The 42,905-nt window shown below is 69.6% G+C and carries 38 protein-coding genes and 1 pseudogene; 19 read left to right on the top strand and 20 right to left on the bottom strand.

What is annotated here, in order from left to right; genetic code table 11:
* The coding region (locus AWZ10_RS31480) for a VWA domain-containing protein (protein ID WP_159058408.1) at positions 1-1,338 on the top strand (1,338 nt) is incomplete at its 5' end.
* 215 nt (positions 1,339-1,553) lie between these two features.
* On the top strand, positions 1,554-3,287 hold the full coding sequence (gene metG / locus AWZ10_RS31475) for a methionine--tRNA ligase (protein WP_060892651.1): 1,734 nt from the start codon (positions 1,554-1,556) through the stop codon (positions 3,285-3,287).
* Between the two features lie 48 nt (positions 3,288-3,335).
* Here the strand turns inward: metG and AWZ10_RS31470 are convergent, their stop codons facing one another.
* The 3 genes from AWZ10_RS31470 to AWZ10_RS31460 are packed head-to-tail and all read right to left on the bottom strand — an operon-like array spanning position 3,336 to position 6,572.
* Positions 3,336-3,755 carry a universal stress protein gene (locus AWZ10_RS31470; RefSeq protein ID WP_060892650.1) on the bottom strand — a complete coding sequence of 140 codons (420 nt, stop codon included), beginning with the start codon at positions 3,753-3,755 and terminating at the stop codon, positions 3,336-3,338.
* A gap of 1 nt (position 3,756) precedes the next feature.
* A complete protein-coding gene (locus AWZ10_RS31465; protein WP_060892649.1) occupies positions 3,757-5,268 on the bottom strand; it encodes an APC family permease in 1,512 nt (503 codons plus the stop codon).
* 59 nt (positions 5,269-5,327) lie between these two features.
* Positions 5,328-6,572, bottom strand: a complete 1,245-nt coding sequence (locus AWZ10_RS31460) for a saccharopine dehydrogenase family protein (RefSeq protein ID WP_046706591.1) — start codon at positions 6,570-6,572, stop codon at positions 5,328-5,330.
* A 277-nt stretch (positions 6,573-6,849) separates the two neighbouring features.
* Between AWZ10_RS31460 and AWZ10_RS31455 the strand changes: the two genes are divergently transcribed.
* A complete protein-coding gene (locus AWZ10_RS31455; RefSeq protein WP_208618585.1) occupies positions 6,850-7,266 on the top strand; it encodes a hypothetical protein in 417 nt (138 codons plus the stop codon).
* A gap of 58 nt (positions 7,267-7,324) precedes the next feature.
* Here AWZ10_RS31455 and AWZ10_RS31450 read toward each other — a convergent pair whose 3' ends face one another.
* Together AWZ10_RS31450 and AWZ10_RS31445 are read right to left on the bottom strand one after the other, a co-directional pair.
* Complete coding sequence (locus AWZ10_RS31450) at positions 7,325-7,534, bottom strand: DUF397 domain-containing protein (protein WP_060892647.1); 210 nt, start codon at positions 7,532-7,534, stop codon at positions 7,325-7,327.
* Positions 7,531-8,437 (bottom strand): annotated as a pseudogene (locus AWZ10_RS31445) (helix-turn-helix domain-containing protein). The gene AWZ10_RS31450 and the pseudogene AWZ10_RS31445 overlap by 4 nt, the downstream one beginning before the upstream one ends.
* 220 nt (positions 8,438-8,657) lie before the next feature.
* On the opposite strand from AWZ10_RS31445, the gene AWZ10_RS31440 reads away from it, so the two are divergent.
* The gene (locus AWZ10_RS31440) at positions 8,658-9,173 is read left to right on the top strand and encodes a hypothetical protein (protein ID WP_159058407.1); all 516 of its coding nucleotides are present in this window, start codon (positions 8,658-8,660) and stop codon (positions 9,171-9,173) included.
* A gap of 961 nt (positions 9,174-10,134) precedes the next feature.
* Positions 10,135-10,482: a hypothetical protein gene (locus AWZ10_RS31435; RefSeq protein ID WP_060892656.1), complete on the top strand. Its 348-nt coding sequence runs from the start codon at positions 10,135-10,137 to the stop codon at positions 10,480-10,482.
* A gap of 230 nt (positions 10,483-10,712) precedes the next feature.
* Here the strand turns inward: AWZ10_RS31435 and AWZ10_RS31430 are convergent, their stop codons facing one another.
* The gene (locus tag AWZ10_RS31430; protein ID WP_425264517.1) at positions 10,713-12,071 is read right to left on the bottom strand and encodes a pectate lyase family protein; all 1,359 of its coding nucleotides are present in this window, start codon (positions 12,069-12,071) and stop codon (positions 10,713-10,715) included.
* A 190-nt stretch (positions 12,072-12,261) separates the two neighbouring features.
* Positions 12,262-12,615 (bottom strand): cupin domain-containing protein, encoded by a 354-nt coding sequence (locus AWZ10_RS31425; RefSeq protein WP_046704547.1) that lies wholly within the window; start codon positions 12,613-12,615, stop codon positions 12,262-12,264.
* Positions 12,616-13,137: 522 nt separating this feature from the next.
* Here AWZ10_RS31425 and AWZ10_RS31420 point away from each other — a divergent pair.
* The gene (locus AWZ10_RS31420; protein WP_408992659.1) at positions 13,138-13,992 is read left to right on the top strand and encodes a CAP domain-containing protein; all 855 of its coding nucleotides are present in this window, start codon (positions 13,138-13,140) and stop codon (positions 13,990-13,992) included.
* Here AWZ10_RS31420 and AWZ10_RS31415 read toward each other — a convergent pair.
* A complete protein-coding gene (locus tag AWZ10_RS31415) occupies positions 13,959-14,159 on the bottom strand; it encodes a DUF397 domain-containing protein (RefSeq protein ID WP_046704545.1) in 201 nt (66 codons plus the stop codon). The two genes, AWZ10_RS31420 and AWZ10_RS31415, sit on opposite strands and share 34 nt — an antisense overlap.
* Positions 14,160-14,162: 3 nt before the next feature.
* Entirely contained in the window at positions 14,163-15,011 is an 849-nt protein-coding gene (locus tag AWZ10_RS31410) for a helix-turn-helix domain-containing protein (RefSeq protein ID WP_060892645.1), read from the bottom strand.
* A 220-nt stretch (positions 15,012-15,231) separates the two neighbouring features.
* On the opposite strand from AWZ10_RS31410, the gene AWZ10_RS31405 reads away from it, so the two are divergent.
* The 5 genes from AWZ10_RS31405 to AWZ10_RS31385 all read left to right on the top strand — a co-directional run bounded on the left by AWZ10_RS31405 (position 15,232) and on the right by AWZ10_RS31385 (position 18,316).
* Positions 15,232-15,699 carry an ATP-binding protein gene (locus AWZ10_RS31405; protein WP_060892644.1) on the top strand — a complete coding sequence of 156 codons (468 nt, stop codon included), beginning with the start codon at positions 15,232-15,234 and terminating at the stop codon, positions 15,697-15,699.
* Positions 15,696-16,004: a hypothetical protein gene (locus AWZ10_RS31400; RefSeq protein ID WP_159058406.1), complete on the top strand. Its 309-nt coding sequence runs from the start codon at positions 15,696-15,698 to the stop codon at positions 16,002-16,004. Before AWZ10_RS31405 ends, AWZ10_RS31400 begins: the two co-directional genes overlap by 4 nt.
* Positions 16,001-16,342, top strand: coding sequence for a PadR family transcriptional regulator (locus AWZ10_RS31395; protein WP_037689838.1), 342 nt, complete (start codon positions 16,001-16,003; stop codon positions 16,340-16,342). The genes AWZ10_RS31400 and AWZ10_RS31395 overlap by 4 nt, the downstream gene beginning before the upstream one ends.
* Positions 16,339-17,298: a hypothetical protein gene (locus AWZ10_RS31390; RefSeq protein WP_060892642.1), complete on the top strand. Its 960-nt coding sequence runs from the start codon at positions 16,339-16,341 to the stop codon at positions 17,296-17,298. The genes AWZ10_RS31395 and AWZ10_RS31390 overlap by 4 nt, the downstream gene beginning before the upstream one ends.
* Positions 17,299-17,392: 94 nt before the next feature.
* Positions 17,393-18,316 (top strand): phosphatase PAP2 family protein, encoded by a 924-nt coding sequence (locus tag AWZ10_RS31385; RefSeq protein ID WP_060892641.1) that lies wholly within the window; start codon positions 17,393-17,395, stop codon positions 18,314-18,316.
* A 219-nt stretch (positions 18,317-18,535) separates the two neighbouring features.
* On the opposite strand, the gene AWZ10_RS55245 is transcribed toward AWZ10_RS31385, so the two are convergent.
* From AWZ10_RS55245 to AWZ10_RS31370, 3 genes are read right to left on the bottom strand one after another with little or no spacing between them, the layout of a single operon-like run.
* Complete coding sequence (locus AWZ10_RS55245; protein ID WP_079104508.1) at positions 18,536-20,401, bottom strand: carbohydrate-binding domain-containing protein; 1,866 nt, start codon at positions 20,399-20,401, stop codon at positions 18,536-18,538.
* Positions 20,398-21,192 carry a VTC domain-containing protein gene (locus AWZ10_RS31375; protein ID WP_046709855.1) on the bottom strand — a complete coding sequence of 265 codons (795 nt, stop codon included), beginning with the start codon at positions 21,190-21,192 and terminating at the stop codon, positions 20,398-20,400. Before AWZ10_RS31375 ends, AWZ10_RS55245 begins: the two co-directional genes overlap by 4 nt.
* A complete protein-coding gene (locus AWZ10_RS31370; protein ID WP_060892640.1) occupies positions 21,189-21,815 on the bottom strand; it encodes a DUF4956 domain-containing protein in 627 nt (208 codons plus the stop codon). Before AWZ10_RS31370 ends, AWZ10_RS31375 begins: the two co-directional genes overlap by 4 nt.
* Before the next feature lie 325 nt (positions 21,816-22,140).
* Here AWZ10_RS31370 and AWZ10_RS31365 point away from each other — a divergent pair, with 325 nt between their 5' ends.
* On the top strand, positions 22,141-22,713 hold the full coding sequence (locus AWZ10_RS31365; protein WP_079104507.1) for a pathogenesis-related family 1 protein: 573 nt from the start codon (positions 22,141-22,143) through the stop codon (positions 22,711-22,713).
* A gap of 148 nt (positions 22,714-22,861) precedes the next feature.
* Positions 22,862-23,566, top strand: a complete 705-nt coding sequence (locus tag AWZ10_RS31360; protein ID WP_046709713.1) for a hypothetical protein — start codon at positions 22,862-22,864, stop codon at positions 23,564-23,566.
* Positions 23,567-23,683: 117 nt separating this feature from the next.
* On the opposite strand, the gene AWZ10_RS31355 is transcribed toward AWZ10_RS31360, so the two are convergent.
* Positions 23,684-24,331 carry a GOLPH3/VPS74 family protein gene (locus AWZ10_RS31355; protein WP_060892639.1) on the bottom strand — a complete coding sequence of 216 codons (648 nt, stop codon included), beginning with the start codon at positions 24,329-24,331 and terminating at the stop codon, positions 23,684-23,686.
* A gap of 151 nt (positions 24,332-24,482) precedes the next feature.
* Here AWZ10_RS31355 and AWZ10_RS31350 point away from each other — a divergent pair, with 151 nt between their 5' ends.
* On the top strand, positions 24,483-25,088 hold the full coding sequence (locus AWZ10_RS31350) for an O-methyltransferase (protein WP_046710033.1): 606 nt from the start codon (positions 24,483-24,485) through the stop codon (positions 25,086-25,088).
* Positions 25,089-25,766: 678 nt separating this feature from the next.
* Here the strand turns inward: AWZ10_RS31350 and AWZ10_RS31345 are convergent.
* The 3 genes from AWZ10_RS31345 to aspS form a co-directional block, all read right to left on the bottom strand.
* Positions 25,767-26,774 carry an intradiol ring-cleavage dioxygenase gene (locus AWZ10_RS31345; RefSeq protein ID WP_046710034.1) on the bottom strand — a complete coding sequence of 336 codons (1,008 nt, stop codon included), beginning with the start codon at positions 26,772-26,774 and terminating at the stop codon, positions 25,767-25,769.
* Between the two features lie 165 nt (positions 26,775-26,939).
* Entirely contained in the window at positions 26,940-27,824 is an 885-nt protein-coding gene (locus AWZ10_RS31340; RefSeq protein ID WP_060892653.1) for an intradiol ring-cleavage dioxygenase, read from the bottom strand.
* A gap of 262 nt (positions 27,825-28,086) precedes the next feature.
* Entirely contained in the window at positions 28,087-29,850 is a 1,764-nt protein-coding gene (gene aspS / locus AWZ10_RS31335; RefSeq protein WP_046706629.1) for an aspartate--tRNA ligase, read from the bottom strand.
* A gap of 381 nt (positions 29,851-30,231) precedes the next feature.
* Here aspS and AWZ10_RS31330 point away from each other — a divergent pair, with 381 nt between their 5' ends.
* Positions 30,232-32,727, top strand: a complete 2,496-nt coding sequence (locus tag AWZ10_RS31330; protein ID WP_244172603.1) for a SpoIIE family protein phosphatase — start codon at positions 30,232-30,234, stop codon at positions 32,725-32,727.
* A 135-nt stretch (positions 32,728-32,862) separates the two neighbouring features.
* On the opposite strand, the gene AWZ10_RS31325 is transcribed toward AWZ10_RS31330, so the two are convergent.
* Positions 32,863-33,918, bottom strand: a complete 1,056-nt coding sequence (locus AWZ10_RS31325) for an AI-2E family transporter (protein WP_046706631.1) — start codon at positions 33,916-33,918, stop codon at positions 32,863-32,865.
* A 266-nt stretch (positions 33,919-34,184) separates the two neighbouring features.
* On the opposite strand from AWZ10_RS31325, the gene AWZ10_RS31320 reads away from it, so the two are divergent.
* A complete protein-coding gene (locus tag AWZ10_RS31320; protein WP_060892637.1) occupies positions 34,185-35,120 on the top strand; it encodes a BRO-N domain-containing protein in 936 nt (311 codons plus the stop codon).
* A gap of 153 nt (positions 35,121-35,273) precedes the next feature.
* Here AWZ10_RS31320 and AWZ10_RS31315 read toward each other — a convergent pair whose 3' ends face one another.
* The 3 genes from AWZ10_RS31315 to AWZ10_RS31305 form a co-directional block, all read right to left on the bottom strand.
* Positions 35,274-36,776: a hypothetical protein gene (locus AWZ10_RS31315; protein WP_244172602.1), complete on the bottom strand. Its 1,503-nt coding sequence runs from the start codon at positions 36,774-36,776 to the stop codon at positions 35,274-35,276.
* A gap of 475 nt (positions 36,777-37,251) precedes the next feature.
* On the bottom strand, positions 37,252-38,223 hold the full coding sequence (locus AWZ10_RS31310) for a pirin family protein (RefSeq protein WP_037689811.1): 972 nt from the start codon (positions 38,221-38,223) through the stop codon (positions 37,252-37,254).
* Between the two features lie 322 nt (positions 38,224-38,545).
* Complete coding sequence (locus AWZ10_RS31305; protein ID WP_037689809.1) at positions 38,546-39,040, bottom strand: SseB family protein; 495 nt, start codon at positions 39,038-39,040, stop codon at positions 38,546-38,548.
* A 149-nt stretch (positions 39,041-39,189) separates the two neighbouring features.
* Here AWZ10_RS31305 and AWZ10_RS31300 point away from each other — a divergent pair, with 149 nt between their 5' ends.
* The 3 genes from AWZ10_RS31300 (at position 39,190) to AWZ10_RS31290 (ending at position 42,829) form a co-directional block, all read left to right on the top strand.
* Positions 39,190-41,016 (top strand): acyl-CoA dehydrogenase, encoded by a 1,827-nt coding sequence (locus tag AWZ10_RS31300; RefSeq protein ID WP_060892636.1) that lies wholly within the window; start codon positions 39,190-39,192, stop codon positions 41,014-41,016.
* A 166-nt stretch (positions 41,017-41,182) separates the two neighbouring features.
* Entirely contained in the window at positions 41,183-42,481 is a 1,299-nt protein-coding gene (locus tag AWZ10_RS31295) for a M18 family aminopeptidase (RefSeq protein WP_046706370.1), read from the top strand.
* Between the two features lie 120 nt (positions 42,482-42,601).
* On the top strand, positions 42,602-42,829 hold the full coding sequence (locus AWZ10_RS31290) for a DUF6458 family protein (protein ID WP_046706369.1): 228 nt from the start codon (positions 42,602-42,604) through the stop codon (positions 42,827-42,829).
* The last annotated feature ends 76 nt before the right edge of the window (positions 42,830-42,905 follow it).

The following is a 42,905-nucleotide window of genomic DNA, read 5'->3' as shown; positions in this document are numbered from 1 at the left end:
GAGGACGCCCCGGAGCCGGTCGCCGAGGCCGAGCCCGCCGACGCTCAGGCGCCGGAGCCCGCCGCCGTGGCCGCCGATGAGCCCGTGGCCGAGGCGGAGCCGGAAGCCGCCCCGGAGACCGAGCCCGCCGTCGAGGCGACACCCGAACCGGAAGCCGTAACGGAAGAGGAAGCCGCACCGGCGTCCGAGGCCGCCCCGGAGTCCGCGCCCGAGCCGACGGCCACCATCGCGCCCGAAGCCAGCTCTGAGCCGACGACCTCCCCCGAGGCCGAAGCCGAGACCCAGCCCGAAGCCACTCCCGAGCCGGTCGCCTCCTCCGATGTCGAGGCCGAGGCCGAGGTCGAGGCCACGCCTGAGCCGGAAGCCGTGGAGGAGCCGGAGGCCGCGCCGGAGAGCGAGACTGCCTCCGAGAAGACGGAACCGGAAGCCGCGAGCGAGCCCGAACCCACCCCCGAACAGGTGGCTGCCGCCGAACCGGAAGCCGCCACCGAGCCGGAAGCCGCGCCCGAGCCGGCCGTCGTTCCGGAGCCGGAGGCCGCGCCCGAACCCGTGGCCGCAGCCGCAGCCGACGACGCCACCCCCGAACCCGCGGTCGTCGACGGTGAGGGCGCCCCGCAGGTGGCACCCGCAGCCGACGACGAAAGCCGCACGGCTGGTGCGGGTGGGAAGACCGAGGGGGCCGAAGGCGGAGCCGAGGTCGCCGTGCCCGCGAGCCTGCGCACCGCGTACGACGCCGCACGGGCCGTACTCGGGAAGCGGGACCTCACCGACGCCCGCGCCAAGGTGTACCTCGTCCTGGACAGGTCCGCGTCGATGCGCGGCTACTACAAGGACGGCTCGGCACAGGCAGTCGGTGAGCAGACCCTCGCCCTCGCCGCCCACCTCGACCCCGGGTCCCCCACCGTCCCCGTCGTCTTCTTCTCCACGGAGCTGGACGGTACGGGCGAGCTGACCCTCGACTCGTACGACAACAAGGTCGACGAGCTGCACGGCGGACTCGGACGCATGGGGCGTACCAGCTACCACGTGGCCGTCGAGGAGGTGCTCGCCCAGCACCAGAAGGCGGCCGACCCCGGCACCCCCGCCCTCGTCGTCTTCCAGACCGACGGCGCCCCGGACGCCAAGACCCCCGCGAACCAGGCGCTCGCGGAGGCCGCGAAGAGCCACCCGGCCGTCCACTTCGCGTTCGTCGCGTTCGGTGACCCGGAGAACAAGGCCTTCGACTACCTCCGCAAGCTGAAGACGGACAACACGTCCCACTTCCTGGCGGGCGAGACCCCGCGCGAACTCACGGACGCCGAGGTCTACGAGGGCATCCTGGCCACCTGGCGCCCGTAACCGCGGGCGGGCAACCGCACGCCCCCGGGTACCCCGCACCACCAGGCATCACCCCGCACCAACCGTGCCGCCCGCTTCCCACCCGTTAAAACGGGAGGCGGGCGGCACACCCATGTCGGCTACGATTTCAAGGTTCCGTAGACGACCAGGCCGACAGACCGACAGGCCGGCCCGCACGATCGTCACCCCACGCATCGACATGGGAGCAGCCCGCGATGGCTCGACACCTCATCACCAGCGCCCTTCCGTACATCAACGGGATCAAGCACCTGGGCAACATGGTGGGGTCCATGCTCCCGGCGGACGTGTACTCCCGCTATCTCCGCCAGCGCGGCCACGACGTCCTGTACATCTGTGCGACGGACGAGCACGGCACCCCGGCCGAGCTGGCCGCGAAGGAGCGGGGCCTGCCGGTCGCCGAGTTCTGCGCACAGGCGCACGACGCGCAGAAGGCCGTCTACGACGGCTTCGCGCTCGCCTTCGACTACTTCGGCCGCAGCTCCAGCCCGCAGAACGTCGAGATCACCCAGCACTTCGCCCGCCGGCTGAAGGAGAACGGGTTCATCGAGGAGCGGGCCATCCGCCAGGTGTACTCGCCCACCGACGGCCGCTTCCTCCCGGACCGCTACGTGGAGGGCACCTGCCCGCACTGCGGCTACGACAAGGCCCGCGGCGACCAGTGCGAGAACTGCACGCGTGTCCTGGACCCCACGGACCTGATCGACCCGCGCTCGGCGATCTCCGGCTCCACCGACCTGGAGGTCCGCGAGACCAAGCACCTCTTCCTCCTGCAGTCCAAGCTGCAGCACGAGGTCGAGGCGTGGGTGGCGGCCCACGAGGAGGAGTGGCCGCACCTGTCGTCCTCCATCGCCCGTAAGTGGCTGAACGAGGGCCTGCACGACCGCGCCATCACCCGTGACCTGGACTGGGGCGTCCCGGTCCCGGCCGACACCTGGCCGGAGCTGGCGGCGCAGGGCAAGGTCTTCTACGTCTGGTTCGACGCCCCGATCGAGTACATCGGCGCGACGAAGGAGTGGTCGGACGCCGCCCCGGACGGCGAGAACCGCGACTGGAAGTCCTGGTGGTACGAGGCCGACTCCGGTGACCACCCGGTCCGCTACACGCAGTTCATGGCGAAGGACAACGTCCCCTTCCACACGGTGATGTTCCCGGCCACCGAGCTGGGCATCCGCGAGCCGTGGAAGAAGGTCGACTACGTCAAGGCCTTCAACTGGCTGACGTACTACGGCGGGAAGTTCTCGACCTCGCAGAAGCGGGGCGTCTTCACCGACCAGGCGCTGGAGATCCTCCCGGCGGACTACTGGCGCTACTTCCTCATCGCCAACGCCCCCGAGTCGGACGACTCGTCCTTCACGTGGGAGCACTTCACCGCCACGGTCAACAAGGACCTCGCCGACACCCTCGGCAACTTCGTCAACCGCGTGCTGTCCTTCTCCCGCAAGCGCTTCGGCGACGAGGTGCCCGCGGGCGCGGCGGCCGGTGAGCCGGAGGCGAAGCTGGGCGAGGAGATCGCCCGTCTCCTCGCCGAGTACGAGTCGCAGATGGAGGCCCTCCAGTTCCGCAAGGCGGCGGCCGCGCTGCGTGCCCTGTGGTCGGCGGGCAACTCCTACCTGGAGGAGAAGGCCCCCTGGCTGGAGATCAAGACCGACCAGGAGGCCGCGGCCCTCACCCTGCGCACCGCCATGAACCTGATCCACCTCTACTCGGTGGTCTCCGAGCCCTTCATCCCAGCGTCCTCGGCCGCCATGCGCGCCGCCTTCGCCCTGCCGAACGACACGGCGGCCTGGGTGACGGCGGAGGAGGCCAAGTCCCTGACCTTCGTCCCGGCAGGCACCCCCTTCACGGTCCCCCCGGTCCTCTTCGCGAAGCTGACGGAGGACGACCTGGAGGCGTACAAGGAGCGCTTCGGCGGCACGCCCGAGCAGTGACCACGCCGGTCACCACGTAGGACCGCTCCACCCCGTTCTCCGCGTGCCTCATTCCTCCTCGGTCGGCACGCAGAGGACGGGGAAGTGGGACAGGTGCAGGAGTTTGTGCGGGGTCGAGCCCAGCAGGGCTCCGCGCATGGGGCTCTCGCCCCACGTGCCCACCACGATGAGCCGGGCCTCGTGGCGGGTCGCGGCGTCGATCAGCGCCTGCGCCGGCTTCTGGTCGATGATCTCGACGAGGGTCGGTACGCCGGCCGCCTCCGCCGCCGTGACAGCGTGTTCGAGTGCGACGCGTCCGGCCTGGTGGAGGGCGTCACGGTGGGTCCGGTACTCCTCGCCCCTGCCGCCCGGGACCGCCGCACCGAAGACCAGCACGAGGGGCTCGCCGTAGTTGGCGGACACCTCGATCGCGACCCGCAGCGCGCGCAGGGCGCCCGGTGACTCGTCGTATCCGAGAACGATCGGCATCTCAGGACTCCTTGCCCTGTCCATGGACGAGCCGGGGGTCGGCCACGCCCGGACGTTCCGACCAGAAAGCGGGGGTCACCAGGCGCAGCACGACCATGAGCACCACGCCCGTGAGCGCGATGCCGATGCCGATGACGAGCGGCGGGCCGAGCCCGAACCAGGAGACGCCGCTGTAGGAGTTCGCGGGGTCGGCCATGTCGGAGACCGATTCCACCAGCAGCCACGCCAGCAGTCCGGCGCCGGCCAGGGGGCCGAGGCCGATGAGCAGGAAGTGGTGGACGCTCTCGGTCAGATGGCGGCGGTAGTAGACCGCGCAGGCGACGCCCGTGAGCGCGTAGTAGAACGCGATCAGCAGCGACAGCGCGGTGAGCGAGTCGAAGAGCGCGTTCTCGCTGATCTGGTTGACGACGACGTACCAGGCGATGGCGATGGCGGCGACCCACCACGTGCTCACGTCGGGCGTGCGGAAGCGCGGGGCGATGTGCGCGAAGTGCGCGGGCAGCGCGTGCCGGCGGGCCATCGACAGCGCCGTGCGGGACGCCGGGATGATCGTCGTCTGCGTCGACGCCAGCGCGGACGTCGAGACCGCGAGCAGGACGACCCAGTCCCAGCCGCCCATCACCTCACCGGCGAGCAGCGCGAAGATGTACTCCTCGTCGTCCGCGTTGTCGGTCAGGTAGGCGGTTCCGGCATAGGCGACGACCGCGTAGCCGACCGATACATAGGTCACCAGCAGAATGACCGTCGACCAGACACCCGCCCTGCCGGGAGCGGTGGCGGAGTCCTCGACCTCCTCGGTGAGGTTGACCGCCGACTCCCAGCCCCAGTAGATGAACACGCCCAGCAGCAGGGCCGCGGTGAGCGTCGCCCCGCCGGCCCCGAAGGGGTTGAGCCAGCTGAGCGACGGATCGACGGAGTCGAGGCTGCCCGTGTCGGCGTAGACCCGGTAGAGCGCCACCACCGCGAAGGCGAGCAGGCAGACGACCTGGGCGAGGATGAGGACGTTCTGCACCTTGGCCGAGACCTCGGTGCCGATGACGCACACGGCCGTCATCACGAGGATGAGCAGCACCGCGAGCGACTGGCGTACGACGTCGTTGTCGGCCCAGCTGTCGAGGCCGAAGGCGAGCAGCGCGAAGCTCACGGCGACGTCCGCCAGCGATCCGACCACCAGGACCCCGGTCATCGTGATGGCCCAGCCGCCGAGCCAGCCGGCCCACGGCCCCATGGCCCGGGTGACCCACGAGAAGGTCGTACCGCAGTCCTGGTCGACCTTGTTGAGGTAGTAGAACGCCGACGCGATCAGCAGCATCGGCACGAACGAGGCGACCATCACGCCGGGGGCGTAGATGCCCACGAGTGCCACGACCGGGCCGATGACCGCCGCCAGCGAGTACGCGGGGGAGGTCGCGTTGAGCCCGATGACGAGCGCGTCGACGAAGCCGATCGCGTCGGGCTTCAGTCCGTCGGGCGGGCGTGCGTCAGCGGTGTCGTCGGCGGTGTCGTCGGCCATGGTCCCTCGCTCCGGTTGTAGGTGAATCCAGACAACAGGGGGCTAAGGGACTTTCTACGCTATCCAGGCTCGCTCGGGACGTCCTCGCGCATGCCCCACGGCGAGCCGTACTCCGTCAGCAGGTCGAGGAACGGCCGGGGAGGCAGCGCTTCGGGGCCGAGCACACCGCTGCCGTGCCAGGCTCCGGACGCGATGAGTTCGAGGGCGACCACGGGGTTGATCGCGGTCTGCCAGACCACGGCCTGGGAGCCGTACTCCCGCATCGACCACTGGTTGTCGACCACGTGGTAGAGGTACACCTCGCGGGGCCGCCCGTCCTTGGTGCCCTTGACCCAGGTGCCCGCGCACGTCTTTCCGCGCATACGGTCCCCGAGGCCGGCCGGGTCGGGCAGGCACGCGGCGACGACGTCCCGCGGGGAGACCGCGGCCTTGCCACCTCCCGTACCCACGGTGACGGGGTCCGTGCGGTCGAGCCCCAGCTTGTGGAGGGTCTTGAGCACGCCGATGAACTCGTCGCCCAGGCCGTACTTGAAGGTGACCCGCTTCGCCTTCAACCACCGGGGGACCAGCAGCACTTCCTCGTGCTCGACGTTGACGCACTCCACCGGCCCGATGCCCTCCGGGAAGTCGAAGACCTCCGGCTCGCTGAAGGGCGGCGTGGTGAACCAGCCGCGGCCCTCCTCGTAGACGACCGGCGGGTTCAGGCACTCCTCGATGGTCGTCCAGATGCTGAAGGAGGGCGCGAAGTCGTATCCGTCGACGACCAGGTCGGCCCCGTCCCGGATGCCGATCTCCTCGATCCCGTCCTCGTCGAACAGCTCGTCGGCGGCGTACCGGGCGAACACGTCCGACAGGCCGGGCTCCACACCCATGCCGACCAGCGCGAGCCGGCCCGCCGCCTCCCACTCGGCGGCCCGTTCGAACTGGGCGTCGCCCAGCTTGACGCCGCACTCCTCGTAGGGGCGGCTCGGGTGCGGCCGGGACAGGGACATCGCCATGTCGAGGTAGTGGGCGCCGTGGGCGAGCGCCGCGTCGAACAGCGGCGGGACGAACCGTGGATCGGTGGCGTTGAGCAGCACATCGCAGCGATGCTCGGCGAGGGCGGCCCGTACGGCGCCGGTGTCCGACGCGTCGAGCCGCACCGCCGTGAACCTGCCCCCGTCCTCCCTGAGCGCCGCGACGGCCGACTCCGCCCGCGCGGGGTCGTAGTCGGCCACCACCATGTGCTCGAAGAACGCCCGCCGCGCCGCGATCCTGACGACCGCCCCGCCCACGCCTCCCGCCCCGACCATGAGAACTCGCACCGCGCAGCACTCCTTCGTCCGGTCCGTCGTGCTCGTCCCGCCGTCGGCGGAAGCATTTCCCCGCCCGTTCGGTGATCCGGGACGATGTCAGCCGAATTCTCCCGCGAGGTGCCTGATCCGGCGATTCCTCACGCACCGTACGATCGATTCCGCGGGTGCCGACCACACGATCGGCGTCCCGGTGCCCGGGAGTCATCACCTGCCCCACACGCCGACGGCGGGGAGCAGTTCCGAGGCTTCCTCTCGGGCACATCGTTCCCCCGGTCAACGCGTCACCGTGCACCGCCGTCCCTGGGTGGTCACCGACGTCGTCCGCTCGACCGCCGCGAGCGACGACCCGGCGCGTGCCGCAGAAGCCGCCACCACTCACCTGGTCAAGCTGTCCTCCCTGGAGAGCGACGGCCGGGACGAGGAACTACGGGTCGTGTGGGAGCTGGAGCAGGCGACGGGTGTCCACGACCAGTACGAGCTGCCGTCCCCTCACAACGGCTTCGACGAGCCCGGTCGGCTGGACGCCTTCCTGGACGCGGTGCGCTGGGGTGCCATCGCCTCCACCGACAAGACGGCGCTCCAGGCCCCGTTCCGCTCCGGCGTGGGTCTCGGCAGGAGGGTCGAGGCCGGGCTGGTGATGCAGGAGCTGATGCTGCGCCACCGTGCCCCCCAAGGGGTCGAAGAGCCCGACGCCCTGTTCTGAGTACGACAACGCGCCCCGTACTCGCGACCCAGGCACGGGGCGTGTGCAGGTGAAGAGGTCAGCTTCCCGACGCGTACGCCACGAAGTCCGCCCACGGGTCCGGGGTCAGCGCAAGCTGAGGGCCTCCGAGACTCTTGGAGTCACGGACGTGGATCGTGGTGGGGGTGGCAGCGATCTCGACGCACGAGTCGCCTTCGCTGCCGCTGCTGTAGCTGCTCTTGAACCACGCCAGGCTCGAGGCGTCCCCGGCCGAGGTGTCGCGGATCATGTCTCCCCCAGCAGTTGCTCGATGAAGGCCGTCGACTCACGTGGAGTGAGAGCCTGAGCCCGGATGATGCCATATCGCAGTTCAAGGATACGGAGTTGCCTCGGTTCGGAGACCGGTCTGCCGTTAGCCATGACCGGCGAGCGTCCCACTGCCGAGCCGTCAGCAAACTTCAGCACCTCGATTCCGCCATCCACTCCGGCGTGCTCCTCGCGATCCATCGGCATCACCTGAAGCTCGATGTTCCGCAACTGCCCGGCCTCCAGCAGGTACTCAAGCTGGCCGTGCAACAGCACCCTCCTTCCAAGTGGACGCCGCAACGTCCACTCCTCCAGGACGAAGCTGACTTCAGGCGCCGGGTTCCGCTCAAACACTGCCTTGCGGGCCACACGCGCGGCGATGAACCGCTCCACCTCGTCCTCGGTGTACGCAGGGCGCCGCATCAGGAGCAGCCCCCGCGCGTACTCCGGCGTCTGCAACAACCCGTGGATGTTCAGCGGATCGTAGAGCTGAAGCTCAACCGCTCGCGCCTCCACGCCGCCCCGTGCCCCTCCCCTCCCTGCCCGTTCTGCGCCAGGTCCCGAACCTTCTTCGGATACCGGACCCTGGCCACATCCTCCTTCATCGCCGAAAGCAACCCACCCGCCCCCAGCACCTCGTCCGCCCTGTCCAGATACTCACCCGAGGGATCCGCTTACCGCCCTCGATCTTGTAGACCAGGTCCTCCCCATACCCCACAGCCACCCCGAACTCGGCGGCCCGCATCCCCACCGCCTCCCGCCGCAGCCTGAGCTGTCGCCCCACGGTGGCGACGACCGCCACTCCCCAGTCGTCGTCCGGGTCGACCTCCCACCCCGGCTCGTCCGCCTCGCTCTTGAGTCGTCGTACCTCGCCGTCCACCGACATACCGCACCCCTCCGTCGTACCTCCGTGCCGCAACGCCCGTACCCCTACGGCCGGTACCGACAGCCCGGGCAGCAGTGGACAAGCTCCGGATACGACCGCGAGCATAAGCAACGAATCACCGCCGGAAAGAGCAAGAAGCATCGCCATGACATTTGGGGGAAGAATGGCCCGGTCTGGGACAATCCTGGCGTCTTCTACTCCTATTAGAGTCGCCAGCGCCATGGCCCTTGCATCAGTTCTACTGGCTGCGTGTACGAGTGAAAAATCGGCTCCGGTACGCGGCGATGCCCTTTACGGAGGGTTGCAGTCCCAAGGCGTAGTGGGCAGCGACCAGGCCAAGGTGGGGCAGGACTGGTGGTTCGCGCTCCCGGTTCCCGTCAATAAATCATCCAAAGAAATAGAGATCACTGAAGTTTCCTTGGTGGATATACCCAGGGGAATCGAGGTGGTCGAATATGGCGCCTACAGCAGGGATGACACGGAAGGGCTGGCACTGCTGGTGCTCGAAGGGGAGCCTCATATGCCGGAACTCGACCGACTCAAGAATCACATCAGAGAATCGGTCAAGGTTCCCGCGCGCCAGGAGAGCGACATCTACTATCTCGCCCACTTGAAGATCACGGCTCCGCCGGATCAATCCGTTCGATACTGCAGGTTTCAATACGTCCAGGGTGGTAAGAAGTACACGCAGACACTCGACTGCGAGGTCGACCTGAGGACGAAAAAGAAGGCGTAATGGCTGCGAGTTTCAGCCCCTTGCACCGGTGACTATATGTGCATGTAAGGTCCTCGACACTTTTCAGTGTCGAGGACCTTATATGCGGCATGGGCATCCTGTGACTCCAGTGCTCCGGAGTTTTCTGGACCACCGGCGCACCCAGACGAACTTGATATGTCGCCTGGAGCGATATATCAAGCGGTTCTCGCGGGAGGTCACATGTCCAGGACGCTGGTCGACATCGACGACGACATGCTGGCCTTCGCCCAGCAGCAGCTCGGAGCCAAGACGAAGCGGGACACCATCAACCGCGAGTTGACGATAGCGGCAGCGGGTCAGCGCGGACGACCGGGCCCGGGCACTGCGGTGGCTCCAGGAGAACGCCGACGCGTTCCTCGACTTCGACGCTCTCGAAGAACGGGAGCGCTCCGGGCTGTGACCTACCTCGCCGACACCTCCGCCGTCTGGCGGCTGCTGCGCCGCCAGATCGGCACCCCCTGGCCCGACCGCGTGGCGCGAGGCCTCGTCGCCATCTGCCCGCCGGTCGAGGCCGAGCTGATGCCCGGCCTTCGGGCCGACCGCGACTACGAGCCGTTCTTCACCATGCTCGGCCAGACCTTCGGCTGGGTACCCGCGCTCGACGCCCCATGGCCGAAGATCATCGCCGTACAGAGGGACCTGGTGGGCATCGGACATCATCGCGGACCGTCACCTGTCGGCCGGTCGGTGCCTGCGGCTGTACCCGCGCAACGCGCTGCTCTGCTTGCTGGCCCGCGGCACCTGGTTGCCGTACGGGGACCTGTACCACTTCGCGCACTTCGCGCACCCCGCCGTGCGCTGGAACTACCTGCCCGCGCTGGAGAGATCCCTGCACGGCCCCAGCTACCGGCCGCACGCGCTGTTGCTGGGCGACTCCGCCGTACTCCGCCGCCACCGCCGGGCCCGGATACTGTGGCCGGGGCACCCCCTGGAGGTCACCATGAGTACCCAGGCCGATCACGGACATGAGCTGATCCCCCCTCCCGAGCAGACTCCTGATGCCCTGCGCGCCGCCCTCGCCGTCGTTGACCCGAGCCGTCTGGAAGAGATGCAGAGGACGAAGGACGAGGCCTTCGCCAAGGCTGTCGAGTGGCAGTCCCTGAGTCCGGTACAGAGCTGGGTCCTCGCCTGGGCCAGGGACATCGAGATCGGCCGCCGTCCCGGGCTGGCCGCCCGCCATGCTCACACGAAGATCAACCTGGCGCACGAGGCTCCCGTCGTCGCGCAGGAGGCCCTACGGGAGCTGAGCGCCGTACTGGACGAGGCCATGAAGGCAATGCGCGGGTGAGCTGGAAGTGGGAGTACGCCTTCGGCGCGGAGGAAGCCGCCCGCACTGCTCCTTCCGGCTTTCTCACCGCCGTAGAACGGAAAAGCGGACGAGCTCGTCAGGGCGGCGGAGGCCTTCCACTGGCTCTGATCCCTCACCCTCACGCACCCGTCGGCGACCCCGTTCTGCGGACATGGTGACGCCGCCCGGCCACCGGAGAAGTGTGGCCGGGCGGCGTCACGTACGTGGGGTCAGGAGAGGGTGCCCGCGCCCGTCGTGCCGGTCAGGTCGGTCAGGAGGTTGGTGACCGTGGTCTGGAGGCCGGTGGTGAGGGCCGGGGTCCAGTTGACCGTCGTCTTGAGCTTCTTCGACGAGTTCGCGGCGTTGTACGCGGCGACGAGGTCGGTGGCCTTGCCGTTGACGATGTTGCCGGTGCCGGCGACCGAGCCCGTCCCGTCGCCGCTCAGCAGCTTGGCGACCTTGGCGTCGGCGGGGATCTTCCAGACGTTGCGCTCGGCGACGACCTGGGCCTTGGCCCGGGAGTCGAGGCTGTACTTGGGGGCGTAGCCGTTGACCGTGGTGGTGTCGTAGACGTTGTTGTAGAGGTGGATCTGGCCGATGCGGGCCAGGGGCGCCCGCTGCACGATCCCCTTCCACAGGTTGTGGTGGATCGTCACGCGCAGCTTGCCGGTGGAGTCGGTGTCGCTGCTGCCGATCAGCATCGTCTTGTCGTGGTTGAGGAACTGGTTGCGCTCGACGGTCACCAGGTCGGAGCCGTTGGTGATGTCCAACGCACCGTCGTGGACCTGGTACTTGCGGCCGAAGTGCGTCGCCTCGGTCTTGTCGAAGGTCGGCGCGTCGGTGAACGTGTTGTGGTCCGCCCAGACGTTGGTCGCGCCGCGCAGCGTGACCGAGTCGTAGTTGGAGTTCCACTCGCCGGACGAGCCGTCGGTCGGGTCCCACTGCGGGAAGCAGTCCTGGGTGTCCGCGAAGGTGAGGTTGCGCATGACGACGTTCTTGACGTTCTGGACCAGGACGCTGCCGCCGAGGATGCCTGCCTTGGTGCCGGGGACGCCCACGATGGTGGTGTTCGACGGCACCCTGAAGACGATGCTCTGCTTCTGCTTGTTGGCGGCGGCCGCGCGCGCGGTCTCCTGCGTACCCTTCGGCGCCTTCTTGCCGTACGTCGACGGATCGAACGCCTTGAGGTAGGCGGAGAGCGAGTAGCCGGTGCCGGAGGCGTAGTCCGCGCAGGTCAGCTTCTTGCCGGAGTCGTTCGTGTTGGCGTCGATCGTGCCCTTGACCTTGATGATCCGGGGCGTGGTGTCGGTGGCGGAGCCGAGCGCCTTCACGAGCTGCGCCCGGGTCGACACCGTGAAGGTGTGCGCCGCGTCGGCCTTCGTACCGCCGGTCGTACCGGAACCGGACGCCGCCCAGCCGTCCTTGGCGGGCAGTACCTGGTGGTAGAGGTCCACGGTGGGGTTGGCGTTGGCGTTCATCACGAGGACGCCGGCGCCGACAGCGGCGGCCACGGCTGCGGCGGAGACCATGAGGGTCCGGCGCGTGCGGAGGGACCGGCGGTGGGACAGGCGCGGGGAGGCAGAGGCCACGGATGAGTCCTTACGTAACGTACGTGATTCGGGGGAACACGTGGTTCGTGTGGAGCCCCCCGTGAAGGGAGTTCCGACTCATGGGTGGTCGCGGGTCCGGGATAGGTTGCCGCCGAACTGAACTTCTTCGGTAGTCACTTGATGGCTACCGGTTGATGGCTACCGGTTGATCGCTGCCGGTTGATCGCTGTCACTTGATGTGGTCCAGCACCTCCTGGAACTCCTTCGTCGGGGAGAACTCCACGAGTTCGACGTCCTCCAGTGCCTCCGGGCAGTGCCCGGGGCCCCAGTAGTAGGCCTGTCCCGCCTCGTAGAAGTCCTCGCCCTCCCCGGTGCGCATCCGCAGCCGGCCACTGACGACGAGTCCCCAGTGGGGGCACGGGCACAGGTCGTCGGGGAGTCCCTTGAGGGCCGGGGTCATGTCCAGGCCCTTCGGGAGCTTGAGGAAGGCGACGCTCATGCCGCCGCCCATCTCCTGGATGCGCACCTCCAGGCCGTCGCCCTCGATCTCGACGGGGGCTTCCGTCCGCGTGACTGCCGTCATGACTCCTCCACGGCCGATCCGCCGCGGGGCCTCGGGAATCTCCCTGCCGGGATTCGCTCTTTCGGGAACCCCGCACTTTCCAGTCTGCGCCTGCCTCACACACACCTCGAATCGGCGTGACATGCGTCACGACCGAAATGCGCCCGATGGAATCGATCGACCTGCTTTTCCCCGGCGACAAATTGCTTCTTTCACATCCCAATAGGGGTTCTTGCCGCCACAGGTGCCTAATTCGACTGATCATCCGGATCGGCGACGCCTTGCCCGCCGACCCGCCGTAACGGCTTTCTGCCTGGTCCCGGCTGCGCGCAAGGGGGCTGAGCGGGTGCGCCGACGGCTGGGTTCGTACGCCGTCCGGCCCCCGCGAAACGCCATCGACACCGCCCCGGCAGTCGCACGGGCGTTCGTTGCCCGGCGCGCCCGGCGGTCCGCATAATGACCGGGCTCGCCAGGGCGGCGGCCAACCAGGGGGTCATTCAGGACCAGAGCCGGACGAATTCGGACCACTCAGTGAGGCCACGCATGTCACGTATGAAAAGTCATCGCCGGAAGACGAAACGCTCGGAGACGAGGCATCCGAGAACGAAGCGCCGGAAGATAGCCGTCGCCACCGCCGTCGTGCTGGTCGTGGGCGCCGTGGGTATCCCCACCGCAGCGCTGGTCGGCGGCGACGGACTCGGCGGCTGGAGCAGTGTGGCGTCCTCCTGGTGGGGAGGGAACAAGTCGGATCAGGCTTCCCCGGAGCCCTCGCGCACACCCACCCCCTCCGCGACAGAAGCCTCCGCGAGCGCCTCCCCCACACCGTCGCGCAAGAAGCGCCCGTCGCGCTCCCCGAGCCCGAGCGCCTCCCCTTCGAAGTCCGGCAGTCCGGCCGCCAAGTCCACCCCCGACAAGGCCGACACCCCGGACAGGACAACCTCACCTCCGACCGCCCCCAAGGCGAACAAGGCCACGAGGTCCGACACCACTACTCCCACCACCTCCGCCGGCGACACGGATTCCGGCCCCACGGCCCGTGTACTGACCCTGGTCAACGCCGAACGCGACAAGGCGGGTTGCTCGCCGGTGACCGTGGACACAAAGCTCACCAAAGCCGCGCAGGACCACAGCCAGGACATGGCCGATCACACGAACATGTCCCACACCGGTTCCGACGGCTCGTCCATGAGCGACCGCCTCGCCCGCGTCGGCTACCGCTTCAGCACGGCGGGCGAGAACGTCGCCGCCGGCTACGGCACCGCCGAAAGCGTCATGGACGGCTGGATGAACAGCCCCGGCCACAAGGCCAACATCCTCAACTGCGCGTTCAAGGAAATCGGCATCGGCCTGGCAGGACCGGGCAACTACTGGACCCAGAACTTCGGCTCACAGGCGTAGCCACCGAGGTGCCGTATGAGGGCGGCGGCGCCGTGGCGGGTGACGGGGAGTATTCGGGAGGGGTCGTCGCTCTCGCGGAGGAGTATGCGGGAAGGGGAGAGGGCGAGTTCGACGCAGTTCGTGCCGTCGGATCCGCTGGAGAAGCTGGACTTCTGCCACTGGGTCACGTTCTACAACTCCTTCGCGAGACGGTGGATGTAGTCCCGGGATGGTGCGGGGTCGAGCGACACCCCGGCCACTCTACGAAACAGCACGCGCATTGCCTTTAGATGTGCGGGAGCATCCATGAAGGCGGGCCCGTACGTGGTGTCCCGCTGTGCCGTGTCCAGCGCGGGGACGCGGCCTCCCGCATAGATCAACTCCGCGCTCGCCCCCGCGAATCCGTCGACGTCGAACGGAATGACTCGCAGGGTGACATCGTGATTCTCGGACAGTGCGAGGAGCGAGTCCAGTTGAGTCCGCGCCACGCTCCGGTCGGCGACCCGGGTGCGCAACACGGGCTCATGCAGCACCGCCGTGTACGGCGTTTCCTCGCGCCCGAGAACGACCTTACGGCTCATCCGGTGCTCGACGCGTAGCTCCACTTCGCTCTGCCGGAGCTCGGGGCGCCAGTACGTGTACACGGCCCGCGCATAGTCCTCGGTCTGCAGCAACCCCGGGACATGGGCGGTGGCGATGTCCTGGAGGTACGTGGCGTGGTGCTCCATCTCCGCCAGATCCGCGAAGATCGGAGGCAGCGCACCCGCGAACTTTTCCCACCAGCCTCGCGTCCGATCTGTCGCCATGGCCACGAGTGCTCCGACCAACTCCTGGTCGGTGCAGGTGTAGTGAGCCGCCAGCTGTCGTACACGCTGTTCGCTGACACCCGCGATGCCCGCTTCCATGTGGCTCATCTGCGCCGATGTCGACCCGAGGAACCGCGCCACATCCCGGGCGGTCAGACCGGCGGCCTCCCTCAGCCTGCGCAGCTCCGTGCCCAGTCGCACCTGACGCTCGGTCGGCTGACTCCTCGGCGGCATGCGGACCTCTTCCTCAACAAGCCGTACCGGCATCCCACTTATGAGGGGCAGACTACGCAACCGGCTCGCGGCGGCACAAATTAATGCCATACCTTCAGTGACGCGCCGCACACCCTGCGGAACCACCGGCCCCCGGAAGCGCACCGCCCCGTCCTGCCACGGCGGGTTGCGGCAGGCCACCGGCCGCCCCCAACTCCCCCGCCAGCCAGAGGAGTCACGCATGCTCGCCAGCGGAGAGCCCACCGCCGAATCGACGCCCCGCCCCGACGACCCCTGGACCTACACCCTCACCATCCCCAACGACCCCCGCGCCGTCACCATCTGCCGCCGCACCCTCCGCCTGATCCTGACCCTGCACGGCCTCCCCCACCTCACCGACGCCGCCGAACTCCTCACCACCGAGCTGATCACCAACGCCGTACGGCACACCAAGGGCCCGGCAGCCATAAAGCTCCGCTGGGCCGACCCGGTGCTGCGAATCACCGCATGGGACACGGCACCGCGACGCTTCGCCCGCGCCCTCGCTCCCCGAGCCCCCGACCCCACCTCCGACACCGACACCGGCCGCGGCCTCGCCCTCGTCGAGGCCTGCGCCGAGAACTGGGGGTGGTTCAACTCGATCCACACCGCCGAACCCCACCGCACGGACGGCAAGTTCGTCTGGTGCGAACTGACCGCGGCGGTGTGAACGTTTCTCCTCGCTCGAAAGGGCGATCACTCCCCAGTGCCGCATCAGGCAACGTTCGCCCTGTTCACGACCTTGCGGAGGCGTTTGTCGGCGGCATGTTCGTTTCGCCAGATGATGCAAATGACATTCCGCTCGGGCCGGACCAGGTCGCGGTGAGCATCCGCCAACGCCGCGCGCGCGTCGAGGAGACCGCCGTGGCGCCCGCCGGCCGGGAGAGGGTGACGCTCGCCGCGGGCATGGAGGCGCTGCCGGTCACCCATCGTTGGCAGATATATTTCGTAGCTCGATATATGCTCGACGCATGACCAGACAGAATCCGCCCTTGACGGAACCGCAGTACTTCATCCTTGCTGCGCTCATGGATGGTCCGTTGCACGGTTACGGCATCATCAAGGCTGCCGAGCAGGCCACCGACGGGCGGCTCCGGATCGCTGTCGGCACTCTCTACGGCGCGCTGGAGCGGATGGAGCGGGCCGGGCTGGTGGCCGCCGGCCATGAGGAGATCGTGGACGGGCGGGCGCGGCGCTACTACCGGCTCACCGAGGACGGCACCGAGGCGCTCGGCCGGGAGGCGCTGCGGATGCAGCAGGCAGCGGCCGTCGTCATCGGACGCTCGCGGGATGCCGGAGCGGCCCCGGCATGAATCGTCTGCTGCTTGCGGTCTATCCCTCTCCCTACCGTTCCCGGCAGGGAGAGGAGGTGCTGGCCTGCCTGGCCGAGGCGTATCCCGGCCGCTCCTGGCCCCCGCCGCGGGAAGTTGCCGCCTTGGTGCGCGCCGGGGTGCGGGCCCGCGCCCGTGCCACCGTTGACGACACGGCCCGGCCGTGGTGGCTGGACGGCATCCATCTGGCCGCCCTGGCCCTCGCCGCGCTGGCGCTGGTTCCGTACTTGCAGGATGTGTGGCACTGGGCACTGCACATCGACCCCGGGCAGCACGCCATCGCCTTCCCCTTCTCCGGCTGGTACCCGTGGGCGCAAGGTCCCGGCGGCCGGACACGGCTGTTGCCCTACGGGCTGCTTCCGCTGGGCTGCCTGATCGCCCTGCTGCGCGGCAGGGCCTGGATCGCACTGCTGACCGCAACGGTGATGATCCATGCCGGTGCCAGGTTCAACAGCACTACGTTCTTCGGCGACGAGGGCAAGGCGGGCCTGAGCTACTACGGTCTCGGCGCCCCGATAACCGCCCGAGACCTGGTGCTCTCGGGGACACTGTGCGCCGCGTGCGCCGTGCTGGCGCTCTGCCGTCCCAGCCGCCTGCGACGCCGCTCCTACCGCTGGCTGGCCCCCGTCGTACTCGCCATGTTCATTGCCGGGAGCCTGCACATCATCTCCGTCAGTCCGGCTTTCCAGCGAGGCTTGTTCGTCCTCGAAGCCACCGCGCTGCTCGGCGCGTGGGTTGCGACGGCAGCCACCGGCGACCACCGGTGGCTGATCCCCGTCGCGGCGGTCGCGATCGTCCGCACGCAGGCGATCGTCGTCCGGCCGGACGCGTTCATGCAGTCCTTTCCGGACCTGGTCGTCTTCCTCCTGCTGATCGCACCCCTCCCCGCCCTGGCGATCACCGCCCAGCGCCGACAGGGGCGGGCACTCGCCGAATAGGAGCGGACCCCTGGTGGGCCGGCCGAGCCCGGCGGCCCACGTCGTGCCGCAAGACGTGTGTGGCCGAAATCCCCCCAACGGAAGAAACAGAGCGATGACTCAGAGCGATTCTCCGATCCTGCCCGTGGACCGTCCGGGAGCCTCGAGGCAGGCCCCCGAGGCCCCCGACGGCCTCGGCCCGTCGCGTACGGCACGGCCGTGGATGCCGGCTCTGCTGTACACCCTGGGGTTCCTGACGGTCTATCTGCTCGCCATCTGCACCCCGTGGGGGCAACGAGCTGAGAACGCCTGGTTTGATCTCGGTGGAGACAACCCTGAAGATGTATGGCTCTACCCCTTGTCAGGAGCGGAATACGGCTCGACGCCCCTGCCGCCGCTGGAATTGAGCGCCAAGCCCACCCTGATGGTGGGCCTGGCCGTCATCGTGGTCCTCACCCTGGTGCGGCGGTGCTGGCGGCAGGGGTGCGCGGCGCTCGGGGTCGTCATTCTCACGGCTGGAAGCCAGGACGTGCTCAAATCGACCATCCTGCCCCGCCCCGATCTGGTGGGCGCGCCCGAGAATCTCCTTGATCAGGGTTTCCCCAGCGGGCACACGGTCATCCCCGCCGCGCTGACTCTTGCCGCCGTCCTGGTGGTTTCACCGCGCATCCGCCCCTATGCCGCCACGGCCGGTGTGCTGTGGCTCGCCTGCATCGCCGCCTACAGCGCGACCAACGGCGGCCACCGGCCCAGCGAAGTACTGGGGGCCGCACTCCTGGCCTGTGCCTGTTACGGCCTCGCGACCTGGCTGCTGCCGCCGGCCGCCGCGCCAGGCGCCACGCAGAGCCCCCGTGCGCTGCCCGTCATCACCCTGACGCCGGCACTGGCCATCGCCCTCGTTTCCGCCGCACGGAACGACACCCTCACAAGGTCACTGGTCTCCGCGGCGACGGCCTTCATATGTGCGGCCCTGGTCTGGTACGCCGCAGTCGGGCGGCCCGCACACACCGCACGCCGCACCCGCCCCGCACTGGGCTGACCACCGGCCGGCTCCGGGCGGGAACCAGCGCATCCTGGCAAAGCGCCGGTCCCACGCCACCGCCCAGTCGTAGAAGCCGTCGACGCCCGAGCGGGAATGCGCTCCCGCCCGGCGTGTCGTCCCGTAGTCCGGTCAACAGGCCGGTGTCGCCCCGTTGCTGCGCCGGGCGACATCGGACGGCCAGAATGATCGCGTGGCTGTCGGGCCTCCGTTCAGCCCTCAGCCCCGGCCCCCCCCCCCGCCCGGACCGCCCCCGAAGCCGCCGCCCTCCGGTGCCTCGCCCGCCGTGACCGTGGCGATCCTCTTCGCCGAGCCGAGCTTGCCGGACCCGGCGAGGCCGCCGGTGTCGGTGCCGGAGGTGGAGCCGCCGGAGTACACCGTGTACTTCTCGCCGCTCTTGATCGACTCACCCGAGTACACGACGTTCTGGATGGTCTTCGAGGTGACGTACGACGCCACGACCTTCCCGTCCGCGTCGACGATGTGCAGGGTCGTGCCCGCCTCGACCGACGCGTCCAGGGTCGCCGACAGCCAGCCCTGTTCCGATCCCTCGTCCGGGGCGACGACCATGCCCGCGCTGCCCGCGGCGAGGAGCGTGCCGCCGCTGACGGTGAAGCTGCCGTTGACGTCGAGCGCTCCATTGCCGCCCATCTCGGGGCCGTTGACGACGATCGTGCCGCCGGTGATCTCGGCGGTGCCGTTGGAGTCGAAGCCGTCGCCCTGGGAGTTGAGGACCAGGGTGCCGCCGGTGACCTTGGCGGAGTAGTCTCCGACGTTCTCGCCACCACCGCCCCCGCCGGGACCGCCGCCACCGGGGCCGCCGCCCTGCGCGTCCTCCTCGGAAGTCGCCTCGCTGCCGGAGGCGTTGACGCCGTCGTCGTCGGAGGTGACGTTCGAGGTGCCGCCCCGGACGAGGATGTCCTTGCCCTCCAGGCCCTCGTTGGAGCCGGTGATGTTCAGCGTGCCCTCGCTGATGACGAGGTCGCCCTCGGCGTGGATGCCGTCGTCTCCGGCCGCGAGGGTGACGTCGGCGCCGTCGAGGTGGACGGCCGCGTCGCCGTGCAGGGCGTCGGCGGAGGCGTTCACGTCGACCGTGCCGCCCTCCAGCACCGTGATCACGCCGGACTTCAGGCCGTGTGCGGAGGTGTCGTCGGAGGCCTGGCTCTTCACGGTCAGTTCGCCGCCGGTGACGACGAGGTCGGTCGCGGCGTCCACGGCGTCCCCGTTCGCGGTGACGGAGACCGTGCCGCCCGAGACGGCGATGTAACCCGCGTCCTCCTCCTCCGCGTTGTCGGACTTGAGTCCGTCGCCCTTCGCCGTCACGGTGACCGAGCCGCCGGTGACCACCAGGTAGTCCTTGCCCCGGATGCCGTCGTCGGCGGCCTCGACGGTGATGTTCCCGCCCTCGACGACCAGGCCGTCCTTGCCGGCGATCGCGTCGTTGCCGTTCCCCTTCACGGTCAGCGAGCCGCTGCCGCCGATCGTCAGGTCGCCCGCGCTGTACAGGGCGGCGTTCGCCTCGGCGTCGTCGGCGTAGGAGTCCGTGTCGCTCAGCTTGTTCTCGCTGCCGTCCGCGAGAACGACCACGAGCCGCTCCGCCTCGGTCGCGGCGATCGCCGACCCGGAGGAGCTGGAGATGTCGACCCCGTCGAGGACCAGCTTGACGGTCGCCTCGGGGGCGGTGACCACGATGCGCCCGTCGTCGAGGGACCCGCTCAGCAGATACGTGCCGCTGGAGGTGACGGTGACGGTGGACCCGTCGACGTCCACTCCCTTGCCGTCGGCGGAGGCGGAGTCACCCTTCAGCTCGATGGAGACGGCCTCCGACTTCTCGTACTCCGTGTCGCCGTCCTCGGCGTGCGTGTCCTCGTTGTCGGCGAGAACGGCCGCCGCGTCCTGCGTCCCGTCCACGGCCGCCGCCGCGCTCGCACTCGACGACGCGTCGGACGACGCCGAGCCGGAGTCGCTCCCGGAGGAGCAGCCGGCCAGCGCGGCGGTCGCGAGGACGACGGAGGCGAGGGCGGCGACCGCCTTCGTACGGACCCCCCGTGCCCTTCTCTTCCACGTGTTCATACGGATGTTCATGCGGGGCTCCCGTTCAGTGCAGGTGCGGTGGGGAAGTGGCGCCGCAGAACGGGCAGCCAGCGGTGGGCGGGCAGGTCGGGCCGGAGCGCGGCGAGCCCGGTGCCGTACTTGGAGACCGGGCAGGGCCGGTGCTTGAGCGACCACAGCAGCCGGTCGGCGCCGGAGCCCGCGCGCCCGGCCTTGGTCTCGACGATGGTCCGCTCGGGGGTGCGCAGTTCGGTGCCGTCGGGCAGTGCCCAGGTCAGGTCGGTGTCGACGGTGACCCGGCTGCCGCTGCCCGGCAGGAAGAGGGTGGTGCGGCGGTAGCGGGTGGTGAGCGTGGGCACCAGGCGGAACTCCCGCGCGTCGATGCCCGCCTCGCCGAGGACGTCGTCGGCGTACGCGCGTGCCTCGGGGCCCAGCCGCCCAGGCTCACCGTCGTATGGAACGCGCTGTTTCACGGTGGTGCCGCGCGGGCCGCGCGTCTTGACCTCCAGGAAGTGCTGCCCGGACCCCAGGTACGTGCGGATCCGCAGCTTGAAACGGCGTCGCCGACGGCGGGCCGCACCCAGATAGCCGTCCATGTCCGGGGTGTCGAAGTACACGGAGCGGTACGCGAACTGCCGCTCGCCGTCGACCTCCAGTACCTGCACGTCCTCGTCCAGCCCGCCGAGCACGAAGGGAAGGTCGGTGAGGGGCAGCATGTACTTGCGGTCCAGGCGGGTCAGCAGCTCGGCACGGTCGACGAGTTCGTCGAGGCCGATGGGGCGCAGCGCCCCCACCACGGGGGCCAGGGGTTCCAGCGCCGTCACGCCCGGACCCCTTGTCCCTGCGCCTGCGCCTGCGCCTGCCCGACCCGGGTGCCGGCCTCCTTGCGCACGCGCGGTCCCTCGCCGGTGACGACGTACCGGACGTCGACCAGGGTCATGTCGTTGACCAGGTCGACGCTCTGCACGGACAGGTTCACCACCCGCCCGCCCAGCAGCACTTCGAGGTACGCGCGCAGGGCGTCCTCGTCGGTGTAGGCGGCGTCGAGCCGCAGGCTGCGCTGCCGGTAGCGGCCGAAGAGCCTCGGGTGGTCGCCGACGTACAGCGTGGCGACGATCAGCGCCATGAGGAGGGCCGAGAGGACGTTGACCTCCTCCGGCAGTCCGGCCAGCAGGCCGAGCGCGAGCGCGGAGAAGTAGTAGGCGATCTCGTGATGGGCGATCTCGTTGGACCGCAGCCGGATGATCGACAGAACGCCGAACAGCCCCATCCCGAGGCCGATGCCGACCGACGAGGAGCTGAGCGTCATCGCCACCGCGAGGACACCGACGTTGACGCCGAGGAAGGCGGCGATGAGGTCCCGGCGGTGGTGGCGCGGGAAGTAGACCGCGAAGGTCAGTACGGAGATGGCGGCCAGGTCGGCGACCACGAGAAGGGTCTGGTCCATGTCAAAAGACAATCCAGGGTGAACCTTTGAGCCGGCTTTGCCTCCCCTTAACTGAACTTGAGAAGTGTTGAAGACCAACGGCCGGTGAACCGTCCTACTTCGGCCCTTTCTTGCGAAACGACTACGGAGACCCGCGAGTATGTGATGTTTCAAGATTACTGATCGCATCGGCCTGAAACCTGGACCTGCGCCGATTCCCCCGATGGGGTGGCAGGTGCTCCCGTCGCCCCCGGTCGGCTGCCGCACTCCCTTACAAGTGGCAGCGCCGGTAAGGAAGTTGGAGCAGGGGGAGGCACGAGTGGTGCGACGGGACAGGGCGCGGACAATGGCTGCGGTGGCCGCGGCGGTGACGCTGGCGCTCGCTCCGGGGGCGGCTCGGGCGGTCGGTCCCCGGCCCACGGTCGTGGAGGCGGTCACGGTGACGGCGGCCGGGGTGAGCGCCGCCGGGGCGGTGACGCCGACGGCGCGGCCACGGCCACGGCCACCGGAGATCAGCGGCTTCCTGACGGTCGTCAACAAGGCGCGAGCTGACGTCGGGGTCCCCCCGCTGGTCTGGGACGAGTCCGTGGCCGCGCACGCCCGCCACTGGGCGAGGGTGCGGGTCGCGGACTGCGAGCTCATCCACTCGAACAGCCGGTACGGCGAGAACCTGGCCCGGGGTTCCGACCCCCGCTACTCCCTGTCGGACGCGGCCCGCCTGTGGCTCGACGAGAAGTCCGACTACGACCGCCCCTCCAACTCCTGTGTGAACGACCGGGAGTGCCTCCACTACACCCAGCTGGTCTGGCGCACCTCGACACGCGTCGGCGCGGCCAGGGCCAGGTGCGGGGACGGCTGGACCTATGTGGTGGCCAACTTCGATCCACCGGGCAACTGGCTGGGCCGACGGCCGTACTGACCGGGGAAAGGCCGGGGAAAGACGTCAGGGGCCGTGATAATCCCTCCATGGCCCCACCACCCCCGTCACTCCCCACCGCCCCCGAGGCCGGCACGTGAGCGACCTCCCCCCGGGTTCACCCGCGAACGACCAGCCCTCGACCCCGCACATGAACGACCTCCCCGAGCAGCTCCGCCGGTTCCTCGTCGACGTGCTGAGCATCGGCGCCCCGTACGCCCTCGCTCTCACCGGCGACCACGCGGCACAGGCGCACGGACTGATCGAGGCGCGGCCACCCGGCCGGGACCTGGAGGTGGCGACGGAGCACGCGGCCCCGATGGAGCAGATCGCCGCCACGGTCCGGGTGGGCCTCGCGGAACGCGGCTGGCTGGTGCACTCGGTGGAGACGGCCCCGCTCTCCGCCCGCCTCCTGGTCACCGACCCCACGACGGCGGAGGAACGCACCCTCGACCTCCTCAAGGAAACCCTGTGGCACCCGCCGGTCCGAACACCGCTGGGCCCCGCCCTCTCCCTGGAGGACGTGGTCGGCACGAAGGTCCGGGCCGTGGCCGACCGGGGCTCGGCCCGCGACCTGATCGCCGTGCACGCGGCCACCGCCCACTGGACCGTCGTCGAACTGGAGGAACTGGCCCGCCGCCACACCTCCGCCACGTCCACCACGTTCGATCTCACCGACCTCCAGTCCCGCCTGGAGGGCACCGAGTGGCTCGACGACCGGGAGTTCGCCCGCCACGGCCTGGACACCGAAGCCGTCCTGGGACTGCGCCGATGGGCCCAGGCCTGGGCCGACGACATCGCCGAACGCCTCCTGGAGGAGGAGGCCCTGGCATCCCCACCGGAGGACCCCGAGTGAGCGGACCTCTCCACGTCGCCCGGAGCCACCGCGTCCACGACGACCGCCGCCGGGACCGACGGGGCGGCCGGCTCGGGTCAGGTCAGGTCAGGTCAGGTCAGGTCAGGTCAGGTCAGGTCAGGTCAGTGTCATGATCACGACCACGGTCGTCGCCATCGTCGCCGCCGTGAGGGCCGCCGCCGTGGCCGCCGCGGTCTCGGCCATGCGGCGCAGCGCGGGGTCGGCCCAGTGGCGTTCGGCGATCTCGGTCATCCGCCGCCTGGCCGGGGACTCCTCGGAGTCGGCGTCCGGGAAGGCGAGGGTGTGCAGGTCGCCGTGGTGGAGGAGGGAGATCAGGGCGGCGGTGCGGGGGTCCGGTTCGACGCCCTCCAGGACCACCTCCGCCAGGCGCCCGCGCAACGCGGACTCCACCGTGCCGTCGGCCTCCGGGTAGCGGGTGGTGCGGAAGACGAGGAGGACACGGCGCTTCTCCTCACGGATCAGGCCCTTGTCCACCACGCCCCGCAGCGCCCTCTCGTACTCCTTCGTGCTGTGCGCGTAGATCCACTTCCCGGCGTCGTCGGGAAGCACCGCGTCGGCCGGGTCTTCCGACAGCGACCGCTCCAGCAGGGCCGCCGCCGCGATCGCGTAGGGCGTCCGCAGGGGGAGCCGTGCCTCACCCGTGGTGTCGTCGAGGGAGAGAAGGAGGATCTCCTCGCCGAGCGTCGCGGGGGCGAGGACCGGGGCAGGTGTGGGGGCGGGCGTGGGGGTGGTCGGCGTGGTCATGATCAGTACGACGCGGGCAGGAGGCCCGAAGTTCCGAACCCAGGAGGCTGCAGTTCCGAACACCAGGGGCCGGCGGTTCCGAACACCAGGGGCCGGCGGTCGCGAACAAACAGGTTGAGGCCCCCGCCCCCTCGCTCGCAGAATCCGTCGTATGGACGACTTTCCCAGGCTCAGCCAACTCCCCTCCTCCCTCACCGAGTTGCAGGAGGCAGCCCGCAGCGCCGGGTTCACCATGTCGTGCGAACCACGCACCGGCAGCCTGCTCGCCACCCTCGCCGCCACCCGCCCCGGCGGCCGGATCCTCGAACTCGGAACCGGCGTCGGCGAAGGCACCGCCTGGCTCCTCAGTGGAATGGACGCGAAGACGACCCTGGTCACCGTCGAACTCGACGACTCCGTACAGGCCGCCGCCCGTGAGCGGTTCATCGGCGACGAACGGATCACCTTCGTCACCGGGGACGGCGGACGCTGGCTGGACGAGTACGACGGCGTCCCCTTCGACCTGGTCTTCGCGGACACCTGGCCCGGCAAGTTCACCCACCTCGACGCCGCCCTGGAACTCGTGGCGCCCGGCGGCGCGTATGTCGTCGACGACCTGACGCCCGTCCCCGGATGGCCGGAGGGTCACGAGGCCGCGGTGACCGACCTGCTCGCGGTTCTGGAGGGTCGCTCCGACTTCCGGACGACCCGGCTGGCCTGGTCGAGCGGCCTTCTGGTCGCCGTCCGGACCTCCGACGCCGCCGGCACCTCGGCCTGACCGTTCGCCCCCGGCCCCACGCCCTCGGCCGGTCCCGCGCCCGGCCCCGTGTCCATGCCCAGCGCCGTACGGGCAGCCCCGACATGGCGCAGACCCTCGACCGCGGTGCGCGTGACCTGCGCGTACTCGTCGGACGTGCGGGCCCGGGTCAGCTGGGCGCGGGCGGCGCGGAGACGTTCGGTGGCGTCGGTCAGGGACTCGGCCGCGCTGCCGCCCGCCCCGGCCTGCGCCCGGACGTCGATGCCGGCCAGGCTGCCGCCCAGCCGGACGACCCACCGGTTGGCATCGGCCTCCGCGTCCAGGTCGGACGACGGTCCGGGTCCGTCCACCGACCGCCGCTGCGCGACGATCGCGACCACCGCCCCGACGACCAGCAACACTGCCACCAGCACGGCCAGCTTCATGGCCTCCTCCTGCATTCCGACGTTCCGTCCCGCACGGCCTGTTCGTGCCGTACGGCCTTCTCCGTCCGTACGGCTGTCACGTCCCGTACGGCTCGTACGGGTTCCCCGCCCGGTACGTCCCATCACACCCCCTCCCGCTGTGATCGTCCGACGAGAACCCTGTGCGTCCCCTGATGACTTCCCAAGCGGGCACCCGAGGCCGGCGCGAGCGCACGCCGAAGGCCCGGAACCCAAGGGGGAGGGGCTCCGGGCCTTCGGCGTGCGCCGGCCGGGATCAGCTCGCCGAGGCGGACTCCGACGCCGGGTCCGACGCGTCCGGCTGGACGGAGTCGTCCGTGCCGGTGTTCGTGGCCTCCGGGTCGACGCCGACCGTGATGGAGCCGACGACACCCTTGGCGATGTCGTCCTTCTTCTTGTACTTCAGCTTGAGCAGACCGCCCTGGACGCCGCTGCCGTCGTAGATGGTGTCGTCGTCGAGGGTCGTTCGCTCGGTCGTGGAGGTCGAGTACGGCTCGACCTCGGCGGACGCGAGCACGGACTCCTCGTCGAAGAAGAACTGGCCGGTGTGGCAGGTGGTGCCGCCCTCGTAACCGGCGTCGGTCCACTCGCCGTTGACGTGCACCTTGGTGTGGACGTGCACACAGCGGCCCCGGTACCAGCCCGGGAAGATCGTCTCGAAGATGACGAAGCCCTGCTTGTCGGTCTTCCAGGTGCCGCGCAGATAGCGGGTGTCGCTGGTCGGCTCCTCGTGCTGACCGCCACCTCCACCGCCGCCGGACGGGGGCTCTCCGGTCGGGGTGCCGGACGGTACGTCCGTGGGGGTACCCGAGGGGGCGTCGGTGGGGGCGGTGCCGCCCCCCTCGGAGAAGCTCTCGTAGCCCGAGTAGAGACCCAGCGCGTCACAGTGCCAGATGTCGACGGCCGCGTTGCGGATCGGCTTGCAGGTCTCGGAGTCGATCACCTTGAGGCGGAGGGTGAGGGGGATGCCCTCCTTGTCCTCGGTGATGTCCTTGCGGAGCTTGTCCGCGTCGATGTAGTACGGGCCCTCGGTGGTCTCCGAGGTGAGCTTGTAGCACTCCTCGCCGGCGCTCGCGCTCGTGGAGGCGAGGGGCTTCGCGCTCCCCTTCTTGTTCGTACCCGCGCTCGCGGTCGCGACCACCGCTCCGCCCACGCCCACGGCGGCCACGGCGCCCGCGCCCGCCACGACCACCTTGCGGCGCGTCAGGTCCCGCTTGTGCCTCGGCCCCTGGGCCTTCTCGTTTCCGGTCTGGTTTCCCGTCATGGCCAGGAAATTAGGGAGGCAGACTGTCAGAGCCGTAGGAAAGGGCTGTGGTTTGCCCCGCATTCCCGTGCGGATTCTCGCGCGGAGGGAAAAGGGGCCCGAAATCGCCGTCTATTTCGGGCCCCTTTTCGACAAAGAATCGGGCCAGGGTGCCTTACTTATGCTCTAGCCCGCCGACGGTGACCCCGAGGCGCTCGGCTGCGGCGGCATCCCCGTCCCGTCGTTGGTCGCCTCCGGATCCACGCCGACCGTGAGCGAGGCCCGGACGCCCCTGGCGATGTCCCGCGTGTCGTAGCGGAGCTTCAGCAGACCGCCCCGGGTGCCGCTGCCGTCGTAGATCGTGTCCTCGTCGAGCGTCGTACGGTCGTCGGTGTTGGACGCGTACGGCTCCACGACCGCTGAGGCGAGGACGGACTCCTCGTCGAAGAAGAACTGGCCGGTGTGGCAGGTGGTGCCGCCCCCATAGCCCGCGTCCGTCCACTCGCCGTTGACGTGCACCTTGGTGTGGATGTGCACACAGCGGCCCCGGTACCAGCCCGGGAAGACGGTCTTGAAGGTGACGAAGCCCTGCCGGTCCGTGCGCCAGGTGCCGCGCAGATAGCGGGAGTCGTCCGTCGGCTCCTGGTGACCACCGCCCGGGGGCGGGCCGGAGGGGTCGCCGGTCGGGGGTTCGCCGGTGGGGGCCGGGCCGCCACCGCCGTTGCCCATGTCCTCGTAGCCGGAGTAGACACCGGCCGCGTCGCAGTGCCAGATGTCGACGGCCGCGTTGCGGACCGGTCGGCACGTCTCGGCGTCGATCACCTTGAGGCGGAGCAGGAGCGGGATCCCCTCCCGGTCCTCGGTGACGTCCCGGCGGAGCTTGTCCGCGTCGATGTAGTACGGGCCCTCGGTGGTCTCCGTCGTCAGCAGGTAGCACTCCTCCGCGGCCGGAGCGCGACCGCCGGGTTCTCTTCTCCGCTCACCGGCGAAGGCGTTCGCCGCCATGGCACCGCCCAGGCCCACCGCCGCGACGGTACCCGCGCCGGCCACGACGACCTTGCGGCGCGTCAGGTCACCGGCGGCCGTCGACTGCTGATCCTGCTCGTCCCACTGATCCTGCTCGTCCCACTGATCCTGCTCGTCCCGCTGATTCCGCTCGTCCCGCTGATCCTGTTCATTCGCTGTCATGCGCCGGGAAGTTAGATAGGAAGCCTGTCAACGAGCTGAGAGAACAGCTGCTTTCCCCCGCACACGGGAAAGGGTCCTGAAATCGACGGGCGACTTCAGGACCCTTCCCTTTCAAGCCCCACTGAGGCTTGCCTTACTCAATTCACTACTTCGGCTGCGGCTTTCGCACCGACAGGTGCAGTTCGCGCAGCCGCGTCTCCTCCAGCTCGGTCGGCGCGCCCATCATCAGGTCCTGGGCGTTGCCGTTGAGCGGGAAGGCGATGGTCTCGCGGATGTTCGGCTCGTCGGCGAGGAGCATGACGATGCGGTCGACACCCGGCGCGATACCGCCGTGCGGCGGGGCGCCGAAGCGGAAGGCGCGCAGCATGCCCGCGAACTGCTCCTCGACGGTGTCCCGCTCGTAGCCCGCGATCTCGAAGGCCTTGAGCATGATCTCGGGCTCGTGGTTCCGGATCGCGCCGGAGGACAGCTCGACGCCGTTGCAGACGATGTCGTACTGCCAGCCGAGGATGTCCAGCGGGTCCTGCGTCTCCAGGGCCTCAAGGCCGCCCTGCGGCATGGAGAAGGGGTTGTGCGAGAAGTCGATCTTGCCGGTCTCCTCGTCCTTCTCGTACATCGGGAAGTCGACGATCCAGCAGAACCGGAAGACGCCCTCCTCGAAATGCCCGGCACGCTTGGCGGCCTCGACCCGCACCGCGCCCATGATCTTCGAGACCTCGTCGAACTCGCCCGCGCCGAAGAACACCGCGTGGCCGGCGGCCAGCGACAGGCGCTTGGTCAGCTCGGCGACGTTCTCCTCGGTGAGGAACTTGGCGATCGGGCCGGACAGCGAACCGTCCTCGGCGACCCGCACCCAGGCCAGGCCCTTCGCGCCCTGCTCGATCGCGTACTCACCGAGCTGGTCGAAGAACTTGCGCGGCTGGGCGGAGACGTCCGGCACGGCGAGCGCGCGCACGTGCTTGCCGGCGAACGCCTTGAACTCCGAGCCCTCGAAGACATCGGTGATGTCCACCAGCTCCAGCTGGGCCCGCAGGTCCGGCTTGTCGGAGCCGTACTTGAGCATCGCCTCGCGGAACGGGATGCGCGGGAAGGGCGAGGTGACGTGACGGCCCTTGCCGAACTCCTCGAACAGCTCGGTCATGAGCTTCTCGATGGGCTGGAACACGTCCTCCTGCTCGACGAAGGACATCTCCACGTCGAGCTGGTAGAACTCGCCCGGCGAACGGTCCGCGCGCGCGTCCTCGTCACGGAAGCAGGGCGCGATCTGGAAGTACCGGTCGAAGCCCGAGATCATCAGCAGCTGCTTGAACTGCTGCGGAGCCTGGGGGAGGGCGTAGAACTTGCCCGGGTTGAGGCGCGACGGCACGACGAAGTCGCGGGCGCCCTCGGGGGAGGTGGCGGACAGGATCGGGGTCGCCATCTCGTTGAAGCCGAGGGCCGTCATCTTGTGACGGATGGCGCTGATCACGGCCGTACGCAGCATGATGTTGCGGTGCATGCGCTCGCGGCGCAGGTCGAGGAAGCGGTACTCCAGACGCCGCTCCTCGTTGACCCCGTCCTCGGCGTTGATCGTGAAGGGGAGCGGGGCGGCCGCGCCGAGCAGCTCGACCTCGCCGACCTCGACCTCGATCTCACCGGAGGGCAGGTCCGGGTTGACGTTCTCCGTGCCTCGCGAGACGACCTTGCCGTCGACGCGGACGGTCGACTCCTTGGAGATCCTGTCCAGCGCCTCGTAGGCCGGGGTGCCCGGACGGGCCACCAGCTGCGTGATGCCGTAGTGATCGCGGAGATCGATGAAGAGGATGCCGCCCAGGTCGCGCCGATTGTGCAGCCAGCCGCTCAGCCGGACGTCGGTGCCGACGTCAGAGGCGCGGAGCTCGCCGCAGGTGTGGGACCTGTACCGATGCATCGTCGTTCATCCAGCCTTCGCTGATCGGGGATCTTGGCGGGTGCCTCACGGCCGGTGTTTCACGGCCGATGTTTCACGTGAAACAAACCCAAGGGCACGTGAAACAAGCCCAAGGGTACCGGCCACCCCGAGATCACCTCCCCACCATTTATCACGGACGGAACCGCGCGGCAGGACCCCGGCCCGACGACCGCCGTGACGCTGACCGGATACGCACGGTCATAGCCATGGGCAGGACCGTAAGCGGTTACTGTCGCTAGCGTCGATTGCCGTCACCTCCGTCGCCGCCGGTCGTGGTTACTTGTCATGGCCTCCGGTTCCGCCCGGTGCCCGGCACAGCTTCGGTGGCACGGTCCGATCAGCTGTTCTTAGAGTGGGTCAATGCGCACTGGTGAGCCCCCGCCCACTGTGGGGGACGTCCTGTCCGCCCTAGCGACGGGACTGTGGACCTGGGACAGCGCTGCCGGAACCGTCACGCTGGACGCCGAAGCCGCCCGCCTCATGGGGCTGTCCGCGAAGCCGACAACGCTCAGCCAGGCCGGGGCACGGGCACGTCTGCACCCCGTCGACTGGAACGAGATCGTGTCGGTCGTGCAGCTCGCCGTCGCCGAGGACACCCTCGCCGAGGTACGGATCCGGGTCATGGACGACCGGGGCCGTGTGATCCGCACGGTCCGCAGCCGTTCCAAGCCCACGTTCGACCCGGTACGCAAGTCCTTCGAGCTGATCGGCACCATCCAGGAGGTCACCGAGCCCTCACCGGAGACCGCCGCCCGCGCCCCGTCCGTCACCGGCGACTGGCGGCGCTCGCGCGAGGCGTTCCTGCTGGACGCGGGCCGGGCACTGGCCGAGGCACGGTCCACGGCGGAGGTGCTGCGGGTCGCGGCGGGCCTGGCGATGCCCGGCTTCTCCCCGGACGGGCTCGCCGTGTTCGGGGTGGAGGCCGACCGCCTCACCGTCATCGGGCACCACGGGCACAACCAGGGCGCCGAGGGCCCCTTCACCCACATGCCGTTGGAGACGGACTATCCGGCCGCCGAGGTGGTCCGCACCGGCCGCGCCGTCTATCTCTCCTCCCCCGAGGACTACAAGGCGCGCTATCCCACGGCCTGGCCGCTCGCCGAACAGTTCGCCCGCCAGTCGTGGGCGTTCCTGCCGCTGACCGTCGCCGGCCGCACGATGGGCGCGTGGCTGGCGGGCTTCACCCACCCCGTCACCTTCACCCCCGACGAGCGCTCGGTGCTGACCACCGTCGCCCGCATGCTCGCCCAGGCCCTCTCCCGCGCGGGCGCCGCCGAGACCGAACGCGAGCTGACCGACGGCCTCCAGCGCACGATGCTCCCCACCCTGGGCCCCGAGATACCGGGCATGACCGTCGCCGCACGCTACGTCCCGACCGGCGGCGGACTCCAGGTCGGCGGCGACTGGTACGACATGATCGCCCTGCCTGGGGGCACCTCCCGGACGAAGTCTGGGGGAGGCCGCTTCGCCCTGGTCATCGGCGACGTCCAGGGCCACGACGTACGCGCCGCCGGCCTCATGGGCCAGCTCCGCATAGCCCTGCGCGCCTACGCCTCCGAGGGACACCCCCCGGACGCCGTCCTCTCCCGCGCCTCCCGCTTCCTGCACGGCGTCACCAACGACTCCGCCGCCGACTTCACCGACCTGCGCTTCGCGACCTGTCTCTACGTCGAGGTCGACCCGGTGTCCGGCGTACTCGACATCGCCCGCGCCGGGCACCCCGACCCGGTGATCCGCATGGCCGACGGCACGGTCCTCGTCCGCCCGACCCCGGGCGGCCTCCCCCTCGGCATCGACCCCGACGCCGACTACCCCACCACCCGCCTCGTCCTCGAACCCGGCGAGACCATGCTCCTGTGCACCGACGGCCTCATCGAAACAGGCGGCCACGACCTCGACACGGGCTGGCGCCGCATCCGTACGATCCTGGAGTCCTTCGACGCGGGCCCGCACGAGGGAGAGGGTGCCGGGGGGTCGGGTGCGGGAGGCCCGGCTGTTGACGGTCCGGGCACAGGTGGCCCGGATGCAGGTGGCCCGGATGCAGGTGACCCGGCCATCGGTGGTCCGCGGCCGGGCGGGCGGGAAGCGGGCGGCGACGAAGCACGCGGCCCCGAGCCGGGTCACGTCGAAACGGGTCGCCCGGAAGTGGCAGCGGATGCGCTCGCGGCAGGCGGCGCGGAGCACGGCGACCTCACGCCGAGCAACCCTGAGCCGACCGCCCTCGCACCCGCTCGCCGCCCCGAGCCGGGCGGCCTGGCGCCGGGCCGGCTGGAGGCGTTGGCCGACGCGCTGGTCCAAGGGGTGCACGGCCCTTCGTCCCACCACACTCCCGGCCCGCTCGCCGACCGGCGGGAGGACGACATAGCGATGCTGCTGCTGTGCCGGGAGAGCGAGGGGCGCGGCTACGGAGACGCCACCGCCGTACGGCCGCCCGTTCGCCGCACCGCGCTGACCGTCGCCCAGGCGGAGCCCGAACGCATCGCCGGAGCCCGCCAGCAGGTACGCGAACTGCTCCACGACTGGAGCTGCGGCGACCAGGTCGACTCCGCGGTCCTCCTGGTCTCCGAGATGCTCACCAACGTCCTCGTCCACACGGACGCCGACGCCCTCCTCATCGCCGAGATGACCGGCGACGGCGGCAAGCGCCGGATGCGCATCGAGGTCACCGACGCCAGCGACGACCTCCCCCACAAACGCCACCCCGGCGAACTCGCCTCGTCCGGCCGCGGCCTGGTCCTCATGGACGTGCTCGCGGACGCGTGGGGCGTGGACCCCCGCGGCGACGGCAAGAGCATCTGGTTCGAGCTGTACGAAACGGCACCGCCGGACGGCTCGAACGGGAGGTCGCTGAACTAGTGCCGCGGCAGGCAACGTTCGCCCCGTCGCGACGCCCCTTCACGGGCAAACGCTGCCTGCCGCGCCACTGGCCGGTACGCGGCCGAGGGGGCCGGGAACCGCGCGGCCGGCCCTCACCGCCCCGCGGCCTCGCCATCACCCAGCCGCCTCGGACCCGCCCCCCTCGGCCGCGTACCGCCCCCTCAGCTCATGCGCCACCCCGAACGCGGCCGCCGTCAGCGGCACCGCGAGCAACATGCCGAGCACCCCGGCCACCGACGCCCCCGCCGTGATCGCGAGCATCACGACCGCCGGATGCATCTGCACGGTCCGGCTCTGGATCATCGGCATGAGCACATGCCCTTCCAGCACCTGCACCGCGAGCACCACCCCGAGAACCCACGACGCGATCACGGCCCCCCGGTCCGCGAGCGCGACCAGCACCGCCACGGCCCCCGAGACGAACGCGCCGAGATAGGGGATGTACGCCCCCACGAAGACGAGCGCACCGAGCCCGACCGCCCCCGGCACATCCAGGATCAGCAGCCCGACCGTGATACAGACCGCGTCGATGAACGCGATGAGCGTCGTCCCCCGCATGAACCCCTCGACCCCCTCGAAGGCCCGCCGCGCGATCGCCTCGACCGTGTCCGCGCCGCCACGCGGCGACAGCGCCCGGATCGTGTCCACGGCCCGATGGGAGTCCCGCAGAAAGAAGAAGACGAGGAACAACGCGAGTACGGCCATGGCGACGGCCTCCCCGACGACACTCACCCCACTGATGACATTGGACGCCGCCGTCCCCCCGAACCTGGTGAGCAGTTCCTTCGCGTTGGCGGCCAGATCGTCGAGCGAGGTCCCGGCCGCCCCGAGATGCGACGCGAGATCGTCGGCCGCGTTCCGCAGCGAGGCGACGATCTGGTCCCCTGTTTCGATCAGCGCCGCGACCACGATGTACACGGCCCCGCCGACGACCCCGACCACGGCCACACACGTGAGCCCCGCCGCCACCGACCGTTGCACCCGCGCCCTGACCAGCCTCCGGTGCAACGGCCCGAGCAACGCGGTCCCCAACAGGGCGAGCAGCACCGGCGTCACCGCGGTCCGGAACTCCACGCACAGCCGGACACCGACGTACCCGACTCCGGCGACGAGCAGCACGACGGCACACCACGCGGCCACACGACGCACGGCTTCAGGGAGCAACTGCACCCGCCCAGCGGACCACGCCCCGAACGGCCGTGCCACCGGGACGAGGTGAAGCGCCGAGTTTGCACGAGGCGTCTATACAGCGCACACTCTGCACAAACTCGCAGGTCACAGGCCTCACGAGAGACGGCGAGAGCGAAAACTCCCGTGAATCCCGCCCCCCGAACGCAGCAGAATCGATCACTCCACCCACGATCGGGTGAACCTCCTTGCTACGGACACGAGTCGCACCTCCACCTGCCTAGCTTCCAGAGCGGAGGTGATGCTCGATGCACGAGCAGAACAACACGCCGCCGGAAGAACCGACGGCACACCAGGACGCGATCGACATCAACGACTTCGTGTTCGCGGTGACGGGGGCACGAATGCGGAGGCTGACGACCCCGGACGGGGAACACTGGTTCGTGGCGGCGGACGTGGCCACGGACCTGGGCTACGCAAACACGCGCCAGGCACTCATCTGGCACGTTGCACCGGACTGCACAAGGCGGCTGGAGGAGATTGCACAGGGTGTCTATGCAGTAGACGCCTCACGCAAACTTGCAGCTCACAGGCTGCAAAAGTCGATGAAAATGGTGAACCTGCGCGGGCTTATCGCACTCGTCAACGGTTGCGCCAAGCCCGAATGCGCTCCCTTCAAGACGTGGGTCTCCGAAGTCATCGCCACCATCCAGCGCGACGGCTCCTACACCCTCGAACGCGCCCCCGTACAACCCGCCCCCACCGGCGGCACCGCCTACGCCATGCCCCAGCAAGTGGCCGACGCCATCGTCCGGCTCGAAGAGCGGAACATCCGGGCGGACGAGATGCTGACGGCGTTCCAGGAAGAGCGGAACGACCTGCTTCGCCAGATCAACCGCAGCCAGAGCGTCATGGCCGACGCTCTGCAGGACATCGCCGCCACCCTCAGGCACCCGGCCGATCGCCCCCACCCCACCCCGGAACCGGAGTTGACCCCTCAGGACCTCCTCGCCACGTGGAAGGCGAAGAACCTCGTGGTCACGGAGGACATCCACGCGGTCGCGGCCTACCTCACCCCGGCGCTCGTACGCGGCGAGGCCCGCTACCGCATGGAGGACATCTCCACCCGTACGGGGCTGCCCCAGGAACGCGTCAACGACTGCCTCAGGATGCTCGTCAAGCGGGGATGCGTCCGGCAGACGGGCTGCACCCCGGACGGGGCACCGGTCTACGTCCTGGCATAGAGCCGTGGCGGAGCCCTCATGAGACAGGCCCGAAGTCGCAAATCGAAGTTGCGGCTTCGGGCCTCGTCGCACCGTACCGGAGTCCAGCGACCGCCGCCGCCGAACGCGTCAGACGTCACCCTCACCGCCCCCATAGGCGGCGCACCACCCCGGTCAGAGCCGCTCGTACACGATCAGCCGCCGCCCATGGGTCCGCTCGTCCGCCACCACGGTGAAGTACCTCTTCAGCACGGCGGCCTTCACCTCGTCCCGTCCCCCCGTCAGCGGCCGGGCCACGCCGGGCGCGTCGGTGATCAGCAGGATGCGCCGCTCCGCCAGCATCGCGGCCCGTATCCGGGCCGGATCCGCCTCCACCCCCTTCAGCGTCCCGGACAGCGTGGGACTCCGCGCCAGCGCGATGTCCCGCAGCCCGGCGAAGTCGTCGGGGGAGACCAGCGCGGTGTCGCGCCGGGCCGACGGCGCGAAGAGCACCGCGTCGCCGGGCTGCTTCAGGCGTCGCACGTCCTCGGCGGTCGCGAGGACGTCGTCGACGCGGCTGGCGGGGGACCGTTTGGCCAGCGACTGCGGCAACAGCGCCACCACCGCGACGGCGACCACCACCGGGACGAGCCACGTCGACGCCCTCGGGAACCGCGGCCGGACGGCCCCTACCGCCACGCTCAGGGCCGCCCCGATCAGAAGCGCCAGCCCGAGCATGCTGAAGAGGACGTAGCGTTCCAGGAACAGGGGGCGGAACAGGGAGAGGCCGAGCAGACCGACCTGCGGCACCGCCAACAGCGGCAGTGCGACGGCCGCCACCGACAGCCGCCCCGCCCGCGGCCGGTTCAGCAGGGCTCCGAGGCCGCCGATCGTCAGCACAATCGCCGGGCCGATCATCATGTGCCAGGTCAGCGGCGGTATCCAGGACACCTGGCCGGACTGCCGCCGGCTGAACAGGACCAACGGCAGGACACTCGCCGTCGCGACCACCGAGGCCGCCGCCCAGCGTGCCCATGCCGCCCGCGACGCCCCCGTCCACGCCAGGGTCGCCGCATGCGCGGGCACGATCAGCAACGACAGCCAGTTCAACAGCCCGCACACCAGGATCGCGGCCCCGTACCCCGCCCAGCAGCCCGCCCGGTGCCCCCCTCGGCCGCCCCGCTCCCGCTGGAGCACGGTGACCAGCAGCAGCGTCGAGATGCCCGCGCCCGCCGCGATCAGCGCGTACGGGCGGCCCTCCTGGAGATGGAACTGCACGGCCGGCAGCAGCCCGAACGCCAGTCCGCCCCCCAGGCCCGCCCAGGCCTCGGCCAGTCGGCGGCCGATGACCGTCACACAGGCGGCCGCGACCGCCATGGCCAGCACCGAGGGCAGCCGCAGGGTCGTCGTGCCGGGTCCGAAGCACTCGAAGAGACCGTGCATCAGCAGGTAGTAGAACCCGTGGACGACATCGACCTGCCCCAGCATGTGCCAGATGTCGGCGGCCGACCGCCGCGCCACCTGCCAGGTCGCCGCCTCGTCCCGCCACACGGTGTGCTGCCGGGACAGCCCCCACAGGCCGAGCGCGAGAGTCCACCCCGTCGGGACCGCCCAGAGCGGCAGACGCCGCACCACGGCCACAGCCGCCGAGCAGGCAGTGGTGACGGCCGTGACGGCCGTGACGGCCGTGACGGCCATGCGGGATATCAGAGGCAGCGGAGCATGGCTACTCAAGCGACCGGGGATCCGGGGGCGTCCGGGCGGCGGAATCCCCTGTCATCAAGCACTCTGCCCATGTCTTCTCTCCCCGTTCCCCTGTTCGTACGGCGAGGGCAGCGGGCACACCGAATCACGCCCTGGCCACAGGCCAAGGCGTGATCCGAGTACTGATCTCCCCCTGAGAGCCACCCGTTCCGGAGGTCAGCCGACCGGGTGTACATGCCAGAACCTACGTGGGGGGAAGATGACCGATCCAGTCATTTTCGGGTGGTCATGATCACCCGAAAGGCAGTGAACCCGGACCACTTCCCGTAGCCCGATCGGAGAAGATGGGCAGCCTTTGCCGCCTTCGCCACCTTTGGCGGCGCACGCTCCACCGAGTACGGAACGCGCGGAAGAAAGCCCCGTCCACGTGTGACGTGCGGACGGGGCTTTCCTGAGCTTCGCCGCGGACCTACAGGCCTTCGGGGGTCATCCCGTGAACCGCCGGGATCGTCCCCAGCCGCCCCTTCTGGAAGTCCTCGAACGCCTGCTGCAGCTCGTCGCGGGTGTTCATGACGAACGGGCCGTAGTGGGCCATGGGCTCACGGATCGGCTGCCCGCCGAGGAGCACGATCTCCAGGTCGGGGGCGTTGGAGTCCTGCTGCTCGTCCGCACGGAAGGTGATCGAGGAGCCCGCGCCGAAGACCGCCGTCTGGCCGAGCTGGATCGGACGCCGGTCCGCACCGACGGTGCCGCGCCCGCCGAGGACGTACGCGAGGGCGTTGAAGTCCTCGCGCCACGGCAGGGTGATCTCCGCGCCCGGCGCGACGGTCGCGTGGAGCAGGGTGATCGGGGTGTGGGTGATGCCCGGCCCCTCGTGGCCGTCCAGCTCACCGGCGATGACGCGCAGGAGCGCGCCGCCGTCGGGTGTGGTGAGCAGCTGGACCTGACCGCCGCGGATGTCCTGGTACCTCGGGGCCATCATCTTGTCCCTGGCCGGGAGGTTCACCCACAGCTGGATGCCGTGGAAGAGACCGCCGGACATGACGAGGGACTCCGGCGGCGCCTCGATGTGGAGGAGGCCCGAGCCGGCCGTCATCCACTGGGTGTCGCCGTTGGTGATGGTGCCGCCACCGCCCTGGCTGTCCTGGTGGTCGAAGATCCCGTCGATGATGTAGGTGACGGTCTCGAAGCCGCGGTGGGGGTGCCAGGGGGTGCCCTTCGGCTCTCCCGGCGCGTAGTCCACCTCACCCATCTGGTCCATCATGATGAACGGGTCGAGGTGGCGGTAGTTGATCCCGGCGAACGCACGGCGGACCGGGAAGCCCTCGCCCTCGAAACCACTGGGCGCGGTCGTCACGGTGAGCACCGGACGGGCCACCGCGTCGGTCGGTGCGGCGACACGGGGCAGGGTCAGCGGGTTCTCGACGGTCACTGCGGGCATGTCGGTACCTCCTTGTGCGCTCAGTTTAGTTGACTATTGAACTTCCTGCCAGTCCCAACAGCAGACAGCCCGCATCTCATTCCCTCGCGGTCGGGGCAACAGAACGCCGCCGGCCACGGAGGACCAGCGGCGAGATCAATCTCGGTCACCGGCGAACAGTAGGGGACCGACAGGCCCGGAAGAAACGGTTCAGCAAACCCCATGGGCCAGCGGCGGCCCACCCAGGGGGCGCGGGGAACCGCGCGAGCGACCACGGACCACCCGCACCCCGCAACGAACCGCAACCCGCCACCCCGCCCCGGACCCGGCCCGACCGGCGGAGCTACCCGTACATCCGCCGCATCGCGAACTCCACCATCTGCTCCACGGCCTTCGCGTCGAACACCATCCGGTGCTCCCCCTCCATGTCCAGGACGAAGCCGTACCCGGTCGGCAGCAGATCGATCACCTCCGCACCGGTGATCACGAAGTACTTGGACTCCTTGCCCGCGTACCGGCGGAGCTCCTTGAGCGAGGTGAACATCGGGATCACCGGCTGCTGCGTGTTGTGCAGCGCCAGGAACCCGGGGTTGTCACCGCGCGGGCAGTACACCTTGGACGTCGCGAAGACCTGCTGGAAGTCCTCCGCCGCCAGCTGCCCGGTGGTGAAGGCCCGCACGGCGTCCGCGAGGGAGGGCGGGGACGGCTCCGGGTACAGCGGTGCCTGCTGCCCGTAACCGCCCCCCATCTGGCCGCCGGGCATCTGCCCGGGCATCTGCTGCTGCGGCGGCGGGGCGTACTGCTGCTGGGAACCGGCGCTCTGGTCGTAGCCGTACATGCGGCAAAGCGTAACCAGTCACAGATGGACCGCTCGGGGTTGCTTCTTATTACCGATGGGTAGCATCATCGACATAGAAGCTACTCGTTGGTATGTGAACTAGCGCGAGGATCCAGTGCCTCGCCGATCTCTCTTACGGAGCCGTCGCCATGGGGCACTACAAGTCGAATCTCCGCGACATCGAGTTCAACCTCTTCGAGGTGCTCGGGCGCGACAAGCTGTACGGCACCGGCCCGTTCGCGGAGATGGACACGGACACGGCCAAGAGCATCCTGGAGGAGCTGGCCCGTCTCGCCGAGAACGAGCTGGCGGAGTCCTTCACGGATGCCGACCGCAACCCGCCGGTCTTCGACCCGGAGACGAACACCGCTCCGGTACCGGCCTCGTTCAAGAAGAGCTACAAGGCCTTCATGGACTCCGAGTACTGGCGGCTCGGCCTGCCCGAGGAGATCGGCGGCACCACCGCGCCGCGCTCCCTGATCTGGTCCTACGCGGAGCTGCTGCTCGGCGCGAACCCGGCCGTGTGGATGTACGCCTCCGGCCCGGCGTTCGCCGGCATCCTCTACGACGAGGGCAACGACGTACAGAAGAAGATCGCCCAGATCGCCGTGGAGCGGACCTGGGGTTCGACCATGGTGCTCACCGAGCCCGACGCCGGCTCGGACGTGGGCGCCGGGCGCACCAAGGCGATCCAGCAGGAGGACGGCTCCTGGCACATCGAGGGCGTGAAGCGCTTCATCACCTCCGGTGAGCACGACATGGAGGAGAACATCCTCCACTACGTCCTCGCCCGCCCCGAGGGCCACGGCCCCGGCACCAAGGGCCTGTCCCTCTTCCTCGTCCCGAAGTACCTCTTCGACTTCGAGACCGGCGAGCTGGGCGAGCGAAACGGCGCCTACGCCACCAACGTCGAGCACAAGATGGGCCTCAAGGCCTCCAACACCTGCGAGATGACCTTCGGCGACCGTCACCCGGCCAAGGGCTGGCTGATCGGCGACAAGCACGACGGCATCCGCCAGATGTTCCGCATCATCGAGTTCGCCCGCATGATGGTCGGCACGAAGGCGATCTCCACGCTGTCGACGGGCTACCTGAACGCGCTGGAGTACGCCAAGGAGCGCGTCCAGGGCACCGACCTGGCGAACTTCATGGACAAGACCGCGCCCAAGGTCACCATCACGCACCACCCCGACATCCGCCGCTCGCTGATGACGCAGAAGGCGTACGCGGAGGGCATGCGCTCGCTGGTCCTCTACACGGCCTCCATCCAGGACGAGATCCAGGTCAAGGAGGCCGCGGGCGAGGACTTCTCCGCCCTGGAGGCCCTGAACGACCTGCTGCTGCCCATCGTCAAGGGCTACGGCTCCGAGAAGGGCTACGAGCAGCTCGCCCAGTCGCTGCAGACCTTCGGCGGCTCCGGCTTCCTGCAGGAGTACCCGATCGAGCAGTACATCCGCGACGCCAAGATCGACACGCTGTACGAGGGCACCACCGCGATCCAGGGCCAGGACTTCTTCTTCCGGAAGATCGTCCGCAACCAGGGCGCCGCGCTGAACACCCTCGCCGAGGAGATCAAGAAGTTCCTGGCGCTCGGCGAGGGCGGCGAGCAGCTGGCCGGCGCCCGTGAGCACCTCGCCAAGGCCGCCGTCGAGCTGGAGTCCATGGTCGGCCTCCTCCTGACCGACCTCGCCGCCACCGAGCAGGACGTCAAGAACATCTACAAGGTGGGCCTCAACACCACCCGTCTGCTGCTCGCCTCCGGTGACGTGGTCGTCGGCTACCTGCTCCTCAGGGGCGCCGCGGTCGCCGCCGAGAAGCTGGAGACGGCCTCCGCGAAGGACAAGCCCTTCTACACCGGCAAGATCGCGGCGGCGAAGTTCTTCGCGGCCAACGTCCTCCCGGGCGTCACCCTCGCCCGCAAGATCTCCGAGGGTGTCGAGCTGGACCTGATGGAGCTGGACGAGTCGGCGTTCTAGACCCGCGAAGCACGGGTTCCGGACAGCCTCTCCCCGGCCGCGTCCCGCTCGTGGCGCCGGACGGACCCTGCCCGTCCGTCCGGCGCCCCTTCCTCCGCGCACTCACCACGAGGGCCCGCTCCCATCCCCCGGGAGCGGGCCCTCGTACGTCGTTAAGGTGAACCCCATGCGCACACCCCCACGCTTCGACCGCGGCCACACCGACGACCTCATGGCCTTCCTGACAAGCAGCCCCTCCCCGTACCACGCGGTGGCGAGCGCCGCGGAACGGCTGGAGAAGGCGGGCTTCCGACAGGTCTCGGAGACCGACGCGTGGGACGGATCGCTGGGCGGCAAGTACGTGCTGCGCGGCGGCGCGATCATCGCCTGGTACGTGCCGGAGGGCGCCGCCCCCCACACCCCCTTCCGCATCGTCGGCGCCCACACCGACTCCCCCAACCTGCGGGTCAAGCCCCGCCCCGACAGCGGCGCGCACGGCTGGCGCCAGATCGCCGTCGAGATCTACGGCGGCCCGCTGCTCAACTCCTGGCTCGACCGCGACCTCGGCATCGCCGGCCGGCTCTCCCTGCGCGACGGCACCAGCCGCCTCGTCAACGTCGACAGACCCCTCCTGCGCGTCCCCCAACTCGCCATCCACCTCGACCGTACGGTCACCTCCGAGGGCCTCAAGCTCGACAAGCAGCGTCATCTCCAGCCCGTCTGGGGCCTCGGCGACGACGTCCGCGACGGCGATCTCATCGCCTTCCTGGAGGAGGAGGCGGGCCTGCCCGCGGGCGAGGTCACCGGCTGGGACCTGATGACCCACTCCGTCGAGCCCCCCGCGTACCTGGGTCGCGACAACGACCTGCTCGCCGGTCCCCGCATGGACAACCTCCTCTCCGTGCACGCCGGTACGGCCGCGCTCGCCTCGGTCGCCGGCTCCGGGGACGCGCTCCCGTACATCCCCGTCCTCGCCGCCTTCGACCACGAGGAGAACGGCTCCCAGTCCGACACCGGCGCGGACGGCCCGCTGCTCGGCGGGGTGCTGGAGCGCTCGGTCTTCGCCCGCGGCGGCTCCTACGAGGACCGGGCGCGGGCCTTCGCCGGCACGGTCTGTCTCTCCTCCGACACCGGGCACGCCGTCCACCCCAACTACGCGGAGCGCCACGACCCGACGCACCACCCGCGCGCGGACGCCGGCCCACTCCTCAAGGTCAACGTCAACAACCGTTACGCCACGGACGGTTCGGGCCGCGCCGTCTTCGCCGCCGCCTGCGAGAAGGCCGGTGTGCCGTTCCAGACGTTCGTCTCCAACAACTCCATGCCCTGCGGCACCACCATCGGCCCCATCACCGCCGCCCGCCACGGCATCCGCACCGTCGACATCGGCGTCGCCATCCTGTCGATGCACAGCGTCCGTGAACTGTGCGGCGCGAAGGACCCCTACCTCCTGGCGAACGCTCTGGTGGCGTTCCTGGAGGGCTGACCCCCGTACCCGCCCCTCAACGGCTGTTACTGACCGCCCAGTCCGGGTACCCGATGTCGACCGGTAGGACCGAACGACCGGAACGACCGGCCGACCCGACCGGACTTGGAGGGAACACTCATGGGCCTGGGCGGGTGCATCATTCTGATCGCCGTGGGGGCCATCCTCACGTTCGCCACCGACTGGGACATGCAGGGGGTCAACCTCGACCTGGTCGGCATCATCTTCATGATCGTCGGGCTGATAGGCGTCGCCACGTTCAGCAGCATCGCCAAGCGGAGGCGAGTGGTGGTGCCGCCCTCGACCCAGGTCATCGACGAGGAGCGGCCGCAGCGGGGTGGGTACTAGTAGTGCTTGGTCAGGTTCATTCGTCGGTGGTGTGTCCGGTTGAGGGGCTGCGTCGTTGACCGGGTGTGACACCTGA

Source organism: Streptomyces europaeiscabiei (assembly GCF_001550375.1).
Lineage (GTDB): Bacteria > Actinomycetota > Actinomycetes > Streptomycetales > Streptomycetaceae > Streptomyces > Streptomyces europaeiscabiei.
Note: the sequence above shows the minus strand (reverse complement) of the source record. Positions and strands in the feature narration are given on the sequence as shown.

Excerpts from the sequence above, each read along its gene's own strand:
- metG (WP_060892651.1), top strand. The coding sequence starts at position 1,554 with ATGGCTCGACACCTCATCACCAGCGCCCTTCCGTACATCAACGGGATC.
- AWZ10_RS31470 (WP_060892650.1), bottom strand. The coding sequence starts at position 3,755 with ATGCCGATCGTTCTCGGATACGACGAGTCACCGGGCGCCCTGCGCGCG.
- AWZ10_RS31465 (WP_060892649.1), bottom strand. The coding sequence starts at position 5,268 with ATGGCCGACGACACCGCCGACGACACCGCTGACGCACGCCCGCCCGAC.
- AWZ10_RS31450 (WP_060892647.1), bottom strand. The coding sequence starts at position 7,534 with ATGATCCGCGACACCTCGGCCGGGGACGCCTCGAGCCTGGCGTGGTTC.
- AWZ10_RS31440 (WP_159058407.1), top strand. The coding sequence starts at position 8,658 with ATGGCCCTTGCATCAGTTCTACTGGCTGCGTGTACGAGTGAAAAATCG.
- AWZ10_RS31435 (WP_060892656.1), top strand. The coding sequence starts at position 10,135 with ATGAGTACCCAGGCCGATCACGGACATGAGCTGATCCCCCCTCCCGAG.
- AWZ10_RS31425 (WP_046704547.1), bottom strand. The coding sequence starts at position 12,615 with ATGACGGCAGTCACGCGGACGGAAGCCCCCGTCGAGATCGAGGGCGAC.
- AWZ10_RS31420 (WP_408992659.1), top strand. The coding sequence starts at position 13,138 with ATGTCACGTATGAAAAGTCATCGCCGGAAGACGAAACGCTCGGAGACG.
- AWZ10_RS31410 (WP_060892645.1), bottom strand. The coding sequence starts at position 15,011 with ATGCCGCCGAGGAGTCAGCCGACCGAGCGTCAGGTGCGACTGGGCACG.
- AWZ10_RS31405 (WP_060892644.1), top strand. The coding sequence starts at position 15,232 with ATGCTCGCCAGCGGAGAGCCCACCGCCGAATCGACGCCCCGCCCCGAC.
- AWZ10_RS31395 (WP_037689838.1), top strand. The coding sequence starts at position 16,001 with ATGACCAGACAGAATCCGCCCTTGACGGAACCGCAGTACTTCATCCTT.
- AWZ10_RS31390 (WP_060892642.1), top strand. The coding sequence starts at position 16,339 with ATGAATCGTCTGCTGCTTGCGGTCTATCCCTCTCCCTACCGTTCCCGG.
- AWZ10_RS31385 (WP_060892641.1), top strand. The coding sequence starts at position 17,393 with ATGACTCAGAGCGATTCTCCGATCCTGCCCGTGGACCGTCCGGGAGCC.
- AWZ10_RS55245 (WP_079104508.1), bottom strand. The coding sequence starts at position 20,401 with ATGAACATCCGTATGAACACGTGGAAGAGAAGGGCACGGGGGGTCCGT.
- AWZ10_RS31370 (WP_060892640.1), bottom strand. The coding sequence starts at position 21,815 with ATGGACCAGACCCTTCTCGTGGTCGCCGACCTGGCCGCCATCTCCGTA.
- AWZ10_RS31365 (WP_079104507.1), top strand. The coding sequence starts at position 22,141 with ATGGCTGCGGTGGCCGCGGCGGTGACGCTGGCGCTCGCTCCGGGGGCG.
- AWZ10_RS31360 (WP_046709713.1), top strand. The coding sequence starts at position 22,862 with ATGAACGACCTCCCCGAGCAGCTCCGCCGGTTCCTCGTCGACGTGCTG.
- AWZ10_RS31355 (WP_060892639.1), bottom strand. The coding sequence starts at position 24,331 with ATGACCACGCCGACCACCCCCACGCCCGCCCCCACACCTGCCCCGGTC.
- AWZ10_RS31350 (WP_046710033.1), top strand. The coding sequence starts at position 24,483 with ATGGACGACTTTCCCAGGCTCAGCCAACTCCCCTCCTCCCTCACCGAG.
- AWZ10_RS31345 (WP_046710034.1), bottom strand. The coding sequence starts at position 26,774 with ATGACGGGAAACCAGACCGGAAACGAGAAGGCCCAGGGGCCGAGGCAC.
- aspS (WP_046706629.1), bottom strand. The coding sequence starts at position 29,850 with ATGCATCGGTACAGGTCCCACACCTGCGGCGAGCTCCGCGCCTCTGAC.
- AWZ10_RS31330 (WP_244172603.1), top strand. The coding sequence starts at position 30,232 with ATGCGCACTGGTGAGCCCCCGCCCACTGTGGGGGACGTCCTGTCCGCC.
- AWZ10_RS31320 (WP_060892637.1), top strand. The coding sequence starts at position 34,185 with ATGCACGAGCAGAACAACACGCCGCCGGAAGAACCGACGGCACACCAG.
- AWZ10_RS31315 (WP_244172602.1), bottom strand. The coding sequence starts at position 36,776 with ATGGCCGTCACGGCCGTCACGGCCGTCACGGCCGTCACCACTGCCTGC.
- AWZ10_RS31310 (WP_037689811.1), bottom strand. The coding sequence starts at position 38,223 with ATGCCCGCAGTGACCGTCGAGAACCCGCTGACCCTGCCCCGTGTCGCC.
- AWZ10_RS31305 (WP_037689809.1), bottom strand. The coding sequence starts at position 39,040 with ATGTACGGCTACGACCAGAGCGCCGGTTCCCAGCAGCAGTACGCCCCG.
- AWZ10_RS31300 (WP_060892636.1), top strand. The coding sequence starts at position 39,190 with ATGGGGCACTACAAGTCGAATCTCCGCGACATCGAGTTCAACCTCTTC.
- AWZ10_RS31295 (WP_046706370.1), top strand. The coding sequence starts at position 41,183 with ATGCGCACACCCCCACGCTTCGACCGCGGCCACACCGACGACCTCATG.
- AWZ10_RS31290 (WP_046706369.1), top strand. The coding sequence starts at position 42,602 with ATGGGCCTGGGCGGGTGCATCATTCTGATCGCCGTGGGGGCCATCCTC.